A 48,869-nucleotide genomic window follows, 5' to 3' on the forward strand; every position below is an offset into this window, starting at 1 on the left:
TACCATTGGTCTTGTAGGCACTGCCCACATCGCGGGTGATGCGGCGTACGATTTCCAGTTGATCGCTGTCGTTGAACCCCGACGGTGCCAGCCTTTCCGAGTTGTCCAAGGTCAGAACGACTTCGGCAAAGTTGCGCGCCGGGCGTGTCGCCGCACCGGCAAAGATCACGTCTTCCATCGCGCCGCCGCGCATGGATTTGGGGCGGTTTTCCCCCATCACCCAGCGCAACGCTTCCAGAAGGTTGGATTTGCCGCAGCCATTCGGACCCACCACACCGGTCAACCCGTCCGCGATGATCAGATCGGTCGGATCAACAAAGCTTTTGAAGCCGGTCAGTTTGAGCTTGCTGAAACGCAATGGCTGCGTGTCCCATGATTCCTGTGCATTGGAAGTCTGCGCAAGGGATGGGGTCTGAGTCAACGGAGTTGCGCAGGATATGGGATATCACCCCGAGTTATCCACAACATCTTGCCGAAATACGCAAGAATGCGCGTGTTTTAATAAGGGGTGCATTCAAAGACCTGGTAACCGTAGTCGTCACCGACATTTTCATAGGTACCATAGTCGATGCACTCGTAGTTCGGGGTCGAGACGGCCGTCAGCAACAGCCGTTCACCCGCTTCCCGGTCACACCCCAGAACACCAACCGTGACCGCCGCATCACCCAGAACATCCAGGATCGGACAGCCTGAAACCTGCGCCATCGCCAACCCGGCCCGATCCCGGACCGGTCCCAGCCGAGGGGCGTATTGTGCATTGATCCGCACAGCCTCGACCAGATCGCCGCGCACGCGCACGTCGAACACACTGCCGTTTACGGCCACGCGTGTGGCAGGAACATCGCGAAAATGCGGAGTGCCGGCGGCACAGGCGGCCAGAAAGAGAGGTGCGAGAAACCGGATCATGCCGCAGAATTGCAGCATTTTGGTTAACAGAACCTTTCCGGACGTCAGGCCCGCAGCACCTCTCCCAGTCGGCGAATGCCTTCGCGGATCGTCGCCTCGTCGGAATTTGAAAAACTGAGACGGATCGTGTTTGCACCGCTGCCATCCGGGAAAAACGCCTGGCCCGGAACAAATGCCACTTTGACGGTGTCCAGCGCTCGCGCCAGCAGGTCAGAGCCAATCATCCCCTCGGGCAACGTGACCCAGATGAACATTCCACCCTCGGGACGTGTCCAATCCACCCCCTCCGGCATATGCTGTTCCAACGCGTTCAGCATCACATCACGACGGGCGCGATAGACGTTTCGTACTTTCGGAATATGGGTGTCAAAACAGGCCTGCGCCACCTGATGCACGGCCATCTGGTTGATGGTCGCGGAATGAAGGTCGGCTGCCTGTTTCAGCAGTACCATCTGAGAAATGACTGGCTTGGATGCAACGACCCATCCCATGCGCAAACCCGGCGACAGCGTTTTCGAGAAACTGCCGCAATAGATCGTCCGGCAGTCCTCGATTGACCCTTTGCGGGCCTGCTCCAATGACAGTATTGGGGGGATCGGGTCCCCGTCGTAGCGCAGCGCCTGATAGGCTCCGTCCTCGATCAACGCGCAATCCAGTTCCTCGGCCAGATCCAGCAGAGCCTCCCTGCCCTGCAAATCCACGGTTTCTCCTGTCGGGTTTGCAAAATCCGCCGACAGATAGGCAAATTTAACTGCGCCTTCGCCTGCTGCGGCCTTGTATTCCTTGGCCCCCTGATTGCCATTGAGCCGGTCAAAGCGCGGCTCATAAGCGTTGAATGCCGCCAGCGCACCCAGGTAAGTGGGCCACCCAACCAGGGCCGTATCGCCGGGGGACAGGAACAGCTTTCCCAGATAGTCCAGCGCCTGCTGCGAGCCCGAGGTGATCAGGATGTTGTCGATGTCACACTCCACCCCGATTTCGTGCATGTGCTGCACCAGCCATTGCCGCAAGGGGACATAGCCTTCGCTGACCGAATATTGCAGCGCCTGCGCTTGCATATCCGGCCCCAGGGCCTGCTGAAACGCCTGTGCAAATGCATCGGCGGGAAACAGGGCGGGATCAGGAATCCCACCGGCAAAGGAAATGATGCCGGGTTGGTCGAGCAGCTTCAGCAATTCGCGAATCTCTGACGCTTTCATCCGCGAAGTCCGGGTGGCAAACAAAGGGTGTTGGGACATGAGGCTCCTCCGATCTCAATTCGACGCAGCTTATGCCCTCTTGTATTAAAGTCAACATTACTGACCTTATTTTTCAGCGGATATGAACGGGGTTTCTTGAACAGCACCGGCGTCCATGGTCAAATGAATTGACCAATTTCGGAAGATGAGATGCCCTTTCACAAAGTTCAGACGGAAAAGCTGTCGCTTGCGGTCGTTCGCCAGATCGAGCTTCTGATCCTGCGTGGCATCCTGCGCCCCGGCGAGCGCCTGCCGTCAGAGAGGGAGTTGGCAGAGCGCATGGGCGTTTCGCGCCCGTCCTTGCGTGATGCAATTTCCGAACTTCAGGAACAGGGGCTTTTGACTGCAAAAGCCGGATCCGGGATCTATGTGGCCGAGGTTCTGGGCTCTGCCTTTTCCCCGGCGCTGATCCGTTTGTTCGGCAGCCACGAGGAAGCCGTATTCGATTACCTGTCCTTTCGCCGTGACATGGAAGGGCTGGCGGCAGAACGGGCCGCGCGGTTGGGATCAGACAGCGACCTGAAAGTCGTTCAGGCGATCTTTGACAAGATGCAGGCGGCCCACAACCGAAACGCCGCGAATGACGAGGCGCAGCTGGACGCCGAGTTCCACATGGCCATCATCGAGGCCAGCCACAATGTGGTGATGCTGCACATGATGCGGTCGATGTATGACCTGCTGGTGCAGGGGGTGTTCTACAATCGTCAGACCATGTTCCGTCAGCGCGCCACCCGCGAGGCCATCCTGGATCAGCACCGCGCCATCAATGTGGCGCTGCAAGAGCGTGATCCTTTGGCTGCACGAAATGCAATTGAACGCCATTTGGACTTTGTGGAACGCTGTATGGCGGACCAGCAAAAGGCCGATCGAAACGAAGCTATTGCGCAACAAAGGCTGCAACACGAAACCGGGCGGACCTAAGGGCCATCCCGATTTTTCAGACAGTGCAGCGCAAGGCCGGGACTAGGCAGCCCCTGACGCGGCTGGCAGCAGATGTCGGGGGAACGGAGCGCCGCTGCCTTCTCCCAGACGGTCCTCGGTGGCCAGAGTTGTCAGCGACGGGTCGATGAACAGCCTTGCGCCGCGATCCCTCAGACGTTTGTGCAGCATAACATGTTCGCACACCTGTTGGCCTTTTTCGTCCCGGCAAGAATAGCGCAACCCCCGCAGCGCGCGGGATTTATACAACCCGGCGCCGCCGAATGCGCTGTCGACCGGGATCAGGGGCGTGTCGGCAGGAATGTGAAACTGGCGGTCGAAAACTGCGGACTTCATGACAGACCGGCGCCACTTGCGACGCCCGAACAGCGGCCTGCGTGTGCTTTGAATGCGTTGCCACACGTCTTCATCACACCAACCCGAACACCGCAGAGCGTAGATATCGTCATACGCTGGTTTGGGGTTGGCGAAAACGCCCTCCCACAAAGGGGCGACCCGCTGCGCTGCTGTCAGAACCGCCTGAGCATCCAGGCAGGTATTCGGGCCATCCAGATCCAACACCAGCGTCAACTCCAGGTCCCTGTCCTGATCCTCGAGTTTTTTGAGAACCGCGTTTCTGGCCGCCGTGATACGCTCGACCCGGTTTGGCAATTCTGACGCCAGACCATCCAGTCGCATGATATCGACATGCCGGCTTTGGCCCGCATAGTCGGACAACACTTGATCCGTGCCATCCGTGTTGTCGTTCGTGGCAATGGTGACGGTGAACCGATGCAACTGCGCAGACAGGTTTTCGATCCTGTTGATCGTGTCGATCAGCGCCGACCCGCCATTTCGGACGACACCGACAATATTCATCGAAACTGCGTTGCCTGACACCGCCTGTCTTTCCCTGTAAATGTCACGCCCCCATCAGGGCGCTCCTATCAACCTGATCCCCGGCAGGTCGTAGGATTCGGAGTGTTTGAAACAACAGAAACAGAAGCACGACAAAAACAAAAGACCCGACAGCCAAAAGCTCTCGGGTCGTCTGTATCACTTGTCTGTCGGGGTCACCCGTCAGTGCAGCTTGGCATCCACGTCTGCAATCGATGCATCGATCAGCTTGTTGGCCTGCGCTGCGGTCATTTGCTTTGCCAGAACCGAGCTGGCCGCCGAAACCGCAACCGAAACGGCCTGATCGCGCACTTCCTTCAGTGCAGACGCTTCGGCCGAAGCGATCTGGTCCTGAGCTGCGGCAAGACGACGCTCGATCGACTTTTCCAAGTCAGCTTTCGCCTGTTCTGCCGCCAGGGCTGCGTCTTCCTTCGCTGCCGCGACAATCGCATCGGCCTGCCCCTGAACTTCACGCTGCTTGCGCTCGTACGAGGCCAGCAAACTGCGTGCTTCTTCATGCAGAGCACGGGCTTCGTCCAGTTCGGATTTGATGCCTTCGGCACGGTTGTCCAGCGCACCGCCGATCATACCGGGGACCTTGAAGTAGAACAGGACCGCGATGAAGACGATAAAGCCCAGCAGGACGACAAAGTCGGTATTGCCAAGCGAAAAGAACGGGCCGCTTGCCGCCAGCGCGGGGCTGGCTGCACCAACGGTCAGGATAAGGGCAAGAGTGTTCCGCATGTCACTTATCCTTTCGTCTGTGCGTCTACTGCACTGTTGATGGCTTTGGCATCTGCCTCGCCGCCCAGTGCGGTGACCAGTTCAGCCGCCGTATCCTTGGCAACCACTTGAATGCTTTCCAGTGCACCGGCACGGATTTCGGCGATTGCCTTTTCCGATTCAGCCGCCTTGGCAGCGATTTCCGCATCCGCCTTGGCAATCGCGTCATCCAGTCCAGCCTGAATTTCAGCGCGTGCTTCGGCAGCGATCCGCTGCGCTTCGGCACGGGCATCGGCCAGCGCCTTGTTATAGGCCTCTTCGGCCTCGACCGCCTTGGCCTTCAGATCTTCGGCCGCAGCCAGGTCATTTGTAATGGTCCCCTGACGTTCAGCCAGGATTGCCGCGATGCGCGGCAGGGCCACGCGGGACAGGACCAGAAAGATGACGACCAGCGTAATGACCAGCCAGAAAATCTGGTTGGGGAACCAATCGAAGCAGAGCTGCGGCATCCCGATGGCAGAGCCATGCGAGTCGACGCACGAGCCAACCACTTCTTCGCTAATGGGTTCAGTCGCCATGATGTCCTCCGTCGGAACGTTGTCTTTACAACAGGTGGGCCGCTATGGCTTGGGCCCACCTGCGCGTAAGGATCAGGTTCCGCAGATCAGACGGCGAACATCAGCAGCAGCGAGACCAGGAATGCGAAGATGCCCAGCGCTTCTGCGAATGCGATACCGATGAACAGGGTCGCGGTCTGCGAAGCAGCCGCCGAAGGGTTGCGCAGGGCGCCGGCCAGGAAGTTGCCTGCTACGTTGCCCACCCCGATTGCGGCTGCGCCGGAACCGATTGCTGCCAGGCCTGCGCCGATGTGTGCGAGATCGCCTTCCATGATGTATCTCCTTACGAATTGGAAGTTTCGATGTTGGGGTATCGGACCTTAGTGCGAAGGATGCAGCGCATCTTTCAGATAAACACAGGTCAGAATGGTGAATACGTAGGCCTGAATGAAGGCCACCAGGACCTCAAGGCCGTACATTGCGGTGATCGCCAGAACCGACACGGGCGAGATCACGGCAATCGCGGCGAAGCCTGCGAAAACCTTGATAACCGCGTGGCCTGCCATGACGTTGCCGGCAAGACGAATGGAGTGGCTGACCGGCCGCACGAAGTACGAGATCAGCTCGATGATCGCCAGAATCGGACGCAGCGCCAGCGGCGCGCTGGACACCCAGAACAGACCCAGGAAAGCGGCGCCGTTCTTGACGAAACCCAGAATGGTCACAGTCAGGAACACGGCCAGTGCCAGCGGGATGGTCACGGCGAAATGCGACGTGGTGGTGAACGAGGTCGGGATCAGACCCAGGAAGTTCGCCACGACAATGAACATGAACAGGGTCATGACATAAGGGAAGTACTTGACGCCTTCCTTGCCGCAGATGTCTTCCAGCATCTTGTAGATGAAGCCATAGGCCAGCTCGGCCACCGACTGCATACGCGTCGGCACAATGGCACGTTTGGATGTGGGCAGAACCAGCAGAGCTGTTACGGCCAGCACCGCAAAGAACAACCACAGAGTCACGTTGGTGACCGTGAACATGCCTACCGCACCGTCGCCGAACAGCGGCTTGACGATGAACTGATCCATCGGGTGGAATACCAGGCTGCTGCCTTCTGCTGCGGTGGTCTCAGTTGCCACGTTCAGTCCCTCTCGTCCTTCTCGGCAGCCGATGCCGCCGTTTGTTTATCTTGAGCCTCTTTCGCGCTGCGGAGCATAACCTTCACGCCCGCGACAAGGCCCAGCAGTGTGAACAGCACCAGAAAGATCGGGATCGTCCCGAGCAGGCTGTCCAGCCCGTATCCGATGCCAAATCCGATCCCAAGACCGGAAACCATTTCGATGACCATCCGCCAGGCAAGCTCGCCCCCGGACACGTCAGCGTCCGCACGAGGTTTTGGCGCCTTGGCCTTTTTCGCCGCCTCGATCTTGGCCTCCAGCTGCGCCATACGCTGCTTTTGGTCATCATCGGTCACGGGCGTTTCCCTCGTACAGTCTTGGGCATGGTGCTAAGGCGCGGCGCGCGCAGAGTCAACGACCTTGAATGCCCTCGTTGACGCAGTCTAAAATATTGAATTTGTTATGATTTTCACAAGACCCAAGACGCGCCATTCGTTTCGATGACCGCCGTTGCACCGCCAAAGCCCTGAATCCGCATATTCAACCAAATGGTTGACCAATCCCGACGGCTATGGTTGAGCGGTCACATGTCCAACGATCTCGACACAGTCTTTGCGGCCCTCGCCGACCCCACCCGCCGCGCCATTCTGGCGATGCTGCTGGAGGATGACATGGCGGTGACGGATGTGGCCGAACCGTTCGAAATGTCGCTGGCCGCGATCTCCAAACACCTGGTCATCCTGACCAAGGCCGGTCTGATCAGTCAGGAAAAACGCGGGCGGGTAAAATGGTGCAAGCTGGAACCTGACGCCTTGCGCGCCGCCTCGGTCTGGATGCAGGGGTTTGGACAATTCGAGCCCGTCAATCTGGACGCGTTCGAGCGGTTTCTGGAAGCTGAACTGCCAAAGTCGGGCGAGGCCTAGCGCACCACAAAAACCGACATGCTGGCGTGTTTCGCCAGATACCCGGCGTGGCTGGAAAAAATATAGTCGGTGATCCGGGGCGCGTGGGTGCCGACAATGACCAGATCTGCGCCGATCTCCTCGGCCGCGCGGGTCAGATCACTGTCCACTTCTGCGGCAACGTCGACCGAGTGGATTTTGCGCATGGAAACGTCTGATCCACTTTCTGCGGCCAACTGTTCGGTGAACTCTGCCAGTTCCTTGTCAATCTCGGCTTCGGTTTCCGAGGATTCGCCCATATGGGCCCCGGTGACGCTGACCAGAGTGATTTTGGCCCCCTGCCATTTCGCAACTTGTGCAGCGACATCGGCCGCTTTGCGAACCTCGGGCGGTAGATGCCGGTCAACCGGCAACATGATGTGTTTGAACATGATCTCCTCCTTTAGCCTGCTGACGAAGCTAATGGAGGTGCCGCAGGGGCGCCTTGATCTGGCTCAACAAATTCCACCTCTGGAATACATCTTGGACCTGCCGTGTATTTCCAGCGCAGATGTGGCTTATTCCCTGGCGCGACGAACTGGAACCGAGGGCGGGACTTCCTCTTTCAACAACATCAGCAGGGCGATGATTGTCAGCGCCACACCACCCAGGATCAAACCGGTTGGCACGCCTTTGCCCAGCGCAATCTCCCACAGAATGACCCAGCTGGGTACCAGATAGGTATAGGCCATGACCTTGGCCGACGGCAGCCGGAGTGAGGAAAACTGCACCAGCACGAAACTGGCTGCCGTGGCAAAGAACGAAATATAGAACAGGCCGATCCAGACAATAGCCGGAAGCGCAACCCAATCGGTGGCCATCAGGTCGGACCAGCCGAACACGACCAACAACAGGCACCCGGCGACCAGCGTTCCGAAGGTGAACACCACGGCGGGCTCTCCTCGGTTCAGTTTGCGGATCATGGGCGTGTAGATCGCATGGGCGACGCAGCCCCAGAAATAGATGATTTCTCCGCCACCGATTTCAAAGGCACGGAACATCTGCCAGTCGGCCCGAAAGATCACCCATAGCGCGCCCACAGCGCCAATGCTCAGGGCCAGCGCCATGCGCGGCGTGGTGATCTGACGCAACAAGACCCACCCCGCCATGGCAGAGACAACTGGTGTCAGGGTGAACACCGCCGCCGCACTGACAGGCGGGGCGGTTTGCAACCCATAAAACATCAGGACGAAATAGGTGGCGAACAAAGCCCCGAGCACCAGATAGCGCCAAGGGGCCTGCGCGGCACTGCGCGGCAGGCCGGTTGTCGCCAGTGCGGCCAAACCAATCACGGCAGCGGCAATGGCAAAGCGCACCGCGTTCAGAGCAGCCGGGGCGATTTCGTTGGCGATCATGGACCCCAGCGAAAAGCTGCCTGCCACAAGGGCTGAAAAAGCGAGCATGGCCAGGTGGCCACGCATCTGCGTGCTCATGGCTGCCAGCCTTTGGCTTCTTCCTTCAGAAAGCTCAGGAACGCCTGTACCTTTGTGGTGCGGTGCAAATCCACGTGGGTCACCAGCCACAGATTGCCGAACCATTCCGGCAGCGGATCAATCACCTCGACCAGATTGTCGTGGCGGGCGGCCTCCCAACGGGCCATGAAGCCGATGCCGGCACCAGCCAGAACGGCCTCGCGCATGCAGAAGTTGTTGGTGCAGCGGAAAGTGATGCGTTCGGCGGGTACCGTCGCGCGCAGCCAGCGTGTGAACGGCGCGCGGCTGGTCTCATCATCGGAACTGACGAAGTGATGGCGTGTGAAATCCTCGATTCCGGATGGTTTGCCAAACCGTTCGATGTACGAGGTGCTGGCATAAAGACCAACCTCCTGCTGCCGGAAAGGCTGGACAACGTTGTCAGGTTGGTCGGGGGCCGATCCGGCGCGGATCGCCACATGCGCCTCGCCATACTCCAGCCGGAACAGCCGGTCGCCCGTCAGGTATCGCACGATCAGGTCCGGATGCATCTTTTGAAACGTGGTGAGCGTCGGCACGACCAACGGCGCAAGAGACCCCAGAGAAGTCACGACCAATTCACCCGAGACGTCGTCTCCGCGACCCTTCATCCGGCCGACAAGCTGATTGAACTGATCTTCGGTCGCCTGCGCCACACGCAGCAGATCGTCGCCTGCTTCGGTCGGCGTATACCCACGCGCGTGGCGCTGGAATAACTTGACACCCAACCGCGACTCGATCGCATCGATGTGACGGATCACGGTGGCGTGGTGAACACCCAGAACCTCTGCCGCGCCGCTGACCGTCCCCATGCGCGCCACCTGATAGGCGGTTCTCACTTCATCCCAATTGTCCATGGCAATGTCGTCACTGTGCAATTTCCAACAATAACTGTTGATATATCCGAGTTTTGTTCACCAGCGCAATAATCATATTGGGCGCAGGACAAGATTCCCGTGACCCAAAGGACCAGAACAATGGCTAAAACTATCCTTCATATCGACTCTTCCGCCCGCCGCGTGAACTCGACCACGCGCGATCTGTCTGACCGTGTGGTCAAGCAACTGGGCGCAGATCGCATCATCCGTCGTGATCTGGCCACCCCCCTGCCCCTGCTGACGGAAGACTGGATCGCCGCCAATTTCACCCCCGCCGACCAGCGCGACGATCTTCAACGCGACCGGCTGGCCCTGTCGGACGAACTGGTTTCCGAACTGCAAGAGGCCGACACCATCGTCATCGGCCTGCCGATCTACAACTTCTCGGTCCCTGCGGCGTTCAAGGCGCGGGTCGACCTGGTGGCCCGCGCGGGTCTGACCTTTTCCTACACGGAAAACGGCCCCAAAGGCCTGTTGGAAGGAAAACGTGCCATTCTGGCCATCGCATCGGGCGGTGTTCCCGTCGGATCCGAAGCAGATTTCGCCACCAATTACGTACGCCATGTTCTGGGTTTCATCGGCATTCATGACGTCGACGTCATCGCCGCGGATCAGATGGCCGTGAACCCGGATGCGGCGCTGGAACATGCCCACAAGGCCGTAGCCGAGCTTGCTGCCTGATCGCCTCTGGCCAACAGGCGCTGAAACGTCCAGTCTGCCAGCGAGCAAACAGGCAGACTGGATGGGCCGCATGAAGAAAATCGGCATTCTGGGCGGTGTGGGCTGGGCCTCGACCGTCGATTACTACCGGGCGATTGCCGAAGGGGCCGGGCGTTATTTCGCTGAACGTGGTCACGGCTCGCCTTTGCCAATCCCACCGATGACCATCGAATCCGTTACGCAGGCCAGAACGCGCGCCCTGCGCGGTGTCGCCGGGGATGAGGCAAGCTGGGCGGATTTTGACGCGGTGTTCCGCGACGCCCTGCTGACTCTCGAACGCGCCGGGTGCGATTTCGGCGTCATCGCGTCCAACACCCCCCATGCGCGGCTTCACGCGATACGGCAGGGTGTCTCGATGCCAATCCTCAGCATCTTTGACGCGACCGCCGAAGCCACTGCAAGAACTGGCGCGTCCAAGGCTCTGGTCTTGGGAACAGCCGTGACGATGCAGGCCAACAACTATGCGGATCGTCTGGCCGCCGAAGGCATTGCCGCAAATGAACGGCTGCCCGAACCCGAAATTTCCCAGATGCAGGCCATGATCGACAGTGATTTCTATGGTGGTGCGTCTGACATTGCCCGCGCCCGACTTCTGGCGTTTTGCGACAAGCACGCCAGCCCCGGAACTGCGATCCTGCTGGCCTGTACCGAGCTTCCACTGGCTTTTCCGAACCACCTGGACGATCCGGTGTTCGAGGCTGACGGACACCTGTTCGTCAACCCGTCAGCCGCGCATGTCGCCGCCGCATTGAAAGAGGCACTGACGTAATCAGGGCAACCAGGTGATCTCGCACCCGATGCGATCGAAGAAGGCCATCATATCGGCCCGCGTCAGGGCCACGGTGCGGTCGTTGACAAGGGGGTGCATGTAAATCACCTCGGCCTGCTGCGCCGCCGCATCCATGAAGAACCGTACATCATTCTGAACACCGTTGATCATCGCCAGCGGACTGACCGCGCCGGGGCGTATGCCGAGGTTCTGCAACAGCCGGTCCGCCGAGCCGAAGGACAGGTTGCCTAGGCCCAACTCGGCCCCCAAAGCTTTGAGATCAATCTCGCGGCTTTGTTCCAAGGTCACCAGATAGTTGCGCTTTTTCTTGTCGCGCAGATACAGATTCTTGACCCGCAGCGCGTTCTCTCCCGGCACCTTGAACTGGTCTTCGACGGCCTTGGCATCCTCAACCGTACGCAAAGGCACATGGGTATGCAGGCGATAGGCCAGCCCCCAATCTTCCATCTGCGTCAACAATGCGTCGGAGCTCAGCGGTAGTGTGTCCTGATAGGCGGATGAAGCGTCCATGAAACCCTCCTGTTTGGACTGCTCATCGCGCACCAAGGCTTGGAATTCAAGCGCGGGACATACAATCGCCCGGGTGATATCCTGCACGAATGAAAGTCGCGCGCAACACACCCCAACAGCTGATCCTCAGCGATACCCCTTGGTTCTTCGGAATTCTGTTTGCTTTGAACACCCTGATTTTCGCAGCGCTTGGCCTGTTGCTGACATGGGCTGGCGGGTCGGCTTTCTGGTACGGGTTGAGCATGATCATATTTGGTGGCGCTATGGGTTTATGGAGCTTTCACCTGCTGGTGAGACGCGTTCAGGTAATATTTGACCGGACCAAGGGCACGTTGGTGATCCGTCAGAAATCCATTTTCGGATATGAAGCCATAGAGCACGCTCTGTCCGACCTGTCCCATGCAGAAGTAGAAACCATACTGAACAAGCCCGCATGGTTGTTCGCAAGCCGTCATCGTCCGGTTCTGTTGCTGGACAAGGGTATGAGTGCGGGTCGTCATCCGATCATCCAAGCTTTTTCGACCGGAACCTGTGCCGAACGTATTACCGGCACGGTCAATGACTGGCTTGCTGCGCGTGGAAGTGACCCCGGCAACCGCTCTGCCTGAAATCAACGAGATGCGGTCTTTTTGCCTGCCTGTTTTTGCCTGCCTGTTTGCAATTCCATTCCCGCAAGGCGCGGGCAAATCAAACTGGAACAGGGTGTTGGAACGGTGCTAGCGTACCGCCATGAAAGTGACCCGAGACACCCCGAACCAACTGATCATCGCCAATACGCCCTGGTTCATCGGTATCATGCTGGTCATTTTCATTCTGGCCTTTGTCGGCCCCGGTGTTTTCCTGATGAGCACGGGCGGCGAAGGCATCTGGTTCGGCCTGATCTTCGCCCTTGGCGGAGGTGGTCTTGGCTTTGGTGCGTTTTGCGTTTTCGTAAGGCGGGTTCAGATCATCCTGGATCGGCACAAGGACAGTATCCTGATCCGCCGCCAATCCGTTTTCGGGTATGAAGCGGTTGAACACAAACTGTCCAACCTGTCCCACGCTGAAGTCGAAAGTACGACATCCCGCGGCAAAAACGGCACCTCGACGCTGTATCGCCCGGTCCTTGTTCTTGAGAAAGGCATGAGTGCGGGTCGCCATCCCATTGTCGAAGCGTTTTCTAGCGGCTCCGGCTCTCACCGGTTGGCCGAGGCGGTGAATGACCGGCTTCCATCGAAGCCTGCCCAAGACCATCGCGAAGCCGGGACGGATTAAGCGGCCAGGCCGCGTTCCAGCCACAAGCGTTCTTCGGCTGAGACCAGCCGGGACATGCAGGCGTCATATCGTGCCATGTCCTGCTCGGTCAGCTTGCCCTCCCACTTGTTGCTTGTGCCCGAAGAGAAGAACTGCGCAAAGTCGTGAAAACCACTGGTGAATCCGGGGGTTTGCTTTAGACGTATGGCATTGTTTTTCATCGATCCGAAACTGCCGGCTTCGGCGATATCCTTGACCAGGTCCGGGTCAATTTCGATGTCCATGATCCGTGCAAGCCGCGTGACCTGTCCCGGAAGATCCCGGCTGAGCTCGGCATAGTGCAGAAAATGTATGTTGGGCAGGTCGCGATACACCCAAAAGGAATGGAAGTGATGAATGATCGATCTGAGGGTCAGGTCATCTGTGCCCTTGGACGACGCGGGCCGGGTCAAAAACATGTCGAAAGCTTCCGACAGATCTTCGGGGAAGAGGTAATCAAGCCAGTCATGCTTCATATTCTCGACATGGCGGCGCAGGGAAAAATGAATGTCAACCGGATGACGGTGAACAACCAGATATTGCGCATTTGGCGAGAACACGATGCCATCAAGCGGGGTATGTGTCTTGATACAGCGCCGATGGCTTTGCGCACTCAGGTCATCCGCCTGCGCGACCCGATCGCGAAAACTGCAATCAAGCCACGGTGAGACCTTGTTGTCGTACACGCCGGGGTCGGCCGTTTCGGTGATGAGCATGCGCACCAGTGTTTGCGTCCAAGTGGTGCCGCATTTGGGCGGTGTGCACACAAAGACGTCGCTGGGCCGTATCTCGAATCCGGACCAGATATCGGTGTTGGTGACTTCGCCGACATAGTCGGTCGTCTTTCGCGGCGGACCGTTCTTCATTGCCCCCTCCCTCTGCTGCATTCACGCAGAATAACCCGCAATGTGACACCCATACAGCTTATCTTGACTCACGCGGCCCAGAGGCGTAGATGACGCCCCAACATCCGGAAGCGTTTGATCTTCCGGTCCCTCGAGTCGTTCAGGGATCGCCCCCCACCAGCGAGTTTCGCCCGTGGGGGCGTTTGTGCATTGACCCGTCTGCCCTTATCTATGGGGCGCCAAATCAGAACCGGCTAAGGAGGCCGCAGGCATGTTTGAAAATCTATCCGAACGCCTCTCTGGCGTCTTCGACCGGTTGACCAAACAGGGCGCCCTGTCTGAAGAAGACGTCAAAACCGCCCTGCGCGAGGTCCGCGTTGCCCTGCTTGAGGCCGACGTCTCGCTGCCGGTTGCTCGGGAATTCGTCAAGAAGGTGCAGGAACAGGCGACCGGTCAGGCGGTCACCAAGTCGATCACACCCGGCCAGCAGGTCGTCAAGATCGTGCATGACGCTTTGGTTGACACCCTGCATGGCGAGGAAGACCCCGGTGCGTTGAAGATCGACAACCCGCCTGCCCCGATCCTGATGGTCGGCTTGCAGGGCTCGGGCAAGACGACGACCACCGGCAAGCTTGCCAAGCGACTGAAAGAGAAAGAGGGCAAGAAGGTCCTGATGGCCTCGCTGGACGTCTACCGTCCGGCGGCGATGGATCAGCTGGCGGTTCTGGGCACGCAGGTTGGTGTGGACACTCTGCCGATCGTGCCGGGCCAGAAGCCTGTCGACATTGCCAAACGCGCCAAGCAACAGGCGACGCTGGGCGGCTATGACGTCTATATGCTGGACACCGCGGGTCGTCTGCATATCGACGAGGTTCTGATGGACGAGGTCGAGCAGGTCCGCAACGCCGTTGACCCGCGCGAGACGCTGCTGGTGGTTGACGGCCTGACCGGTCAGGTCGCCGTCGAGGTGGCCGAGGAGTTCGACGCCAAGGTCGGCATCTCGGGCGTGGTCCTGACCCGGATGGACGGTGACGGGCGCGGCGGTGCGGCCCTGTCGATGCGCGCCGTGACCGGCAAGCCGATCCGCTTTGTCGGTCTGGGTGAAAAGATGGACGCGCTCGAAACTTTCGAGCCGGACCGGATCGCCGGTCGTATTCTGGGCATGGGCGACATCGTTGCCCTGGTCGAAAAGGCCCAGGAAACGATGGAGATGGAACAGACCGAGCGCATGATGAAGCGCATGGTCAAGGGTCAGTTCAACATGAACGACCTGAAGATGCAGCTGGAACAGATGATCCAGATGGGCGGCATGCAGGGCATGATGGGCATGATGCCGGGCATGGGCAAGATGGCTAAGCAGATGGATCAGGCCGGTCTGGACGACAGGATTCTGCGCCAGCAGATCGCCATGATCCAGTCGATGACCAAGCGCGAACGCGCGAACCCGCAGATCCTTCAGGCCAGCCGCAAAAAGCGTATCGCGGCGGGTTCCGGGATGGAGGTCAGCGACCTCAACAAGCTGCTCAAGATGCACCGGCAGATGTCGGACATGATGAAGAAGATGGGCAAGATGGGCAAAGGCAAGATGCTGAAACAGGCCATGAAAGGCATGTTCGGCAAAGGCGGCCCCAGCCCCGAGGACATGGCCGCAGGCATGGATCCCAAGGCGCTGGAACAGGCGGCCAAGGCCATGGGCGGCAAGATGCCCGGTCTGGGTGGCGGCATGGGTCTGCCACCGGGCCTGAGCGGGTTCGGAAAGAAAAAGTGACGCCAGCACGCTGCACCCAGCCCCCGTCCGGAAAGGCGGCGATGGCAGCAGCGCAATACCGCGCAGCTCTGCCGGTCATTCAGACCCGGCGGCTGGTACTGCGTGTGCCCACTCTGGACGACCTGCCGGTGTGGACGTCGATCTGCAAAGACAGCTTTGGCGATACCGACCGAGAAGCCTGGACCGAGTTTTCCTATTATACCTCGGGCTGGCTTCTGCATGGTCACGGGCTGTTCTCGGTCACACTCAGGGGTGATGATCGGGCAATTGGCTTCGTCGTTCTGGGCCTGGAATGGGACGATCACGAACCGGAACTTGGCTATATGTTCAGCGCTGAACACCGCATGCAGGGCTATGCCACCGAAGCTTGCGCCGCCGTGCGTGATTTCGGATTTGACCTGCTCGGATCGGGGCAGTTCGTAAGCTACGTTTCACAATCCAATACCCGTTCGAACGCACTTGCACAACGACTGGGCGCAGTGCGTGATGCCAACGCAGAAAGCGCCTTTGGACCAACCCAGCATGTCTGGCGGTACAGCGAGGTGCAGGAATGACATTCGCGATGCCAATCCCGACGCTGGAAACCGAACGTCTGATCATGCGTGCGCCGTCCGAGGCTGATGTCAGCGCGGACACTGCCTTCTTTGCCAGCGACGCCGCGAAGTTCGTCGGCGGTCCCCTGCGCAAGGATGAGGTATGGCGGGTGGTTGCCTCTCTGCTGGGCCACTGGGCCCTGCGCGGCTATGGGTATTGGAGCGTCGATGAAAAGGACACCGGCACCTATGTCGGGCGGATCGGGCTTTGGTTTCCCGAAGGCTGGCCGGAACCCGAGGTCGGCTGGACCCTGTTGAACCACGCCACAGGCAAGGGCTATGCGACCGAGGCCGCGCTGACTGCACGCGCCTACGCCTATGATGTACTGGGTTGGGAAACCGCGATTTCACTGATCGACCAGGACAATCACGCCAGCAAGGCCGTGGCCAAGCGTCTGGGCGCACAGTTCGAGCATCACTATGACCACCCCAAATTCGGAAAGTCCGAAATCTGGCGGCACCCGGCACCCTCGGATCTGGTGAATGGCGGAGTGGAGGCTTACGCATGACCTCTTTCACCATCCCCACGCTCGAGACCGAACGCCTGATCCTGCGTGCGCCGCATCTGGATGACCTGCCGGCGATGACCGCATTCTTCGCGACCGCGCGCAGCCATATGGTGGGCGGCCCCAGGGATGCGTTCGAATGCTGGAACTCGTTGTCGAACCGGCTGGGTCATTGGGCGCTGCGGGGTTATGGCCTTTGGCACCTGACCGAAAAGGCCGGCGGCACATTCGTCGGCTGGGCCGGAATGATCTACGTGCCGGGCTGGGCCGAACCGGAACTGGGTTGGACCCTGATGGAAGAAGCCGAAGGCAAGGGGCTGGCCTTTGAAGCTGCATCGGCTGCGCGTGACCATGCCGCCCGGCACCAGGGCCTGAACGGTGTGATCTCGTACATCGCCCATGCAAATGATCGTTCGCGCGCTTTGGCTGAACGGCTTGGTGCAACGCTTGAGCTTGAGAATGCCGAACTTCTGGGCAAGCACGCTCAGATCTGGCGCCACCCGCAGATAGACTTGACCACCGAGAGGACCGGCCAATGACCAACCCCGTGACACAGGCTGCCACGCTGTTGAAAGAGCATCGCGAAAGCATCGACCGGCTGGACGCGATCCTCGTCTATACGCTGGGCGAGCGGTTCAAGCACACGCAGGCCGTTGGCAAGCTCAAGGCCGAACACGACCTTCCCCCGTCCGATCCCTCGCGCGAAGCTGCGCAGATCGCACGGTTAGAAGACCTGGCGAATGAAGCCGATCTGGACCCCGATTTCGCCAAGGCTTTCCTGAATTTCATCATTCAGGAAGTCATCCGACACCACCGGAAGCATCAAGAGTGAACCTCCGGTTCAACAAACACCAGAACTAACCGGCACCCACGCCGGATACGCCATTCAAAGGAGATACCACCATGGCAATGAAAATTCGTCTCGCCCGCGGCGGCTCGAAAAAGCGTCCCTTCTACCGCATCGTGGCTGCTGACAGCCGCATGCCGCGCGATGGCCGTTTCATCGAGAAACTGGGCACCTACAACCCGCTGCTACCGAAAGACAGCGAAGAGCGCGTGAAAATGAACATGGAGCGCATCCAGTACTGGCTGGACCAGGGCGCACAGCCCACCGACCGTATCGCGCGTATGCTGGAAGCGGCCGGTGCCCGTGACAAGGCCGAGCGCAACAACCCCAACAAGGGCACCCCGGGCAAGAAAGCCCAGGAGCGCGCCGAAGAGAAAGCCGCCAAGGCCGCTGAAGCAGCCGAAGCCGCTGCTGCTCCGGCAGAAGAAGCCGCAGCAGAAGAATAAGCAGGCGCACGCGTGCAGGATCACCCCTTTACAGACGATTTTCGCACGCAGTTCGACCTGTTGTTGCGGCTCCGGCGGGATGTGCGCCGGTTCCGCACCGATGCGATTGACGAGGCAGTGCTGGCGCGCTGCCTCGACGCATTTCGACTGGCCCCTTCGGTGGGGCTCAGCGAACCCTGGCGCGTGATCCGCGTCGAAAGCGAAGCGGCAAGGGCCGCAGCGCTGAAGAATTTTCGCACCGCCAATGACCACGCTTTGGCGGGCTACTCGGGTGACAAGGCGCAGCTGTACAGCAGCCTGAAGCTGTCCGGGATGCAGGAAGCGCCCGTGCAACTGGCCGTCTTCTGCGACGACAGCACCGAAAAAGGGCTGGGACTTGGCGCCGGCACGATGCCCGAGATGCGGCGCTATTCTGTCGTGTCCGCGATCACTTTGTTCTGGCTTGCACTTCGGGTCGAAGGTCTGGGACTGGGCTGGGTTTCCATTCTGGATCCCGACAAGATGAAGCGCGATCTGAATGTTCCTGAAACCTGGCGCTTGATCGGCTATTTCTGTGTCGGCCGGCCGGAACAGATGTCGGATACGCCTGAACTGGAACAGGTCGGCTGGGAAACCCGGGCGCAGGGCCTGGCGATCGAAACACGGTAAGACCTCATGTTCGGATTGATACGACTTCCCATTCTGCTGCTGATCGCCTTTATTGTGGGCGTGTTCTTCGAGCGCAACAACCAGCGCGAAGCCTGCAACGGGCTTGGCGAATGGAGAAACGGGATATGTTTGACGACTGGGGCAGCCAATGAGTGATCTGATCTGCGTCGGCAGCATTGCCGGGGCTTACGGTGTGCGAGGCGAGGTGAGGCTGAAAAGCTTTTGCGCCGTTCCCGAAGATATCGAGACCTATTCGCCGCTGACCGATGAAGCGGGCAAAGAGCGTTATCCGGTGGTATTGACGCGCACCATCAAGAACGGATTCGCGGCCCGCCTTGGTGGCGTTGAAACCAAGGAACAGGCGGATGCCCTGAATGGTTTGCGCCTTTATGCAAGGCGCGATCAGCTGCCTTCGCTGCCCGATGATGAGTTCTATCACAACGATCTGATCGGGCTGGATGTCTATGACACCGGAGGCACCCTGCTGGGCAAGGTCAAATCGGTGCAGAACCACGGGGCCGCGGACTTGTTGGAATTGCACGGGCCGGGCCTGAAGACCACGGTTTTTCTGCCTTTCACGATGCAAGTTGTACCCACGGTGGATCTGGAACAAGGCCGTATCGTGGCCGACCCGCCCGAAGGCCTGATCTGATGCGTCGGGTCCTGCTGCATCTGGGCCTGCACAAGACAGGCATGACCGCAGCACAGTCCTTCCTCCATGAAAACCGGAAACTGATCTGGCCACGCTTCGCATTGGTTCTGCCCTACAAGACGCGCAACAGCGGCTTGAGCGAGGCGGCCACGCGTCACTCGCTTTACCGGCTGGATTCCACATTGGCGGGTTTTGGAAGCCACCTGCACGCGTTTCTGGACGATCTGGATTTCGGCGCACGCCGGGGGTTGATCCTGAGCGAAGAGAATTTCGCAGGCTTGCGCCCCAGCAGAAACAAGCGTGAAGGTTACGGCGCCGCACCGGAACTGGCGGAAACTCTGGTCAGCGTCGTGCGGCGGCGGTTCCTGGGCAATCAGACCGATATCACGATCTACATATCCTTGCGCGCCCGCGATCAATGGCTGCGGAGCCTGTGGGCCCATGACTTGCAGAAATCACGCATGGTGCAGGATTTGGACGCCTTTTCTTCCGACCTTACCCATCTGCCATCCCTTCAGGAAACCGCTGACGCCGTCCGAAACCGGCTGCCATCCGTTACCGTCAGAACGGAATGGATGGAGGCGTTGCAGAATCACCGCCTTGGTGCGGGTGCGCCGTTGGCCGAATTTCTGAACCTGCCGCCCGAGCTTTCGTCACAGCTTGTCGGGCCCGCTCAGGGCACGCCTGCATTTTCAGACGATGTGCTACAGGAAATCCTGGCGCTGAACCGATCCTCGCTGGACGACGCCGCCATGATCGCCCAGAAGAAAGCACTGATTCACTCCGCACAGAACGAACTGGCCCGCCAGACATGACAGAGAAACCCAGCAGATCCCATGGCCGCAAGGCGATCCGTCCTGCCCTGAAACCACGCGAGCTGATGACGCCGAGCCCTGACCTGCACGGGGTCTGGAAAGCCAAGATCATCACTCTGTTCCCGTCCGCCTTTCCCGGTGTTCTTGGCGAAAGCCTGACAGGCAAGGCCTTGCAGGAAGGGCTCTGGCAACTGGAAACAGTGGATTTGCGACAGTTCGGTATAGGCAAACACCGCAACGTTGATGACACCCCGGCCGGGGGTGGCGCCGGCATGGTTCTGCGGGCCGATGTTCTGGGTGACGCGATCGAGCATGCGATGGCAGGCGTTCAAGGGAACTGGCCGCTGATCTACCTCAGCCCGCGCGGGCGCCGCATGGATCAGCGCATGATGCAGAATCTTGCCCGTTGTGACGGCATGACCCTTCTGTGCGGTCGTTTTGAAGGCGTGGACGAGCGCGTTTTGGAACATTATGGCGTGCAAGAGGTGTCGTTGGGTGATTTCGTCATGACCGGCGGCGAAATCGCGGCACAAGCCCTGATCGATGCCACAGTACGGCTAATTCCCGGAGTGCTTGGAAATCAGGCTTCGACCGAAGAGGAAAGCTTTGCCTCGGGTCTGCTGGAGCACCCCCAGTATACCCGCCCCGCAGATTGGAAAGGGCGTCCGATCCCCGAGGTTCTGATGTCGGGCCATCATGGCCGGATCGCGGAATGGCGGCATAAAACGGCACAAGACATCACGCGCGAACGGCGTCCTGATATCTGGGCGGAATATGTCAAAGCCACATCGGAAACCCAGGACTAGACCCACTTGTTGTGGCCGGGATGCCTCAGTTTCGATGTTTGTCAGAATGCCATTTGAAGTTGAACGTACCTGAACTTATTCACCTCCAGGTCCCATAGGTTTTTTGGGCAACAAGAAGTGAAACAGAAGGCATTATGAAAAAGCTAATTTTTGGTATGTTACTGGTTGCATCCGCCTGCACCACCAAACCGCTCGGGATGTCCGTTCCGACGCAAGCCGGTCACAATCTGCACTCTGCGAAGGTTGCCGTTGATTCCTGTTCTCAGGAAGCTGACGAGGGCGGCAACAGCGCCGTTATCGGTGGATATGCAACCAATATCCTGCTTTGGGGCATCGTCATCGGGCCTGCGGTCACCGCACCGTTTCAGGACGAGTTGCGCGCGCAGGGTGAAATCGATCAGGTTGACCGCTGCCTGCGTGCACGCGGTTTCGAACGACGCGAACTGACCGCGGGTGAGTCGTTCTGGGTGCGCAATGCTTTCGGTGACGAACGCGAACGGCGGCTGGACCACCTGGTCGGGGGCGGCACTATTGAAACCTACGGAACACCGAACTCCTAACGCCGTGCTTTCCAACTGGCCCAAGTCTCTGGGGTGCCGTTGAACGTGTTGATGTCCACCCGGCCCTGAACCCCCGGCACCAGCCCGGTGCCGGTGTATTGCCAAAACCGCCAGACCGTGCGGGGATAGACCTGGCGTGGGTGGCCCGCGACGGATCGCAACCAGAACTCGGTTTTGGGCAAACGCCCGATATCCGTATCCGCGAAGAAATCCACTGTCGTATAGACGATGGGACGCCGGCCATAGTGTCGTTCGAGAATGTCCAGAAAGCGCTGCGCTTCGGCGCGGATGGTTCTGCCATCGGGCCGCAACGTGCAGGTCTTGGAATGCGGTGTCCACTCCATGTCAAGCACATGCGGCAAGTCTGCCCCTTTCGGCACGTTCTGAATGAACCAACGCGCCTGTTCCCGGGCCGATCGGCAGAAATAATAGTAGTGATACGCCCCCCAGGGTACGCCCGCCGCCTGCGCACCGCGCCTGTGGTCGTTGAACATCGGATCCGCCACATCGCCGCCTTCGGTCGCTTTCAGAAACGCAAAGCTCACGCCCGAAGCTTTGGCCGTGCGCCAGTCTATCGGTCCCTGCCAGCGCGAGACGTCAAGCCCATGGATCGGATACAATCCGGGATGACGACCGTCCCAGTCATGCGGATCGGCGTCACCAAAATCAGGGTAGATTACGGACGGTGCTGTCCTGTCCACGCCCGGCGTGGGTTCCACGACCTGCGGTTTCGGGCCGCCGCGTCCGCACGACATAAGCAAGGCGGCTGCAATCGTCAGCGTAAGTGCAATTCGCATCATTGGGTCCTGTCTGAAATTTCTGCTCTTTCAATTTTCTTCAGAATGCCTGATCTGACCGCTGTGGCAACGGTGTGATTTTCGAAAGGCGGATTCCCACTGCCTGCCACACGATTTGTCCTTGATCCCGGCACACAATACCCTTAAACGACCGCAATCCGGTGCCGCATTCTGCGACTCCGGTGTTTTGGTTTGATTGGTGGCTTGAAGCCCGGCTTTCTTCGGCGGGGATGTGTCAGATCAGACCAGACCAAAGGAACATTCGATCTGACCTCTGGCGGGCTGCGTGCAGGACCCGGTGAAGACCAAGAGCTCTCAGGCCGTGCCCAAACTTCGTGGACCAACCACGAGCAGATAGGAGAACCTGCGATGGACCTGATCGCACAGCTTGAGGCGGAACAGATTGCCGCCCTGGGGAAAGACATCCCCGACTTCAAAGCCGGTGACACCATCCGTGTCGGCTATAAGGTGACCGAAGGGTCGCGCACCCGTGTGCAGAACTACGAAGGCGTCTGCATCGCGCGCAACAACGGCAATGGCATTGCCGGGTCGTTCACCGTTCGCAAGATTTCGTTTGGCGAAGGCGTGGAGCGTGTGTTCCCGCTGTATTCGACCAACATCGACAGCATCACCGTTGTCCGCCGTGGCCGCGTTCGTCGCGCCAAACTGTACTATCTGCGCACCCGCCGCGGTAAATCCGCGCGTATCGCAGAAGTCACCAACTACAAGCCCAAGGCTGGCGCCGAAGCGTAAGGAACGGAAAGATGAAAAAAGACATCCATCCCGATTATCACGTCATCGACGTCAAAATGACCGATGGCACCGTGGTTCAGATGAAGTCCACCTGGGGCGCCGAAGGCGATCAGCTGGCTCTGGAAATCGACCCCTCCGTGCACCCTGCATGGACTGGTGGTTCGTCGCGCCTGATGGACGCCGGCGGCCGCGTGTCGAAGTTCAAAAAGAAATACGAAGGTCTGGGCTTCTAAGTCTGACTGGTTTCGCATTCGAAAGGCCGTCCCTTGGGGGCGGCCTTTTTCTTGGAAGCTTCCATGTGTCTTATGGACGCGACAGCGGACAAGATGCGTTTTGGCACAGGCCCAGTGATGCTACACTCCGGGTGACCAACGCCCAGCTTCCACGGAGACCCGGACATGCCCCAGTACAACGACATGATCGAGCTATCGGTCGAGGATATGGATCTGATTGAAACGGCATTGCGCGGTTCGATCGCGACGTTGTCACAAGCTGCACTGGACGAACCAGAGAACAGCAGGACCAGCCGGGAAGACACATTGCGGCGCATTCACGAACTTCTGGGCAAGCTGCACGATCAGAAGGTCTTTTTTCGTCCTCAAAAGGGGGTGTACCTCGGCGGTTAGGGACAAGGTTATCGCGGTTTGCGGGTCAAGTCCGCCGCACTGTGTACGGGCGGAACCGGCCCACGCAACAACATCAGTGCCAGAGCCATCCCGGCCAGCGCCGCAATCGCGGCAACCAACATGGCATTGTCAAAGGCGTTGTCCTGCATATCCCGCAGGGCCTTCGCCAGTGCATCTCCCGCAGCCGGATCCATCCCCGAGATCAATTGCTGTATCTGGCTCGGCGTTCCATGTGTCAGCGCATGGGCCAGATCCTCGCGCTGGGTTGACCCGGCGGGCAACGCGTCGATCACCTCGGACAGACCACGGCGTTTCGTGATTGCTTCAGCCAGGCCTCCGACCACGGCGCCAAGTGTTGCTCCGAAATAGAGACAGGCATTTATGACCCCCGAACCCTGCCCGACGTGTTGCTCGGGCAGCAGGCGCAGACCAAGACGAGGCAACAGCGAAAAGCAGATGCCCAGCCCGACCCCGACGATCAGCAGCTTCCACCAGATTTCGGAAAACTGCGTGGTGTTCGTGGTTGCCATCAACAGCAGAAACCCGCAGGCCATTGCCCCCAGGCCAATCGCGATCGGCCACTGAAAGCTGTAGGGGGCAAGAAAGCGGGGCGCGGTGACCGATATAACAAACATGCTGAGGCTGAGCGGCATGATCGCCAGCCCCGCACCGATGGACGAATACCCAAAAGCATCGGGCGATTGGACGAATGTGTTGAAATAGACAAAGAAGCAGAACAGCGTAAAGCCGGTAAAGAACATCCCCGCCGCCGCCATCAGATAACGCGGATGGCGAAAGTACCGAAGCTCGATCAGGGGGTCGTCGCTGTGGCGGGATACGATGACAAGGGCAATTGCCGACACGGCCGCCACGCCCAGAGGCACCAGTGTCGAAGGCGAAGTCCACCCGCCGCTTTCCCCGTTGCTGAGCGCAAAGGACAATGGCCCGAGGAAAAACAATATGGCAACGGCCCCCGCAAAATCGAACTTTGCCCCGGCAAGGCGGGTATCGGGAACATATTTCCGTTTGCTGACATGCAGCCCGATGGCAAAGGCCACAGCCAGCAGAACCAGGTCGGCTGCAAAAACCGCGCGCCAACTGACATAGTGGCCGAATGCGCCGCCGACGACAGGCCCGACACCAATCGCCAGTCCGACAATCGCCCCCCAGATGCCGGTGACGCTGGCGCGCTGCTCCTCGGGCGTGGCTGCCGTCAACAATGACAAAGAGGTGCCAAACAACGCCGCCGCGCCTGCACCTTGCGCGCAGCGCCCGACGAGCAGCATGGCCCCATCCTGCGCCAACAGGGCCGAGGCTGACCCGATTGCAAAGACGATCATGCCAATGAAGAAAACACCCATCTTGCCGGTGATGTCCCCCAACCGGCTAACGATACAGACAAGCGTCGCGCTGGTCACGGAATACGCGGCCATCACCCATTGCACTCCTGAAGGGGTCAAATCGAACTCGGCCTTGAGGTTGGGCAAGATGGTGGTCACAGCAGTGGTGTTGAACCCCACGACCATCATGCAGATGGCCGTCATGGCCAGCACCACGCGGGCGCGGGACTGCGGAGATACATTCACCGAGCTCTCGTCGCCCATAAAACACCCACTGTCCAAGACTGTTGAATACAATCAACATCAGTTTAACGATTTCTGGCCTTGCGCATAGGGGTGCGTCAGATCCAGTAAGACAGCGCAATGGGCAGCACCAGGACAGTGCTGAGCGTCGAGACAAGAATGAACCCGGCCACATCTGGCCCGTATTGCGGAACATGCTGGTCGACGAACAGATAAGTCGCCACGGATGAAGGCATCAGGCAACACAGAATCAGCGCACCCCGCTCGGTTCCCGTGAAACCAAACAACCAGATCAGAACACTGGCAATTGCAACCGCCATCGCCAGATGCAGGGCCGTAAGCAGAACCGCACGACCCAGGCTTTTCACACGCAGCGTCGCGAGCGTATGCCCCAGGGTCAGCAGCATGAGCGGGATCGACAATCCACCCAAGATGTCAAAGGACTTCGCGACCGGTTGCGGCAGGCTCTGCCCCGTTGCCATCAGGATCAGAGCGAGGCCCACGGCGTAGATAATCGGGGACGTCGCCAGTTTCCTGGGCGAGAATTCTCCGGCCGGGATCCACATGCCGACGGTAAAGATGCTGATCAGCACCACCACCACGAACGCCATGGTAAAGGCCATACCTGCATCACCCAGCGCCAGCAAAGTGATTGGCAGGCCGATATTGCCGACATTCCCGTGCATCAACGGCGTCAGAAATGCCCTCACCGGCAAGCGAAGAACCTTGAGCCCGACATATCCCAAAACCCCGAAACCGGCCACCGCAAGGGCAGCGGCGGTCATCATGTCAAGAAACGTGCCCACGGCCAGTTTGGTGTTCGACAGATGAGAAATGATCAATGTCGGATAGCCGACTTTTGAGACGATCCCGCCAATGACCCTGTTGTCGAAAGGCGCCTGAATCACGGCCAGAGCATAGCCAATTCCAGCGCAGATCAGAACTGGCAGAACCACGTTCAGTACGTTCAGGAACAGGTGCTCCAAACAGAATTCTCCTTGCTGAAACCGTTTTTCGACAGTGAATCAGCGCCATTGCAATGGCAAGCACCCTGTGTAACCCGTGCACGGCGTTGGGTTTTCCCGATTAGAGTCTGATAATGCCCGAAAGCGCCGCTTGAGGTTCTTTCCTTCGCCGCCGACACAACATATAGTGGCTGACAACAACGTGTAGTGAAGCACGGCGAGACTTGGGAATACAAGCATGGCACATATCATTGTGGTCGGGAACGAAAAGGGTGGCGCAGGCAAATCGACCGTGTCGATGCATGTGGCGACCGCGCTGGCCCGATTGGGACACAAGGTCAGCACGTTGGATCTGGACCTGCGCCAGCGCAGTCTGGGACGATACTTCGAGAACCGCAACAACTTCCTCAAAAGCTCGGACCTGACTCTGCCCAGCCCGCGCCATCACGACCTGCCCGAGATCGACGCCGCAACGTTGAAACCGGGCGAGAACATCTATGACCATCGCCTGTCTGCTGCCGTATCCCAACTGGAAAGCGACAGCGACTTTATTCTGATCGACTGCCCGGGGTCTCATACCCGTCTGAGTCAGGTGGCGCATTCACTGGCCGACACGCTGATCACCCCGTTGAACGACAGCTTCATTGACTTTGACCTTTTGGCGCGGATCGACTCGAAGGGAGAGAAGATCCTTGGCCCGTCCGTCTATTCCGAAATGGTCTGGAACGCTCGTCAACTGCGGGCACAGGCCGGGCTGAAGCCGATCGACTGGGTCGTCGTTCGCAACCGGGTCGGTACGCAGCGCATGGTCAACAAGGAAAAGATGCAGCGCGCGATCGAGATGCTCTCCCAGCGCATCGGCTTTCGGGTCGCCTCGGGCTTTTCCGAGCGGGTTATCTTCCGCGAACTGTTCCCGCGCGGCCTGACCCTGCTGGACCTGAAGGACATCGGCGTCAAACAGCTGAACATCTCGAACATCGCCGCCCGGCAGGAACTGCGTGACATGATGAAAGAGCTGAACCTGCCGGGTGTGGAGATTGATTTCTGATCTGTTGTTTCGGCGGCCGCTCTGCGGACAAAGCTGCCGTTCCGTTTGGAGGGCCGTATGTCCGTTTAGCTGAGGGTCAGTAAGCTTTGCTTCAAAGCCCCATACTCATCTCATGCCACGCCATTCCTCCGTGGTCGGAAGCAGACCGTCTCAGGTAGCTATAGCCGAACTTCTCGTAGAGCGACACATGATGCTCTTTGCACATCAGATGGATCGTTGCCTTGTTCATCTGCTGCATGCGCCTGACAAACTCATCCATCAGAGACCTTGAATAACCCTTGCCTTGTTCGGTCGGGTCTACGACGACGGACATGATGACCACATTGGGCGCGTCAGGGTCGTGGCCGATAAGTTCCTTGAACTCCTCGTCAGACATTTCAACCACATGAGCGCATCCGCAGTTGATAAAGCCAACGACCGTTCCATCCACTTCAAGGATCAGAAAGCCATCGGGGTAGGTCTCGATCCGTTTACAGATTTTGGCGTGTGTCGCAGCCTCTTCACCTTCGTAGGCCGCGGTCTCGATTTCGAAGCAGCGATCCGCATCGGCGGCTTGGGCATTTCTAAACTCGCGCATACAGTTCTCCTATGTCTTATGGAGAGATATAGCCCAAGAAACCCGAAGCTGTCTCGCGGCCGGCAAAGCGTATCGATAACCAGACAAAGGCGCGAATTGCAGCCTCTGCCGATTTGGCTCGAACTGTTCATCTGACGGTTTCTGTAGGTCATCCGCTCGGTTCAGGCGAAATCAAAATCCGGCTAGCGGGACAAAGATGCCAGTCGGTGCACGCGCATAATCACAAAGAATTTGCAAATGTCAGCAGCGAACGGCCGAAACGATGACGGACGGAGCCGGGACCAGAAAACCGCCATTGTGTTTCATACCTTGAGAGCGAGTACGTGCCGCCAGATCAGAGCGAATTGCGTCTCGCTTTATGACTGGCTACGCTCCCAAAAGCGATGCTGCGCATGTCTGACATCCGCGCTCATGGAACAGAATAGGTTGATTGCGTAGCGGAGGATTTCAGGCTCATCGTAACCATTAGATAGTGGAGATGAGAATGAAATCCGGGAAACACAAAGCACCGGCAGAGAGGGTCGTCAAAGACATCCGCAGGAAGACGCGGTGACAACATTCAGCAGAGGAAAAGAACCGCATTGTTTTGGATGGGCTTCGTGGTGAGGATAGCATAGCGGAGTTGTGTCGCCGCGAAGGAATAGCCACGAGCCTGTATTACAGTTGGTCGAAAGAGTTCCTTGAGGCTGGCAAGAAGCGGTTAGCTGGATTGGCCCGGCCTTCGCGCTCCATCTTCTCAAAATCATTGAGGTCGGTCATGCATCCTCAAAAACAGGCCAGCGTAGCATCAGCAATTTTCTGAAGCCAATGGAAGCGCTTTTTGCGCAGTACGATAGCCTCCCGACAGTCTTGCCACGACCTCCGCTGGAAGCTCAAACCAGCTATTGGATTAAAGTCGCATTTTTCTTGAACATTCGGGCTAACCCGCCGCTCGTGTCCAGCTGAACCGAGACGTGCCATCACGTCTTTCAGCTTCGGTACCGCTGAACGAAATAACCGCAGTTTCACTTGGTTTCTGATGGCCCGCCGGGACTGTATACCGTAAACAGCTCCTTCGGCTCATTCACACCGCGAAGCATGTAGCGGCCGACCGAGACAAGTTCCTGCGCGCAGCGCTGTGCAGCGCGGGCGACGTCGTCCGAGATCAGGATCCTCTGACCCAAAGACCGGTGCATTCCCGCGATGCGGGCGGCCTGGTTGACAGCCGGGCCGATCACGGTGAAGTCCAGCCGCGTTTCGGACCCGATATTGCCATAGAGAATCTCGCCCGAATGCAGGGCCAGCGTGTAGTTGACCACCGGCAGACCTTGCGCGCGGCGTCTTGCGTTCAATTCATCCATGCGGGACTGCAACAAGGGCACGGCATCAAGCGCGGCACGGGCGTCTTCGTCGATCTCTCCGACATCGAACATTGCCATCAGCCCGTCACCCATGAATTTCAGGATGTTACCGCCCTTGTCATGCACCACACCCACGGCAACGGCCAGATAGTCGTTCAGCATGTCGATGATCTCATGGCCCGGCAGGTCTTCGGACAGCGTGGTGAAGCCTTCGAGGTCGAAATTCCAGATCACCGCATCGATTTGCTGCAAGGACCCGCGCCGAATTTCACCCGACAGAACCCGGCGACCGGCATCCCGGCCTAGGTAGACCCGCATCAGGTCCTTGGCCAGATCGTGGTTCTTGGCGGATTTGAGCGCCAGCCCCAGATGCGGCAGTACAGTTTGTATTCGGTTCAGATCACTGTCTTCGAATCCGTTCGGCGCGTCGCTGGTCCAGGACATCAGAACGCCATCGCTGACCTTTTTCGTGCCGTCGGGGCGCAGCTGTTTCGCCCCTTCATAAGACAGGCCCGTGGCATAATAATCGGTTGCTCCGACTTCGCGCAGATCGTTAAGCAGGGGAAAGCGGCTGGGTTCGTTGTGCTCGACCAGTTTGACCCGGATTTCATCCAGATCTTCATTCAGCAGCGCATAGAGAGGGCTTTGCTGCCAAACTTCGCTGGGCGTGTCCGTGTATTCAAACGTCTCGGATTCGCCACCCGCGCCGTTGTACCAGCTGTAACCGGTGCCGCCGTAAACCGGATGCAGGGTCGATTGCGCCGCATGAAAGCGCATCAACGGAACACCCATATCTACCAATCGGGTACAAAACCCTTCCAACAACTCTTCTTGCCCGGCGCCCTCAAGCCCCTTGTTGACCAGCCAATCGATCAGAGAATCTGTGGAAACCGAAGCGGAATCTAGCGAGGTCATTTTAATGTCCGTATCAAGCATGATCCCCATTTGGGGGCTACACGCATCAATTGCCATAGGTCAGTCCAAACCGGACAACCTTTGCAGCATTTGACGCAACAACGCGGCCTCTTCCGGTTTGAACAGGCCTGACAGTTTCGCATCGTACTTGGCAGCAACACCGCGCAGGTCACGATACACAGCCTGTCCTGCCGGTGTCAGTGTCAGCCATTCCGCCCGCCGATCCGCTTCGTCCCGCGTGCGTTTCAGATATCGACGCTCTTCCAGCTTGGCGACCGCACGGCTGATCTTGGTTTTGTGCATTCTGGCACGCGCGCCGATTTCCTTGGCGGTCATCTCGCCAAACAGCCCCAGATGGAACAACACCCGCCATTCGGTTCTGAGCATCCCATAGCGGCCCTTGTAAACGGCCTGAAACTCAAGCGAAGCCCGCTCGGCCGCCTGATTCAGCAGGAAGGGCAGAAAATTCTGCAAATCAAAGTCATCATTTTTTTCGGATTCATCGTGTGTCATGCTTGTTAGTTACAAAATCAACTATTAACCGACAAGCAGCAAACGGAGGAAAACGCAATGAATCGTCCGACTGATCCGCATACGCTGACACAGGCTGCGACGCCTGTCGGAACTCATGCAGGTTATATGCCAGGCTTTGGGAACGACTTTGAAACCGAGGCCTTGCCCGAGGCCCTGCCGCAAGGGATGAACAGCCCGCAACGGTGCAACTATGGTCTTTACGGAGAGCAGCTGAGCGGCACGGCCTTTACCGCCAACCCGCCTGAGCGTACGTGGTGCTATCGCATTCGCCCGTCCGTAAAGCACTCGCATCGTTATGAAAAAATCGATCTTCCCTACTGGAAATCGGCCCCCTGCATTGATCCGGATGTGATCAGCCTTGGCCAGTACCGCTGGGATCCCATCCCGCATTCCGATGAAGGTCTGAACTGGATGACCGGTATGCGGACCATGACAACCGCAGGTGATGTGAACACGCAGGTCGGCATGGCAAGCCACATCTATCTGGTCACGGAATCCATGGTCGATGACTATTTCTTCTCGGCTGATTCCGAATTGCTGGTTGTGCCACAGGAAGGGCGCCTGCGATTTGCGACGGAACTGGGGGTCATCGACCTGGAGCCCAAGGAAATCGCGATCATTCCGCGTGGTTTGCTATACCGGGTTGAGGTTCTGGAAGGCCCCGCACGCGGCTTTGTCTGCGAGAATTACGGTCAGAAGTTTGAACTGCCGGGTCGCGGACCGATCGGGGCCAATTGCATGGCGAACCCACGCGATTTCAAGGCACCTGTGGCGGCTTACGAGGATCGTGAAACCCCATCTACCGTGACAATCAAATGGTGCGGGCAATTCCACACCACCAGGATCGGCCACAGCCCGCTGGATGTCGTTGCATGGCACGGCAACTATGCGCCCTATAAATACGACCTGCGCAACTATTGCCCCGTCGGCGCGATCCTGTTTGACCATCCCGACCCGTCGATCTTTACCGTTCTGACGGCCCCGTCCGGCCAGCCCGGCACGGCCAATATCGACTTTGTCCTGTTCCGCGAACGCTGGATGGTGATGGAAGACACGTTCCGCCCGCCGTGGTACCACAAGAACATCATGTCCGAGCTGATGGGCAACATCTACGGCCAGTACGACGCGAAACCGCAGGGCTTTGTTCCCGGCGGCACAAGCCTGCACAACATGATGATCCCACACGGCCCCGACAGGGAGGCTTTTGACAAGGCGTCATATTCCAACCTGGGGCCGGACAAGCTGGATCAGACGATGTCGTTCATGTTCGAAACCCGTTTCCCGCAGCACCTGACCCCGTTTGCCGCCACCGAGGCGCCGTTGCAGGATGATTACATCGACTGCTGGACATCGCTTGAGAAGAAGTTCGACGGAACGCCGGGCAAGAAATGAACCGCCATTGGTTCAGTTTCATTGCCGTCGTCCTGCCCGCGCTGAACATGCCGGAGTTGAACCGGTTGCCGACCCGACACGCCTCGGCAACCGGTGTGCAGCGATGCCTCGTGCATATGACATGCCACAACCGCGGCGGCTTCGTGCTATTGCTATCTCCGTTCCAAAGCCAAAATCCTTCCGAACCTCTTAGAACATAACAAAATAGGGGCAAGACATGCCTTTGATGACTTCCTGGGTTGCGTCGGCCAATGACGCGACACATCCGTTCCCACTGAACAACCTGCCTTATGGTGTCTTCTCGACCGAAGGTGATGATCCCCGCTGTGGAGTGGCCATCGGTGACATGATCCTCGACGTCACCGCCGCCGAAGCCGAGGGGTTGATCACCCTAAGCGATGAGCCGCTTTTCGACATGCCATTCTGGAACCCCCTCATGGAAGAAGGTCCAGCCGTCTGGACCGCGCTGCGCGAGCGGCTGATCAGCCTGCTGGCCGAAGGTTCAGATGAACAAGCCAAGGTCGAGCCGCTGCTTGTCAAACAAGAAGATGCGGAAATGCATCTGCCCTTTGCGGTCAGCGAATACACCGACTTTTATGCGGGTCGAAACCATGCCTTCAACGTGGGCACCATGTTCCGGGGGCCGGAAAACGCCCTGCCGCCGAACTGGCTGCACATTCCCATTGGTTACAACGGACGTGCATCTTCGGTCGTGGTATCGGGCACGGATATTCGCCGCCCCTGGGGTCAGCTGAAAGCCCCCGATCAGGACTTGCCCGCCTTCCTGCCCAGCCGTCGCTTTGACATCGAGCTTGAGATGGGCGCGATTGTCGGAACACCCTCGGATGGTCCGATCACCGTGCAGGAAGCGGATGACAATATTTTCGGCTACGTGCTTCTGAATGACTGGTCCGCACGGGACATCCAGGCATGGGAATATCAGCCGCTGGGCCCGTTTCAGGCAAAGGCCACGGCAACCTCGATCAGCCCATGGATCGTGACCAAGGCGGCCCTCGAGCCGTTCCGCTGTGACACGCCGCCCCGCGAATTCGAACTGCTGGATCACCTCAAGGATTGCGGCCCGATGCTCTATGACATCGATCTGGCGATCACCATGGCACCTGCCGGGCAACCCGCCACGACGATTGCCCGGACCAACTACAACCAGATGTACTATTCCGCTGCGCAGCAATTGGCGCATCACACCACATCAGGATGCCCGATGAACACGGGCGACCTGCTGGGGTCGGGCACGATCTCGGGGCCGACGAAGGACAGCCGCGGTTCGCTTCTGGAACTCAGCTGGGGCGGCAAGGAACCGATCACACTGGATACCGGCGAATCCCGCAGCTTCATCGAGGACGGCGATACCCTGACCCTTAAAGGGGCTGCCAAGGGCGATGGCTACACGATCGGCTTCGGCGACTGTGTGGGCAAGCTGCTGCCCGCGCTCGAGAACCCTTACGAAAGATGACGCACTGATCTTCATCTTTTCCCAAATACTCCCGCCGGAGGCATCCAACCTCTGCCTTCCGCGCAACCGCAAAAGGACAAAACCAAGATGGCCAAAGCATTCGCGTCCCAGGGGGACATGTCGGAAAAAAAGATCAGCTTCACTGAAGTCGGAGAAGGGCTCTATGCCTTTACCGCCGAAGGCGACCCGAACTCGGGTGTGATCATCGGTGACGACAGCGTGATGATCGTCGAGGCGCAGGCGACTCCGCGTCTGGCAAACAAGGTGATCGAATGCGTGCGTTCCGTCACCGACAAACCGATCACGCATGTGGCCCTGACCCACTACCACGCAGTACGTGTTCTGGGCGCAAGCGCGTTCGGCGCGCAGCAGATCCTGATGTCGGACATGGCCCGCGCCATGGTCGTCGAGCGGGGTCAGGAAGACTGGGACAGCGAATTCCAGCGCTTCCCGCGCCTGTTCGAAGGGCATGAAAGCATCCCCGGCCTGACCTGGCCCACCACCACCTTCAGCGATACGATGACGGTGTATCTGGGCAACCGCCGGATCGACCTGATGCATCTGGGTCGCGCGCATACGGCAGGCGACATCGTCATCCATGTGCCGGATCAGAACGTGATGTTCACCGGCGATATCGTCGAATATCACTCGGCCTGCTATTGCGGCGATGGTCATTTCAGCGACTGGGGTGACACGCTGGACGAGATCAAGTGGTTCGATGTCGACGCCATTGCACCGGGGCGCGGCGATGCGCTGGTCGGCAAGGATATGGTGAATGCGGCCATCGAGAACACCCGCGATTTTGTCGAAAGCACATACCGGCCGGCGGCGAAGGTCGCGGCGCGCGGCGGCTCCCTGAAAGAGGCCTGGGACGCAGTCCGCGCTGAATGTGACCCCAAATTTGCCGATTACGCGATCTACGAGCACTGCCTGCCGTTCAACGTGGCCCGCGCCTATGACGAGGCGCGCGGCATTGACACGCCCCGCATCTGGACCGCCCAGCGCGACCTCGAGATGTGGGAAGCTCTGCAAGGCTGACGAAAAACGGTCGAGTTTGATCCAGATCGTTTTGTGCGGCGGGATTCGATGAAACCATAATCCAAGACCTCCGGCGCCCGTCGCCGGGGGACAGGACATGCAGCACATCGGTGCATCTGTTTTGGGGGGGAGCCCATGAACAAGATCTTTGAAACGCCGCTTTACGGATATGAACGCAGCCCGGATCAGGACAGCCCGACGCCCGTCAGGCACAAGGTCATCGTGATCGGTGCAGGGCCGGTTGGTCTGGCCGCCGCCATCGATCTGGCCCAGCAAGGGGTCGAAGTTGTGGTTCTGGACGAAAATGACAAGGTCAGCTTTGGCAGCCGCGCCATCTGTTTTTCCCAACGCACGCTCGAAATTGCAGACCGGCTGGGCTGCGGCCAGCGATTGGTCGACAAAGGCGTTCTATGGGACCGCGGCAAGGTCTTTTTCGATGATCGTCAGGTCTATGAATTCAACCTGCAACCGGACGAAGGTTACGCCAACCCGGCCTTCATCAACTTGCAGCAATACCATTTTGAAAACTTCTTTGTGGAACGCGTGCGCGAGTTGCAGGCAGACGGCGCACCGATCGAGATTCGCGGGCGCAACAAGGTTGATGCAATCGGTACGCACGAAGATCACGTTCGGCTGGAGGTCGAAACCCCCGAAGGCCCTTATACACTCGAGGCCGAGTGGCTGATCGCCTGCGATGGTGCCGCGTCGCCCACCCGGCGGATGCTGGGCATCGATTTCGAAGGGCGTGTTTTCGAAGACAATTTCCTGATCGCGGACGTGATCATGGATGCCGATTTCCCCTCGGAACGCTGGTTCTGGTTTGACCCTCCGTTCAATCGCGGGCAATCCGCGCTTTTGCACAAACAGCCCGACAATGTCTGGCGTATCGACCTGCAACTGGGTTGGGACATCGACAAGGAACGCGAAAAGCGCCCCGAGAATGTGATCCCGCGCCTCAAGGCGATGCTGGGCGACGACGTCGAGTTTCAGCTGGAGTGGGTCTCGATTTATACCTTCCAGTGCCGCCGCATGGAAAGCTTCCGCAAAGGACGGGTCCTTTTCGCAGGCGACAGCGCGCATCAGGTCAGCCCCTTTGGCGCGCGCGGCGCCAATTCCGGCCTGCAAGACACTGACAACCTGTGCTGGAAACTGAAACTGGTGCTGGATGGGAAAGCCCCCGAAAGCCTGCTGGACAGCTACGACGCGGAACGCGTGCACGGGGCTGATGAGAACATCCAGAAATCCAGCCGGTCCACCGATTTCATTACTCCGAAATCCGAAATGTCGCGAGTTCTGCGGGATGCGGTTCTGGACCTGAGCGAGCAGTACGAGTTTGCCCGTCCGTTGGTGAATTCAGGACGCCTGAGTCAACCTTGCACCTATGACGGCTCTACCCTGAATTCTGCCGACGCGCTGGATGGCCCAGCCGAGACGCGCCCCGGCTCGGCCTGCCCGGACGCGCCGCTGGGTGATGCGTTCCTGTTGCCCAAACTGGCAGGCAAATTCACCCTTCTGACGATTGACGCGGATGCCCCGGAGGTGCTGGAAGAAGACGGGGTCGAGGTCACGCGGTTGGCGCTGTCGGTCAAGGATGATCTGACCCTGGCGCTAAAACGTCGCTATCTGGGCGACGCAACCAGCGCCGTTTATCTGATCCGCCCCGATCAGCACGTGGCGGCGCGGCGGGACAGCTATGAAGAAAACAGTTTCCGCCATGCGATCCGCAGAGCCTGCGGCAAGGAGTAAGCGCGATGTCTGACCTGATCCTATCCCCGAATATCGACGATGCCGACGACTTCTATGCCGAGCTGCTGGCCGCGCATGAAGGGCTTGATAAAGCCGACAGTGACGCGCTGAACGCCCGGCTGGTTCTGGTGCTGGCCAATCACATCGGCGACAAGGCGGTGTTGTCTGACGCCATTCGCGCCGCCACCCTGGCCGACAAGTGACGGATTCGAATGTGAGCAAAACCGTCCTTTATGACTATTGGCGCTCCTCGGCCAGCTATCGGGTGCGGATCGCCCTGAATCTGGCCGGAATCGACTATCGCGCGGTTGTCGTCGACCTGGTGGATGGCGAACACAAGGGCGATGCACATATTGCCCGAAACCCACAAGGGTTCGTTCCGGTTCTGGATATTGACGGGCTGCGGCTGACGCAATCTCTGGCCATTCTCGACTATCTGGACAAGACACGTGAATTGAACCTTCTGCCCGACGATGCAGCAGGGCGCGCGCGCGTGCAGGCGCTGGCCTATGCGATTGCGGTGGACATTCACCCTGTTTGCAACCTTTCAGTTGCACGTCATGCGACCGCCCTCAGCAAAGACCCATCCGACATGCCCGGAGAGTGGATGCGGCACTTCATCCGGCCGGGGTTGCAGGCCTTCGAGACCATGTTGGGTGAGTTTGAACAAACCCCCTATTGCGTCGGTTCACAGCCCGGCCTCGCCGACATCTGCCTGATCCCGCAGATCTACAATGCGCGCCGGTGGAAGGTCGACTTGTCGGACATGCCGCGTCTGCTGGGTGTCGAAAAGGCCTGCGCCGGTCACTCGGCATTTGTCGCGGCGCATCCTGACAGGCACGCACCCCAATAAGCTTGCACAGGCCCTGTGTGCCTGTGTGCCTAGGCGTCTGGCCCGATCGGACTTAGCTTTGTTTCATCAAAGCAAAAGAGGTTCTGATGCCCCAGATCACCGGATACCACGCCCATGTCTATTTTGACGCCGACACGCAGAACACGGCACAACAGGTCTGCGAAGAGGCCGCCCGTCTGTTCCCCGTGCGGATGGGACGCATGCATAGCCGCAATGTCGGCCCCCACCCGCGCTGGAGCTGCCAGTTGAGCTTTGCGGCTGATGCCTTCGACCAGGTCACACCGTGGTTGATGCTGAACCGGCGGGGCCTTACCGTTTTCACCCACCCGGAAACCGGCGACCATCTGGCCGATCACCGCGATCGCGCGATTTGGATGGGTGAAATGTTGGATCTGGACCTGTCGATCTTTGGCACGCGTCAGCCCAGCGCCCGCGCCTGATCCCGCAGAACGAATTTCTGCACCTTTCCGGTTGACGTTTTCGGCAGGGTGCCAAACACCACGGTCTTGGGCGCTTTGAAATGGGCCATGTTGTTTCGGCAAAAAGCAATCAGCTCTGCCTCGGTCGCGGTTGCGTCAGGCTTCAGCTCGACAAAGGCGCAGGGGGTTTCGCCCCATTTCTCGTCTGGCCGGGCCACAACCGCCGCTTCCATGACTGCCGGGTGTTTGTAGAGGATACCCTCGACCTCGACGGACGAGATATTCTCGCCGCCTGAAATGATGATGTCCTTGGACCGGTCTTTGAGCGCGATATAGCCATCCGGATGCATGACGCCCAAATCGCCGGATGCAAACCAGCCGCCCTTGAAGGCCCCATCGGTGGCATCAGGGTTCTTGAGATACCCTTTCATCACCACGTTGCCCTGCATAAAGATCTCGCCCATGGTTTCGCCATCTGCGGGCACGGGTTCCATCGTTTCGGGATCGGCCACCATCAGACCAGACAGCGCCGTATACCGCACGCCCTGCCGTACTTTCAGGGCAGCACGGTCTTCGGGTCCCTTGTCGTTCCATTCATCCTTCCAGGCACAAACGACCGAAGGCCCATAGGTCTCGGTCAGGCCATAAACGTGCGTGACTTCGACCCCCATCGCCTCCATCGCTTCGATCACGGCGGCCGGCGGCGGAGCGCCCGCGGTCATCACCTTGATCTGATGGTCAAAGTCCTTCAGTTCATCCGGCGCGTGGGCCAACATGTTCAAAACGATGGGAGCGCCACAGAAATGGGTGACTTTCTCATCCCGGAATGCCGCATAGATCGGCTCGGCGCGCACGGCGCGCAGACAGACGGACACGCCCGCATTGGCGGCCATGGCCCAGGGGAAGCACCAGCCATTGCAGTGAAACATCGGCAAGGTCCACAGATAGATCGAATGCTTGGGCATATCCCAGTCCAGCAAATCCGATTGTGCATTCAGGGTGGCGCCGCGGTGGTGATAGACCACGCCCTTGGGATTGCCCGTTGTGCCGGACGTATAGTTCAGCGTGATCGCGTCCCATTCATCCTCGGGCAGTGACCAGTCAAATTCCGGGTCTCCCTCTGAAATCAGGGCGTCATAGGTCAGGCTGCCCAGCCTTTCACCGCCTTCAAAGCTGGGATCCTCGATGTCGATTACCAGAATGTCATGATCAACCTGCTCCAGCGCCTCTTTCACGACACCGGAAAACTCGGGGTCAACCAACAACGCCTTGGCTTCGGCGTGGTTCAGGATGAAAGCGACTATCGGCGCATCCAGGCGCGTGTTGATGGCGTTCAATACGGCGCCCGCCATGGGCACACCAAAATGCGCTTCGTACAGTTCGGGGATGTTTGCAGCGATAACTGATACGGTATCACCCTTTCCGATACCCCGCGCATTCAGGGCACCTGCCAGCCGGCGGCACCGGGCATAGGTTTCAGCCCAGGTATACCGCCGCTCGCCATAAACGACCGACGGGTAATCGGGATAAACCTGCGCCGTGCGCTCGATGAACGAGAGGGGCGACAAGGGTGTGTAATTCGCCCGGCATTTGTCCAAATGACGCTCATAGATATTGGTCGCTGCCAACTGCTGATCCTCCCTGCACTCGATTTGCGCGACTTGAGCACAAACTTGGTGCTCTGACAAATCCGTAGTATTACGATGCCCTAATTGACTGGCAATACGGGATGGTGCGATCTGGCCCTACTTAGATCCGGCCATTCGCGGTGATCTGAAGCATCTTAAACATATGCTGGGGCACACCATTTCCGCACCCCGTGCACCGCACCTCACTGAAAGGACTTGTCATGGACGGCACGTTCAACGAAAACGATCTTTCCCGCGTGGTCGAGGCCGACCGCGCCCATATCTGGCATCATCTGATCCAGCACAAACCCTTTGAAACCAATGACCCCCGCATCATTGTCGAAGGCAAGGGCATGCGCGTCTGGGACCAGAAAGGCAAAGAGCATCTGGATGCGGTTTCCGGCGGTGTCTGGACCGTCAACGTCGGCTATGGCCGCGAATCGATCTGCAAGGCCGTTTACGACCAGCTGATGAAGCTGTGCTATTTCGCCAATTCGGCCGGCTCGATCCCCGGCGCGATCTTTGCCGAGCAACTGATCGACAAGATGCCCGGCATGAGCCGCGTGTATTACACCAACTCAGGGAGCGAGGCGAACGAGAAAGCCTTCAAGATGGTGCGCCAGATCGCGCACAAGAAGTACGGCGGCAAAAAGACCAAGATCCTGTATCGTGACCGCGATTATCACGGCTCGACGCTGGCAACCATGTCGGCAGGCGGTCAGGACGAGCGCACCGCACAATACGGCCCCTTTGCACCTGATTTCGTGCGCGTGCCCCACTGCATGGAATATCGCAAGCACGAACTGGACGGTGCCCCCGAAGAGAATTTCGGCGAATGGGCGGCAGACCAGATCGAACAGGTCATCCTGCGCGAAGGCCCCGACACCGTTGGCGCGCTGTGCCTTGAGCCGGTGACCGCAGGTGGCGGCGTGATCGAAGCGCCCGAGGGTTACTGGCAGCGCGTGCAGGAGATCTGCAAGAAATACGACGTGCTGCTGCATATCGACGAGGTTGTCTGCGGCGTGGGCCGCACCGGCACATGGTTCGGTTATCAGCAATACGGCATCAAGCCGGATTTCGTGACCATGGCCAAGGGCGTGGCCTCGGGCTATGCCGCGATTGCCTGCATGGTCACCACCGAGGAGGTCTTTGACATGTTCAAGGATGATGCTTCGGACCCGATGAGCTATTTCCGCGACATCTCGACCTTTGGTGGCTGCACTGCCGGTCCGGCTGCTGCGATCGAAAACATGCGCATCATCGAGGATGAAAACCTGCTGGGCAATTGCGCGGCCATGGGTGACCGCATGATGGGCAACCTTCAGGCACTGATGGAAAAGCACAAGGTCATCGGCGACGTGCGCGGCAAGGGCCTGTTCCTGGGTGCCGAGCTGGTTGCAGACCGTGCCAGCAAAGAGCCTGTGGACGAGAAACTGGCACAGGCGGTAGTGGCCGACTGTATGAACCAGGGCGTGATCATCGGTGTCACAAACCGCTCGATCCCAAGCCGCAACAACACGCTTTGCTTCTCGCCCGCCCTGATCGCGACGGCGGAAGACATCGACCAGATCACCGACGCTGTGGATGGCGCGCTGGGGCGTGTGTTCGGGTAAGTTCGCCGAACTTGGCAAGTAAAACTGAAACCGGCGCATTTCGCGCCGGTTTTTTTTGTCGGGTGTCCGGTCTTGAATCTGTACGGCCCCGTCGCGGTTATTCGGCCGCAACGCCAACTTTTTCGTCCGTTCCGATCAAGCTGTCCGGCAGAATGAATGCAACCAGAACGAAAACTGCCCCCAGAGCGATACCGAGAATGTCGCCAGATACTGACAAGACGCCCTCGTAAGCTGACCCCGGAACTGTACCGAGGGTAACTTTGCCACCCGCAATTCCATCGAGAAGGCCCGTGGCCTTCCAGGCCGGATATGTCGCCATATAGGCCGCGGCCCCGAGCAGACCTCCGAAGATGAAGAACAAGGCGTCACGGCGACCCGAGGCCGCTGCGCAAACCCCTGTTCCTGGGCAGTACCCCGATGCAGCCCAGCCCGCACCCAGCAACAACCCGCCGATGAAGACGCCGACATATGCCGACTTCACCGACATGTGGCCGACATCCACAAAACCAAGCATCTGCCCGCCAAACATCAGGATCGAACCGGTTCCGATTGCAAGGAGGATCGTTTTCATCAAGTGGAGCCGCCGCAGCGTCAACATGCCGACAATCCAATTTGGGTTTGCCGCGCCGACCCGGTCGAGAACGGCTCCGAAAGCGGCACCAATGATGATCGCAAGAATGATTTCCATCGCCTTATCCTTTCCGATAGACCAGCATTGCCGCGGGAATTGCCGCCGCAAATGCCCCAGCTGCAAAGATATATCCGGACAGTGCCGTCTGCATCATGCCGGACATCATGTGACCGGATGTGCACCCTCCGGCCAACCTGGCCCCATACAGAACGACGAAGCCGCCCAGAAGCGCGACCGCGTATCGGGCCCAAGGGGTATTGCCGTAGTTTTCGCGCCAGACCTTTGGCAGCTTGCTTTCTTCGGGTTCCAGACCGCCACGGGCCCTGACCGACAAGAATGCCCCCACAGCCATCGCCAGAACGAAGACAAAGCTGTAGTTCAACGGATTGGATACGTGTTTGGCGTATTTTCCATTGGATTTCGCCAAGTAGGCATTGGTTGAACTGTAGCCGTCAACCGTCTGAGTTACGAATTCCGGATTGACGGCATCCGCGATGATCCCGTCGAGAATGACGAATTGGGTCGAAACACCGATTGGCTTGACCAGAAGAACGGCTCCGAAGAACACGAGCCCCAGCAGCACACCTCCAATTTTCCAGTTTAGTGTCATGATTTCACCTTTCCCCTAAACATTCAAAAAATCATATACATCATCTTGGAGTAATAACTGCATGATCTAGATCAAACCGCGCATGCATGAAGAATGTTGGGCAAACGTCGATGCGACAAGGCGGGATCATTCTGGTCCAACAAGCGCACGGATTACGCCGCTGGCCACAAGAAAAAGGCCGCCCCAAAATGGGACGGCCGTTCTTTCACTGTCTCTCGAAAGAGGATCAGGCTGTCAGAGCAGCCTGAGCTTTGGCGACGATCGCGCCGAACGCTTCCGGTTCGTGCACGGCCAGGTCGGCCAGAACTTTGCGGTCCACTTCGATACCGGCCAGGTTCAGGCCGTTGATGAAGCGGGAATATGTCAGTGCTTCGTCATGCGAACGCACAGCAGCGTTGATCCGCTGGATCCACAGTGCGCGGAAGTTGCGCTTGCGGTTCTTACGGTCGCGGGTTGCATACTGGTTGGCCTTGTCAACGGCCTGACGGGCAACCTTGAAGGTGTTCTTGCGGCGGCCATAGTAACCTTTGGCGGCCTTGATGACCTTCTTGTGACGGGCGTGAGTTACGGTTCCACCTTTAACGCGGGACATGTCTTAATCTCCTCTTAGCGGTCGTAGGGCATGTAGCCCTTGACGATCTTGGCGTCGGGGGCGGACAGGGTGGTGTTGCCACGGGCGTCGCGGATGAATTTCTTGGTCCGCTTGATCATGCCGTGACGTTTGCCGGCCTGGCCAGCAAGGACCTTACCGGTCGCAGTCACCTTGAAGCGCTTCTTGGCGCTCGACTTTGTCTTCATCTTAGGCATTTCCGTCTCCTTTTTCGGGTTCGGTTCCAGACGCGACTCGGCATGCCATCTCGGCCGGTCACGCGATCAGAAGCGCCGTTTACGCAAGTTCGGTCATACTGGCAAGGGGGTTTGGATCAGATTCTGCGCTTTTTGCAGGCTGATCGGGCACTGGGGCGACAGAAGCCGCCCCAGTGATTGGATTTAGTGTTCGAATTTGCGGATTTCACCGGTTTTCAAACGCTCGGAGTACGAGGCCAGCTCCTGACGCACCACTTTCATCAGGAAGTAGAGCGCAAAGACGTTGACCACCGCCATCGCAAAGATCGCCGCATCCGAGAAGTCGATGACCGGGCCAAGGTTGGCTGCGGCGCCGATGACGACGAAGATGCAGAAGATGATCTTGAAGATCAGCTCTTTGGTGTGGCCCTCACCGAACAGGTAGGTCCAGGCCTTGAGGCCATAGTAGGACCAGCTGATCATGGTCGAGAAGGCAAACAGAATCACCGCAACCGCCAGGATATACGGGAAGAAACCGAATGCGCTGCCGAAGGCGGCAGAGGTCAGGCTGACACCCGAGTTGCCGTCCACAGTGGCAATCGCCGTACCGGCCTCATTCAGCATGTAGTTGCCGGTTTCCGGATCGATGATCAATTGCTGGGTGATGATGATGACCAGAGCGGTCATTGTGCAGATCACCACGGTGTCGATGAACGGTTCCAGCAAGGAAACGAAGCCTTCGGTGATCGGCTCCTTGGTCCGAACAGCCGAGTGTGCAATCGCTGCCGAGCCAACACCCGCTTCGTTCGAAAACGCCGCACGTTTGAAGCCCTGGATCAGTGCGCCGACCATGCCGCCTGCAACACCCAGACCGGTGAAGGCGCCGGCGAAGATCTGGCCAAAGGCCCAGCCGATCATATCCGCATTCATCAGGATGATGACCAGAGCAGTCAGAACATAGAGAACGCCCATGAACGGTACGACCTTTTCAGTCACCCGTGCGATGGACTTCAGGCCGCCGACGATGACCATGAAAACAACCGCTGCAAAGACCAGCCCGGTAATCCAGCCCGGATAATCGCCCACGATGCCTGCGATCTGCTGATGCGCCTGATTGGCCTGGAACATGTTGCCCCCACCCAGCGCGCCAAGGATACAGAAGATCGAGAACAAAACCGCAAGGATCTTGCCACCCGGCAAGCCCAATTCGTTGAACCCTTTGGACATATAGTACATCGGGCCACCCGAAACGGTGCCATCTTCGTACTCGTTGCGGTATTTCACACCCAGCGTACATTCGGTGAATTTCGACGCCATACCCAGAAGACCCGCCAGGATCATCCAGAAGGTTGCACCCGGTCCGCCGATGCCGACGGCAACAGCGACACCCGCGATATTCCCCAGGCCGACTGTGCCGGAAAGCGCCGTGGCCAGAGCCTGAAAGTGGCTGACCTCGCCTGCATCGTTGGGGTCGGAATAGTCACCTTTGACAAGACTGATTGCGTGACTGAAGAACCGCATCTGCACAAAAGCAAAGTACAGAGTGAAGACCGTCGCAGCGATGACCAGCCACATCACGATCCACGGGAAGCTGGTCCCGGGGAATGGTGCGAAGATGAAGCTGACGAATGGGCCGGTCAGGTCAGCGAAAGCCTGGTTGATTTTTTCATCAAGCCCCGGGGCTTCTTGCGCAAAGGCAGGGCTGGCGACAATAGCGGCGGCCGTTGAGGCGCCGAGTTGTTTAAGCATTCTCATTTTGTCCCTCCCTTCAGTTCACAACCGTGACCGGAACATCGGCATGCATCACAAGGTTCTGGGTCGAACTGCCGAAGATACGTTTCTTGATCCCGTCTGCCGAAGATCGGCCGACAACGATCTGCGAGCCGCCCATTTCCATTGTAATGGCGTTCAAGGTCTCCGCCACGTCGCCATGACGAACAACACCCTGCGCTTCGAAACCAGCCTCTCTGAGGGCCTCAACGGCAGGCGTCACGATACGCGACGTTGCCAGATCAACCTCTTCTTCCCTTCGCTTGTGACGCTGTGCGTTTTCTTCCGGTGTCTGAAAGGTGTAAGGGGACCATTCGATCACATAAGCGACCACCAGTTCACACGAGCCGATCAACCTTGCCAAATCCTTGGCAAAGGCAATCACGCGCTCACCGGTCTCTGTCCCGTCGAGTCCTATGACAATCTTTGTTGTCATGTCGTTCCTCCATTTTTTTCATTTGGCCGGGGCCCGTGCCCCCGGCAGGGCAGCCGGAACTTGGAACTTTCAATAAGACCGCCCTTTGGTAAGTATCAGGAATTTTCACTAGGAATTGGTGATTTTTTTGGCCTATACTCAGTGTAAATTATCGTTCTGCACTAAAAAAACAGGAAGATTTACTGATTAGTAGAGAATTGGACAATATCGATCAGCGCATCCTGCACGAGCTTGAGGCCAATGGCCGGCTCTCAATAGTTGAGCTTGCGGCGCGCGTAAACCTTACAAACACGCCCTGTTCGGAACGCGTGAAACGGCTGGAAAAGAACGGCTATATCAAGGGCTACAGCGCCATCGTCGACAAAGAGAGAATGGGGCTGGCCCTTCTGACCGTCGTACAGGTGTCGCTGACCGCAACGGCCGAGCAATCCCTGGATAAATTCAACGAGGCCGTACGCGATGTGCCGGAAATCGAAAGCTGCCTGATGGTGGCAGGGTCGTTCGATTACCTGCTGACTGTCCGCACCCGCGATATCGCGCATTTCCGGATGATACTGGGTGAGAAAATCAACAAGCTGCCCGGGATTCACCAAACCAGCTCTTTCACGGTCATGGAAGCCGTGAAAGAGCCTGTTGGCCAACGGGTGTCCGGGCTTTGATACCCGTTCTGATTATTCGGGATCCGTGCTGTAGATCAGTCGCTCGTCACACGGGGCCACGCGCAGAATGTTGGTCGTGCCCGGCACGTTGAACGGCACGCCGGCAGTGACAACAATCTGATCGGTCTCGGTTGCAAATCCCCCTGCCCTTGCGGCGCGCGCTGCGTTTACAACCGCGCTTTTGAACCGTTCAAGCTCGGGCGTCATGACGCAGTTGCAACCCCAGGTCAGGCAAAGTCTGCGCGCCGTTCCCATCAGCGACGTCATTGCGATAATCGGAACACCGGGACGTTCGCGCGCGGTCAATGCGGCTGTCGTGCCACTTTGCGTAAAACAGCAGATCGCCTTGATTTCGGTTTTCTCGGCTATTTCGCGCGCCGCGGCAACGATCCCGTCCGCAACGGTGGTTCCCTTGGCGGTACGCGAGGCGGCGATGATCTGCGTATATGTCGGGTCGGCTTCGACTTCGATGGCAACCTTGTTCATCGTCTGCACCGCTTCGATCGGATAGGCACCGGCTGCCGATTCCGCGCTGAGCATGATGGCATCCGTTCCCTCGTAGATCGCCGTCGCAACGTCCGACACTTCGGCACGGGTCGGCATCGGGCTTTCGATCATGCTTTCCAGCATCTGGGTGGCGACGATGACGGGTTTGGCTGCCCCACGGCATTTTCGAACCAGGCGTTTCTGGATCGGAGGCACGGCAGATACAGGCAGTTCCACACCCAGGTCGCCGCGGGCCACCATGATCCCGTCCGACGCATCAAGGATGTCGTCAAACGCCTCTACTGCCGCAGGTTTTTCAATCTTGGACAGAATCGCCGCGCGGCCATCGGCCAGCGCGCGCGCCTCGAAAACGTCCTTGGCGCGCTGCACGAAGCTCAGCGCCAACCAGTCCACACCCAGTTGGCAGACAAACTCCAGATCATCTCGGTCCTTGGCCGACAAAGCCGCCAGCGGCAGCACCACGTCAGGAACGTTGACGCCCTTGCGGTTCGAGATCGTGCCACCCACCTCAACCACGCAATTTGCATAATCCTGTCCGCAGTCCTGAACGATCAGACGGATCTTGCCGTCATTCACCAGCAGGCGCGCGCCCGGTTCCAGCGCCGCAAAGATCTCGGGATGCGGCAGGCAGACCCGGTTGACGTCGCCAGCATCAGTGTTGAGGTCGAGCCGGAAAGCTGCACCTTCTTCCAGTTCCTCGGCCTCGTTGGCAAAGACACCAACGCGCAGCTTGGGCCCCTGAAGGTCGGCCAGAATGGCAATCGGGCTGTCCAGGTCCTTTTCCACCTGCCGAATGATTTTGTGCCGTTCGCGGATCTCATCATGGCTGCCATGGCTCATGTTCAGACGAAAGACATCCGCACCAGCCTCGTGCAGGGCACGAATCGTGTCATAGTCATTTGACGCTGGCCCCAGCGTCGCCACGATTTTCACATTTCTCAGGCGTCGCATTAGCAAAGACCTCCTTACGTCATCTCAGGTTTGCAGATCAGCTTCCGCAAAATGTTACCGCAAACATCGTTTCGGTGCTTATTGCGCAATTCCCTTTTCAAAGCAACTGCCCTACACCTGCGGCAAACTAGATGACAGGCTCATGACATACACTCCGTTTTTCGTCCACGGTGCGGATCGCCCGTCGCGCTGGCTAATCACATGCGACCACGCAACCAATACTGTTCCCCCAGACGTAAATGGCGGCGACCTCGGTCTGCCGCGCGAGGATATGGAACGCCACATCGCCTATGATGTCGGCGCGTATGAGGTGTCGAAACACTTGGGTGAGATCCTGAACGCGCCGGTGATTGCCGCCAACTTCTCGCGGTTGGTCATCGACCCGAACCGGGGTGAAGACGATCCGACGCTGTTGATGAAGCTCTATGACGGGTCAATCATCCCGGGAAATCGCCATGCAGATGATGACGAACGCGAACGTCGCCTGAATATGTGTTACCGCCCCTACCACGAGGCACTGGCGCAAATGGCGGCCCTGCCCCATGCGGTGATCGTTTCGATGCATTCCTTCACCCGCCAACTGCGCGGTCGTGAACCGCGCCCATGGCATATTGGCGTGCTGCACACCTTGGACCAGCGGTTCTCGCGCCCACTGATCGAAAGGCTTCAGGCCGAGGATGATCTGTGCGTTGGCGTCAACGAGCCGTATACCGGAATATTGCCGGGGGATGCGATCGACAAACACTGTACCGCGTTCGGACGCCCAAACGCACTGATCGAGCTGCGCAACAACTTGATCGCAGACCATGCAGGGCAAAGGGAATGGGCCGAGCGATTGGCTCCGATCCTGGAAGATGCATTGGAAGCCAGCGACCTTTGACCGCAAGTCTTTCGCGTGCTTTACCGCGCATCACGCTGTTGTGAGCACGGCCTTCATTCCCCATATAAACTGGGAAAGGGGGTCATCATGACACAAGAGTTTTTGACGACGTTTTTTGGTTGGATGGCCGTGCTCAATATAGCGGTGCTTCTGTTTACCACCCTGATGGTTCTGCTATTGCAGGATTGGATTGCCGACATTCACGGCAGGATGTTTCGGATGGAACGCCCCGACGTGAAACGCGCCTATTTCAGGTATCTTGCGAACTACAAAATCCTGACGCTGGTTTTCTGCATCGTGCCGTGGCTGGCATTGAAACTGATGTGAAAAGGCGCTTCGGCACGTCTGATTCTTGTAACGGGTCCACTGGATTGTTAGGTCAGAAGCAACTCAATCGCCATCCGGAGCCACTTCATGGACAAGCAAACCGAAATTGAACTTCAGGCTGCCGCATTTCGCCGGTTGCAAAAGCACCTGATGGAAGACCGCACGGACGTTCAGAACATCGACATGATGAACCTCGCCGGGTTTTGCCGCAACTGTCTGTCGCGCTGGTATCAGGAAGCGGCAAACGAAAAGGGAATCGAACTGGGCAAGGATGAAGCCCGCGAGATTTTCTACGGCATGACGATGGACGAATGGAAATCCAAGTATCAAACCGAGGCTGGCCCCGAGAAACAGGCGGCCTTCAAGGTTGCGTTCGAAGAAAACGTCGGCAGGAAAGACTGACTGGGGTGCCCCTGTTGCGCGTTAACCACAGGCCCAGTTCGCTCCATTTGCTTCCACAGTGCTTCCATCGCCATCGCGACAACGCAAAACACCGCCGTGAGGCGGTGCGTAACATACTGTTTTATGTAGGTATTTTTGGTTGCGGGAGTAGGATTTGAACCTACGACCTTCAGGTTATGAGCCTGACGAGCTACCGGGCTGCTC

62 protein-coding genes and 1 pseudogene (1 of these 63 only partly in view) are annotated in these 48,869 nt (G+C 58.5%); 35 read left to right on the forward strand and 28 right to left on the reverse strand.

The window, feature by feature from the left end; genetic code table 11:
• The 3 genes from AC2FF8_RS17790 to AC2FF8_RS17800 all read right to left on the reverse strand — a co-directional run.
• On the reverse strand, nucleotides 1-358 hold the beginning of the coding sequence (locus AC2FF8_RS17790) for a chromosome segregation SMC family protein (protein ID WP_496880360.1). 3,098 nt of this gene lie to the left of the window's left edge; the window shows 358 of its 3,456 coding nt (coding positions 1-358); it begins with the start codon at nucleotides 356-358; its stop codon lies off the left edge, out of view.
• A gap of 140 nt (nucleotides 359-498) precedes the next feature.
• The gene (locus AC2FF8_RS17795) at nucleotides 499-906 is read right to left on the reverse strand and encodes a hypothetical protein (RefSeq protein ID WP_496880361.1); all 408 of its coding nucleotides are present in this window, start codon (nucleotides 904-906) and stop codon (nucleotides 499-501) included.
• A 44-nt stretch (nucleotides 907-950) separates the two neighbouring features.
• Nucleotides 951-2,144, reverse strand: a complete 1,194-nt coding sequence (locus AC2FF8_RS17800) for an aminotransferase-like domain-containing protein (protein ID WP_425080180.1) — start codon at nucleotides 2,142-2,144, stop codon at nucleotides 951-953.
• A gap of 150 nt (nucleotides 2,145-2,294) precedes the next feature.
• On the opposite strand from AC2FF8_RS17800, the gene AC2FF8_RS17805 reads away from it, so the two are divergent.
• On the forward strand, nucleotides 2,295-3,065 hold the full coding sequence (locus AC2FF8_RS17805; RefSeq protein WP_257600105.1) for a FadR/GntR family transcriptional regulator: 771 nt from the start codon (nucleotides 2,295-2,297) through the stop codon (nucleotides 3,063-3,065).
• A gap of 42 nt (nucleotides 3,066-3,107) precedes the next feature.
• Here the strand turns inward: AC2FF8_RS17805 and AC2FF8_RS17810 are convergent, their stop codons facing one another.
• The 6 genes from AC2FF8_RS17810 to AC2FF8_RS17835 all read right to left on the reverse strand — a co-directional run bounded on the left by AC2FF8_RS17810 (nucleotide 3,108) and on the right by AC2FF8_RS17835 (nucleotide 6,713).
• Nucleotides 3,108-3,941 (reverse strand): hypothetical protein, encoded by an 834-nt coding sequence (locus tag AC2FF8_RS17810; protein WP_496880362.1) that lies wholly within the window; start codon nucleotides 3,939-3,941, stop codon nucleotides 3,108-3,110.
• A 201-nt stretch (nucleotides 3,942-4,142) separates the two neighbouring features.
• The gene (locus AC2FF8_RS17815) at nucleotides 4,143-4,703 is read right to left on the reverse strand and encodes a F0F1 ATP synthase subunit B (protein ID WP_170344804.1); all 561 of its coding nucleotides are present in this window, start codon (nucleotides 4,701-4,703) and stop codon (nucleotides 4,143-4,145) included.
• Between the two features lie 5 nt (nucleotides 4,704-4,708).
• Nucleotides 4,709-5,260 (reverse strand): F0F1 ATP synthase subunit B', encoded by a 552-nt coding sequence (locus tag AC2FF8_RS17820; RefSeq protein ID WP_171205726.1) that lies wholly within the window; start codon nucleotides 5,258-5,260, stop codon nucleotides 4,709-4,711.
• Nucleotides 5,261-5,346: 86 nt separating this feature from the next.
• Nucleotides 5,347-5,571, reverse strand: a complete 225-nt coding sequence (locus tag AC2FF8_RS17825) for a F0F1 ATP synthase subunit C (protein WP_005981269.1) — start codon at nucleotides 5,569-5,571, stop codon at nucleotides 5,347-5,349.
• A 48-nt stretch (nucleotides 5,572-5,619) separates the two neighbouring features.
• Nucleotides 5,620-6,378 carry a F0F1 ATP synthase subunit A gene (locus AC2FF8_RS17830; RefSeq protein WP_171205725.1) on the reverse strand — a complete coding sequence of 253 codons (759 nt, stop codon included), beginning with the start codon at nucleotides 6,376-6,378 and terminating at the stop codon, nucleotides 5,620-5,622.
• A gap of 2 nt (nucleotides 6,379-6,380) precedes the next feature.
• Nucleotides 6,381-6,713, reverse strand: a complete 333-nt coding sequence (locus tag AC2FF8_RS17835) for an AtpZ/AtpI family protein (RefSeq protein WP_170344799.1) — start codon at nucleotides 6,711-6,713, stop codon at nucleotides 6,381-6,383.
• 231 nt (nucleotides 6,714-6,944) lie between these two features.
• Between AC2FF8_RS17835 and AC2FF8_RS17840 the strand changes: the two genes are divergently transcribed.
• Nucleotides 6,945-7,280 carry an ArsR/SmtB family transcription factor gene (locus tag AC2FF8_RS17840; protein WP_170344797.1) on the forward strand — a complete coding sequence of 112 codons (336 nt, stop codon included), beginning with the start codon at nucleotides 6,945-6,947 and terminating at the stop codon, nucleotides 7,278-7,280.
• Here AC2FF8_RS17840 and AC2FF8_RS17845 read toward each other — a convergent pair.
• The 3 genes from AC2FF8_RS17845 to AC2FF8_RS17855 all read right to left on the reverse strand — a co-directional run bounded on the left by AC2FF8_RS17845 (nucleotide 7,277) and on the right by AC2FF8_RS17855 (nucleotide 9,606).
• Nucleotides 7,277-7,690, reverse strand: coding sequence for a universal stress protein (locus AC2FF8_RS17845; protein ID WP_170344796.1), 414 nt, complete (start codon nucleotides 7,688-7,690; stop codon nucleotides 7,277-7,279). The genes AC2FF8_RS17840 and AC2FF8_RS17845 overlap by 4 nt on opposite strands.
• A 126-nt stretch (nucleotides 7,691-7,816) precedes the next feature.
• Nucleotides 7,817-8,731 carry a DMT family transporter gene (locus AC2FF8_RS17850; protein ID WP_496880363.1) on the reverse strand — a complete coding sequence of 305 codons (915 nt, stop codon included), beginning with the start codon at nucleotides 8,729-8,731 and terminating at the stop codon, nucleotides 7,817-7,819.
• Entirely contained in the window at nucleotides 8,728-9,606 is an 879-nt protein-coding gene (locus AC2FF8_RS17855) for a LysR family transcriptional regulator (protein ID WP_425080183.1), read from the reverse strand. The genes AC2FF8_RS17850 and AC2FF8_RS17855 overlap by 4 nt, the downstream gene beginning before the upstream one ends.
• 120 nt (nucleotides 9,607-9,726) lie before the next feature.
• Here AC2FF8_RS17855 and AC2FF8_RS17860 point away from each other — a divergent pair, with 120 nt between their 5' ends.
• Together AC2FF8_RS17860 and AC2FF8_RS17865 are read left to right on the forward strand one after the other, a co-directional pair.
• Complete coding sequence (locus tag AC2FF8_RS17860) at nucleotides 9,727-10,308, forward strand: FMN-dependent NADH-azoreductase (RefSeq protein WP_496880364.1); 582 nt, start codon at nucleotides 9,727-9,729, stop codon at nucleotides 10,306-10,308.
• A 70-nt stretch (nucleotides 10,309-10,378) separates the two neighbouring features.
• Nucleotides 10,379-11,116: an aspartate/glutamate racemase family protein gene (locus AC2FF8_RS17865; protein WP_496880365.1), complete on the forward strand. Its 738-nt coding sequence runs from the start codon at nucleotides 10,379-10,381 to the stop codon at nucleotides 11,114-11,116.
• Here the strand turns inward: AC2FF8_RS17865 and AC2FF8_RS17870 are convergent, their stop codons facing one another.
• Complete coding sequence (locus AC2FF8_RS17870) at nucleotides 11,117-11,647, reverse strand: prolyl-tRNA synthetase associated domain-containing protein (protein WP_425080185.1); 531 nt, start codon at nucleotides 11,645-11,647, stop codon at nucleotides 11,117-11,119.
• 89 nt (nucleotides 11,648-11,736) lie between these two features.
• Between AC2FF8_RS17870 and AC2FF8_RS17875 the strand changes: the two genes are divergently transcribed.
• Nucleotides 11,737-12,255 (forward strand): hypothetical protein, encoded by a 519-nt coding sequence (locus tag AC2FF8_RS17875; protein WP_257600098.1) that lies wholly within the window; start codon nucleotides 11,737-11,739, stop codon nucleotides 12,253-12,255.
• 121 nt (nucleotides 12,256-12,376) lie between these two features.
• Nucleotides 12,377-12,901 carry a hypothetical protein gene (locus AC2FF8_RS17880; protein ID WP_496880366.1) on the forward strand — a complete coding sequence of 175 codons (525 nt, stop codon included), beginning with the start codon at nucleotides 12,377-12,379 and terminating at the stop codon, nucleotides 12,899-12,901.
• On the opposite strand, the gene AC2FF8_RS17885 is transcribed toward AC2FF8_RS17880, so the two are convergent.
• A complete protein-coding gene (locus tag AC2FF8_RS17885) occupies nucleotides 12,898-13,785 on the reverse strand; it encodes a sulfotransferase domain-containing protein (protein ID WP_496880367.1) in 888 nt (295 codons plus the stop codon). The two genes, AC2FF8_RS17880 and AC2FF8_RS17885, sit on opposite strands and share 4 nt — an antisense overlap.
• Nucleotides 13,786-14,035: 250 nt before the next feature.
• Here AC2FF8_RS17885 and ffh point away from each other — a divergent pair, with 250 nt between their 5' ends.
• The 12 genes from ffh to AC2FF8_RS17945 all read left to right on the forward strand — a co-directional run bounded on the left by ffh (nucleotide 14,036) and on the right by AC2FF8_RS17945 (nucleotide 21,405).
• The gene (gene ffh / locus AC2FF8_RS17890) at nucleotides 14,036-15,532 is read left to right on the forward strand and encodes a signal recognition particle protein (RefSeq protein ID WP_496880368.1); all 1,497 of its coding nucleotides are present in this window, start codon (nucleotides 14,036-14,038) and stop codon (nucleotides 15,530-15,532) included.
• A 41-nt stretch (nucleotides 15,533-15,573) separates the two neighbouring features.
• Nucleotides 15,574-16,086 carry a GNAT family N-acetyltransferase gene (locus AC2FF8_RS17895; RefSeq protein WP_496880369.1) on the forward strand — a complete coding sequence of 171 codons (513 nt, stop codon included), beginning with the start codon at nucleotides 15,574-15,576 and terminating at the stop codon, nucleotides 16,084-16,086.
• On the forward strand, nucleotides 16,083-16,634 hold the full coding sequence (locus AC2FF8_RS17900) for a GNAT family N-acetyltransferase (RefSeq protein ID WP_170344785.1): 552 nt from the start codon (nucleotides 16,083-16,085) through the stop codon (nucleotides 16,632-16,634). The genes AC2FF8_RS17895 and AC2FF8_RS17900 overlap by 4 nt, the downstream gene beginning before the upstream one ends.
• A complete protein-coding gene (locus AC2FF8_RS17905; protein ID WP_425080191.1) occupies nucleotides 16,631-17,170 on the forward strand; it encodes a GNAT family N-acetyltransferase in 540 nt (179 codons plus the stop codon). The genes AC2FF8_RS17900 and AC2FF8_RS17905 overlap by 4 nt, the downstream gene beginning before the upstream one ends.
• On the forward strand, nucleotides 17,167-17,463 hold the full coding sequence (locus AC2FF8_RS17910; protein ID WP_170344783.1) for a chorismate mutase: 297 nt from the start codon (nucleotides 17,167-17,169) through the stop codon (nucleotides 17,461-17,463). The genes AC2FF8_RS17905 and AC2FF8_RS17910 overlap by 4 nt, the downstream gene beginning before the upstream one ends.
• A 71-nt stretch (nucleotides 17,464-17,534) precedes the next feature.
• Nucleotides 17,535-17,924, forward strand: a complete 390-nt coding sequence (gene rpsP, locus AC2FF8_RS17915) for a 30S ribosomal protein S16 (RefSeq protein ID WP_010437590.1) — start codon at nucleotides 17,535-17,537, stop codon at nucleotides 17,922-17,924.
• A 12-nt stretch (nucleotides 17,925-17,936) separates the two neighbouring features.
• Nucleotides 17,937-18,572, forward strand: coding sequence for a 5,6-dimethylbenzimidazole synthase (gene bluB, locus AC2FF8_RS17920; RefSeq protein WP_496880370.1), 636 nt, complete (start codon nucleotides 17,937-17,939; stop codon nucleotides 18,570-18,572).
• A gap of 6 nt (nucleotides 18,573-18,578) precedes the next feature.
• The gene (locus AC2FF8_RS17925) at nucleotides 18,579-18,728 is read left to right on the forward strand and encodes a hypothetical protein (protein ID WP_162896811.1); all 150 of its coding nucleotides are present in this window, start codon (nucleotides 18,579-18,581) and stop codon (nucleotides 18,726-18,728) included.
• A complete protein-coding gene (rimM, locus tag AC2FF8_RS17930; protein ID WP_171205715.1) occupies nucleotides 18,721-19,224 on the forward strand; it encodes a ribosome maturation factor RimM in 504 nt (167 codons plus the stop codon). The genes AC2FF8_RS17925 and rimM overlap by 8 nt, the downstream gene beginning before the upstream one ends.
• A complete protein-coding gene (locus tag AC2FF8_RS17935; protein WP_496880371.1) occupies nucleotides 19,224-20,039 on the forward strand; it encodes a hypothetical protein in 816 nt (271 codons plus the stop codon). Before rimM ends, AC2FF8_RS17935 begins: the two co-directional genes overlap by 1 nt.
• Nucleotides 20,036-20,845 (forward strand): tRNA (guanosine(37)-N1)-methyltransferase TrmD, encoded by an 810-nt coding sequence (gene trmD, locus AC2FF8_RS17940; protein ID WP_171205713.1) that lies wholly within the window; start codon nucleotides 20,036-20,038, stop codon nucleotides 20,843-20,845. Before AC2FF8_RS17935 ends, trmD begins: the two co-directional genes overlap by 4 nt.
• Nucleotides 20,846-20,979: 134 nt before the next feature.
• The gene (locus AC2FF8_RS17945) at nucleotides 20,980-21,405 is read left to right on the forward strand and encodes a hypothetical protein (protein ID WP_496880372.1); all 426 of its coding nucleotides are present in this window, start codon (nucleotides 20,980-20,982) and stop codon (nucleotides 21,403-21,405) included.
• On the opposite strand, the gene AC2FF8_RS17950 is transcribed toward AC2FF8_RS17945, so the two are convergent.
• Complete coding sequence (locus AC2FF8_RS17950) at nucleotides 21,402-22,202, reverse strand: glycoside hydrolase family 25 protein (RefSeq protein ID WP_496880373.1); 801 nt, start codon at nucleotides 22,200-22,202, stop codon at nucleotides 21,402-21,404. The two genes, AC2FF8_RS17945 and AC2FF8_RS17950, sit on opposite strands and share 4 nt — an antisense overlap.
• A 369-nt stretch (nucleotides 22,203-22,571) precedes the next feature.
• Here AC2FF8_RS17950 and rplS point away from each other — a divergent pair, with 369 nt between their 5' ends.
• The 3 genes from rplS (at nucleotide 22,572) to AC2FF8_RS17965 (ending at nucleotide 23,581) form a co-directional block, all read left to right on the forward strand.
• Nucleotides 22,572-22,955: a 50S ribosomal protein L19 gene (gene rplS / locus AC2FF8_RS17955; protein WP_152457026.1), complete on the forward strand. Its 384-nt coding sequence runs from the start codon at nucleotides 22,572-22,574 to the stop codon at nucleotides 22,953-22,955.
• A gap of 11 nt (nucleotides 22,956-22,966) precedes the next feature.
• The gene (rpmE, locus tag AC2FF8_RS17960) at nucleotides 22,967-23,188 is read left to right on the forward strand and encodes a 50S ribosomal protein L31 (RefSeq protein WP_050605278.1); all 222 of its coding nucleotides are present in this window, start codon (nucleotides 22,967-22,969) and stop codon (nucleotides 23,186-23,188) included.
• A gap of 165 nt (nucleotides 23,189-23,353) precedes the next feature.
• Complete coding sequence (locus AC2FF8_RS17965) at nucleotides 23,354-23,581, forward strand: hypothetical protein (protein ID WP_257600086.1); 228 nt, start codon at nucleotides 23,354-23,356, stop codon at nucleotides 23,579-23,581.
• Between the two features lie 8 nt (nucleotides 23,582-23,589).
• Here AC2FF8_RS17965 and AC2FF8_RS17970 read toward each other — a convergent pair whose 3' ends face one another.
• Together AC2FF8_RS17970 and AC2FF8_RS17975 are read right to left on the reverse strand one after the other, a co-directional pair.
• Nucleotides 23,590-25,185, reverse strand: coding sequence for an MFS transporter (locus AC2FF8_RS17970; protein WP_496880374.1), 1,596 nt, complete (start codon nucleotides 25,183-25,185; stop codon nucleotides 23,590-23,592).
• Nucleotides 25,186-25,262: 77 nt separating this feature from the next.
• The gene (locus tag AC2FF8_RS17975; RefSeq protein ID WP_496880375.1) at nucleotides 25,263-26,150 is read right to left on the reverse strand and encodes an AEC family transporter; all 888 of its coding nucleotides are present in this window, start codon (nucleotides 26,148-26,150) and stop codon (nucleotides 25,263-25,265) included.
• Between the two features lie 217 nt (nucleotides 26,151-26,367).
• Between AC2FF8_RS17975 and AC2FF8_RS17980 the strand changes: the two genes are divergently transcribed.
• The gene (locus AC2FF8_RS17980) at nucleotides 26,368-27,177 is read left to right on the forward strand and encodes a division plane positioning ATPase MipZ (protein ID WP_152457022.1); all 810 of its coding nucleotides are present in this window, start codon (nucleotides 26,368-26,370) and stop codon (nucleotides 27,175-27,177) included.
• 91 nt (nucleotides 27,178-27,268) lie between these two features.
• On the opposite strand, the gene AC2FF8_RS17985 is transcribed toward AC2FF8_RS17980, so the two are convergent.
• Entirely contained in the window at nucleotides 27,269-27,754 is a 486-nt protein-coding gene (locus AC2FF8_RS17985; protein WP_496880376.1) for a GNAT family N-acetyltransferase, read from the reverse strand.
• 478 nt (nucleotides 27,755-28,232) lie between these two features.
• Between AC2FF8_RS17985 and AC2FF8_RS17990 the strand changes: the two are divergent.
• Nucleotides 28,233-28,473 (forward strand): annotated as a pseudogene (locus tag AC2FF8_RS17990) (transposase); the annotation flags it as partial.
• Between the two features lie 285 nt (nucleotides 28,474-28,758).
• Here AC2FF8_RS17990 and AC2FF8_RS17995 read toward each other — a convergent pair.
• Both AC2FF8_RS17995 and AC2FF8_RS18000 read right to left on the reverse strand, forming a co-directional pair.
• Complete coding sequence (locus tag AC2FF8_RS17995; protein WP_496880377.1) at nucleotides 28,759-30,009, reverse strand: adenylate/guanylate cyclase domain-containing protein; 1,251 nt, start codon at nucleotides 30,007-30,009, stop codon at nucleotides 28,759-28,761.
• A 60-nt stretch (nucleotides 30,010-30,069) separates the two neighbouring features.
• The gene (locus AC2FF8_RS18000) at nucleotides 30,070-30,522 is read right to left on the reverse strand and encodes a MarR family winged helix-turn-helix transcriptional regulator (RefSeq protein ID WP_170344770.1); all 453 of its coding nucleotides are present in this window, start codon (nucleotides 30,520-30,522) and stop codon (nucleotides 30,070-30,072) included.
• 57 nt (nucleotides 30,523-30,579) lie between these two features.
• Here AC2FF8_RS18000 and hmgA point away from each other — a divergent pair, with 57 nt between their 5' ends.
• The 7 genes from hmgA to AC2FF8_RS18035 all read left to right on the forward strand — a co-directional run bounded on the left by hmgA (nucleotide 30,580) and on the right by AC2FF8_RS18035 (nucleotide 37,486).
• Entirely contained in the window at nucleotides 30,580-31,935 is a 1,356-nt protein-coding gene (gene hmgA, locus AC2FF8_RS18005; RefSeq protein WP_496880378.1) for a homogentisate 1,2-dioxygenase, read from the forward strand.
• A 217-nt stretch (nucleotides 31,936-32,152) separates the two neighbouring features.
• On the forward strand, nucleotides 32,153-33,409 hold the full coding sequence (fahA, locus tag AC2FF8_RS18010; protein ID WP_496880379.1) for a fumarylacetoacetase: 1,257 nt from the start codon (nucleotides 32,153-32,155) through the stop codon (nucleotides 33,407-33,409).
• A gap of 87 nt (nucleotides 33,410-33,496) precedes the next feature.
• Complete coding sequence (locus AC2FF8_RS18015) at nucleotides 33,497-34,447, forward strand: MBL fold metallo-hydrolase (protein ID WP_039541551.1); 951 nt, start codon at nucleotides 33,497-33,499, stop codon at nucleotides 34,445-34,447.
• Between the two features lie 135 nt (nucleotides 34,448-34,582).
• Nucleotides 34,583-36,193: an FAD-dependent oxidoreductase gene (locus tag AC2FF8_RS18020; protein ID WP_257600081.1), complete on the forward strand. Its 1,611-nt coding sequence runs from the start codon at nucleotides 34,583-34,585 to the stop codon at nucleotides 36,191-36,193.
• A gap of 5 nt (nucleotides 36,194-36,198) precedes the next feature.
• Nucleotides 36,199-36,396: a DUF2783 domain-containing protein gene (locus AC2FF8_RS18025; RefSeq protein ID WP_170344766.1), complete on the forward strand. Its 198-nt coding sequence runs from the start codon at nucleotides 36,199-36,201 to the stop codon at nucleotides 36,394-36,396.
• Nucleotides 36,397-36,407: 11 nt separating this feature from the next.
• Nucleotides 36,408-37,046 carry a maleylacetoacetate isomerase gene (gene maiA, locus AC2FF8_RS18030; RefSeq protein WP_170344765.1) on the forward strand — a complete coding sequence of 213 codons (639 nt, stop codon included), beginning with the start codon at nucleotides 36,408-36,410 and terminating at the stop codon, nucleotides 37,044-37,046.
• A gap of 86 nt (nucleotides 37,047-37,132) precedes the next feature.
• A complete protein-coding gene (locus AC2FF8_RS18035; RefSeq protein WP_496880380.1) occupies nucleotides 37,133-37,486 on the forward strand; it encodes a DOPA 4,5-dioxygenase family protein in 354 nt (117 codons plus the stop codon).
• Here AC2FF8_RS18035 and AC2FF8_RS18040 read toward each other — a convergent pair.
• Nucleotides 37,465-39,093, reverse strand: a complete 1,629-nt coding sequence (locus tag AC2FF8_RS18040) for an acyl-CoA synthetase (RefSeq protein ID WP_170344763.1) — start codon at nucleotides 39,091-39,093, stop codon at nucleotides 37,465-37,467. The two genes, AC2FF8_RS18035 and AC2FF8_RS18040, sit on opposite strands and share 22 nt — an antisense overlap.
• Nucleotides 39,094-39,314: 221 nt before the next feature.
• Here AC2FF8_RS18040 and AC2FF8_RS18045 point away from each other — a divergent pair, with 221 nt between their 5' ends.
• Nucleotides 39,315-40,706, forward strand: coding sequence for an aminotransferase family protein (locus AC2FF8_RS18045; protein ID WP_496880381.1), 1,392 nt, complete (start codon nucleotides 39,315-39,317; stop codon nucleotides 40,704-40,706).
• A gap of 97 nt (nucleotides 40,707-40,803) precedes the next feature.
• Here AC2FF8_RS18045 and AC2FF8_RS18050 read toward each other — a convergent pair whose 3' ends face one another.
• From AC2FF8_RS18050 to AC2FF8_RS18075, 6 genes are all read right to left on the reverse strand, one after another.
• A complete protein-coding gene (locus AC2FF8_RS18050) occupies nucleotides 40,804-41,394 on the reverse strand; it encodes a YeeE/YedE thiosulfate transporter family protein (RefSeq protein ID WP_170344762.1) in 591 nt (196 codons plus the stop codon).
• Nucleotides 41,395-41,398: 4 nt separating this feature from the next.
• Nucleotides 41,399-41,947, reverse strand: a complete 549-nt coding sequence (locus AC2FF8_RS18055; RefSeq protein ID WP_496880382.1) for a YeeE/YedE thiosulfate transporter family protein — start codon at nucleotides 41,945-41,947, stop codon at nucleotides 41,399-41,401.
• A 226-nt stretch (nucleotides 41,948-42,173) separates the two neighbouring features.
• A complete protein-coding gene (gene rplT / locus AC2FF8_RS18060) occupies nucleotides 42,174-42,539 on the reverse strand; it encodes a 50S ribosomal protein L20 (protein ID WP_170344760.1) in 366 nt (121 codons plus the stop codon).
• A 14-nt stretch (nucleotides 42,540-42,553) separates the two neighbouring features.
• Nucleotides 42,554-42,754, reverse strand: a complete 201-nt coding sequence (rpmI, locus tag AC2FF8_RS18065; protein WP_010443552.1) for a 50S ribosomal protein L35 — start codon at nucleotides 42,752-42,754, stop codon at nucleotides 42,554-42,556.
• Between the two features lie 183 nt (nucleotides 42,755-42,937).
• Nucleotides 42,938-44,488: an alanine/glycine:cation symporter family protein gene (locus AC2FF8_RS18070; RefSeq protein ID WP_496880383.1), complete on the reverse strand. Its 1,551-nt coding sequence runs from the start codon at nucleotides 44,486-44,488 to the stop codon at nucleotides 42,938-42,940.
• Between the two features lie 13 nt (nucleotides 44,489-44,501).
• The gene (locus AC2FF8_RS18075) at nucleotides 44,502-44,939 is read right to left on the reverse strand and encodes a universal stress protein (protein WP_170344758.1); all 438 of its coding nucleotides are present in this window, start codon (nucleotides 44,937-44,939) and stop codon (nucleotides 44,502-44,504) included.
• 197 nt (nucleotides 44,940-45,136) lie between these two features.
• On the opposite strand from AC2FF8_RS18075, the gene AC2FF8_RS18080 reads away from it, so the two are divergent.
• Nucleotides 45,137-45,598 (forward strand): Lrp/AsnC family transcriptional regulator, encoded by a 462-nt coding sequence (locus AC2FF8_RS18080; protein WP_174818381.1) that lies wholly within the window; start codon nucleotides 45,137-45,139, stop codon nucleotides 45,596-45,598.
• Nucleotides 45,599-45,610: 12 nt separating this feature from the next.
• Here the strand turns inward: AC2FF8_RS18080 and pyk are convergent, their stop codons facing one another.
• Entirely contained in the window at nucleotides 45,611-47,056 is a 1,446-nt protein-coding gene (gene pyk / locus AC2FF8_RS18085; protein WP_170344757.1) for a pyruvate kinase, read from the reverse strand.
• Between the two features lie 142 nt (nucleotides 47,057-47,198).
• Between pyk and AC2FF8_RS18090 the strand changes: the two genes are divergently transcribed.
• From AC2FF8_RS18090 to AC2FF8_RS18100, 3 genes are all read left to right on the forward strand, one after another.
• A complete protein-coding gene (locus tag AC2FF8_RS18090) occupies nucleotides 47,199-47,936 on the forward strand; it encodes an N-formylglutamate amidohydrolase (protein WP_496880384.1) in 738 nt (245 codons plus the stop codon).
• A gap of 87 nt (nucleotides 47,937-48,023) precedes the next feature.
• Entirely contained in the window at nucleotides 48,024-48,263 is a 240-nt protein-coding gene (locus AC2FF8_RS18095; protein ID WP_152456995.1) for a DUF6868 family protein, read from the forward strand.
• An 87-nt stretch (nucleotides 48,264-48,350) separates the two neighbouring features.
• Nucleotides 48,351-48,665: a DUF1244 domain-containing protein gene (locus AC2FF8_RS18100; RefSeq protein WP_257600073.1), complete on the forward strand. Its 315-nt coding sequence runs from the start codon at nucleotides 48,351-48,353 to the stop codon at nucleotides 48,663-48,665.
• Nucleotides 48,666-48,869: the final 204 nt, after the last annotated feature.

The organism is Ruegeria sp. YTSA144 (assembly GCF_059610125.1).

Excerpts from the sequence above, each read along its gene's own strand:
- AC2FF8_RS17795 (WP_496880361.1), bottom strand. The coding sequence starts at position 906 with ATGATCCGGTTTCTCGCACCTCTCTTTCTGGCCGCCTGTGCCGCCGGC.
- AC2FF8_RS17800 (WP_425080180.1), bottom strand. The coding sequence starts at position 2,144 with ATGTCCCAACACCCTTTGTTTGCCACCCGGACTTCGCGGATGAAAGCG.
- AC2FF8_RS17805 (WP_257600105.1), top strand. The coding sequence starts at position 2,295 with ATGCCCTTTCACAAAGTTCAGACGGAAAAGCTGTCGCTTGCGGTCGTT.
- AC2FF8_RS17810 (WP_496880362.1), bottom strand. The coding sequence starts at position 3,941 with ATGAATATTGTCGGTGTCGTCCGAAATGGCGGGTCGGCGCTGATCGAC.
- AC2FF8_RS17815 (WP_170344804.1), bottom strand. The coding sequence starts at position 4,703 with ATGCGGAACACTCTTGCCCTTATCCTGACCGTTGGTGCAGCCAGCCCC.
- AC2FF8_RS17820 (WP_171205726.1), bottom strand. The coding sequence starts at position 5,260 with ATGGCGACTGAACCCATTAGCGAAGAAGTGGTTGGCTCGTGCGTCGAC.
- AC2FF8_RS17825 (WP_005981269.1), bottom strand. The coding sequence starts at position 5,571 with ATGGAAGGCGATCTCGCACACATCGGCGCAGGCCTGGCAGCAATCGGT.
- AC2FF8_RS17840 (WP_170344797.1), top strand. The coding sequence starts at position 6,945 with ATGTCCAACGATCTCGACACAGTCTTTGCGGCCCTCGCCGACCCCACC.
- AC2FF8_RS17845 (WP_170344796.1), bottom strand. The coding sequence starts at position 7,690 with ATGTTCAAACACATCATGTTGCCGGTTGACCGGCATCTACCGCCCGAG.
- AC2FF8_RS17850 (WP_496880363.1), bottom strand. The coding sequence starts at position 8,731 with ATGAGCACGCAGATGCGTGGCCACCTGGCCATGCTCGCTTTTTCAGCC.
- AC2FF8_RS17855 (WP_425080183.1), bottom strand. The coding sequence starts at position 9,606 with ATGGACAATTGGGATGAAGTGAGAACCGCCTATCAGGTGGCGCGCATG.
- AC2FF8_RS17860 (WP_496880364.1), top strand. The coding sequence starts at position 9,727 with ATGGCTAAAACTATCCTTCATATCGACTCTTCCGCCCGCCGCGTGAAC.
- AC2FF8_RS17865 (WP_496880365.1), top strand. The coding sequence starts at position 10,379 with ATGAAGAAAATCGGCATTCTGGGCGGTGTGGGCTGGGCCTCGACCGTC.
- AC2FF8_RS17870 (WP_425080185.1), bottom strand. The coding sequence starts at position 11,647 with ATGGACGCTTCATCCGCCTATCAGGACACACTACCGCTGAGCTCCGAC.
- AC2FF8_RS17875 (WP_257600098.1), top strand. The coding sequence starts at position 11,737 with ATGAAAGTCGCGCGCAACACACCCCAACAGCTGATCCTCAGCGATACC.
- AC2FF8_RS17880 (WP_496880366.1), top strand. The coding sequence starts at position 12,377 with ATGAAAGTGACCCGAGACACCCCGAACCAACTGATCATCGCCAATACG.
- AC2FF8_RS17885 (WP_496880367.1), bottom strand. The coding sequence starts at position 13,785 with ATGAAGAACGGTCCGCCGCGAAAGACGACCGACTATGTCGGCGAAGTC.
- ffh (WP_496880368.1), top strand. The coding sequence starts at position 14,036 with ATGTTTGAAAATCTATCCGAACGCCTCTCTGGCGTCTTCGACCGGTTG.
- AC2FF8_RS17895 (WP_496880369.1), top strand. The coding sequence starts at position 15,574 with ATGGCAGCAGCGCAATACCGCGCAGCTCTGCCGGTCATTCAGACCCGG.
- AC2FF8_RS17900 (WP_170344785.1), top strand. The coding sequence starts at position 16,083 with ATGACATTCGCGATGCCAATCCCGACGCTGGAAACCGAACGTCTGATC.
- AC2FF8_RS17905 (WP_425080191.1), top strand. The coding sequence starts at position 16,631 with ATGACCTCTTTCACCATCCCCACGCTCGAGACCGAACGCCTGATCCTG.
- AC2FF8_RS17910 (WP_170344783.1), top strand. The coding sequence starts at position 17,167 with ATGACCAACCCCGTGACACAGGCTGCCACGCTGTTGAAAGAGCATCGC.
- rpsP (WP_010437590.1), top strand. The coding sequence starts at position 17,535 with ATGGCAATGAAAATTCGTCTCGCCCGCGGCGGCTCGAAAAAGCGTCCC.
- AC2FF8_RS17925 (WP_162896811.1), top strand. The coding sequence starts at position 18,579 with ATGTTCGGATTGATACGACTTCCCATTCTGCTGCTGATCGCCTTTATT.
- rimM (WP_171205715.1), top strand. The coding sequence starts at position 18,721 with ATGAGTGATCTGATCTGCGTCGGCAGCATTGCCGGGGCTTACGGTGTG.
- AC2FF8_RS17935 (WP_496880371.1), top strand. The coding sequence starts at position 19,224 with ATGCGTCGGGTCCTGCTGCATCTGGGCCTGCACAAGACAGGCATGACC.
- trmD (WP_171205713.1), top strand. The coding sequence starts at position 20,036 with ATGACAGAGAAACCCAGCAGATCCCATGGCCGCAAGGCGATCCGTCCT.
- AC2FF8_RS17945 (WP_496880372.1), top strand. The coding sequence starts at position 20,980 with ATGAAAAAGCTAATTTTTGGTATGTTACTGGTTGCATCCGCCTGCACC.
- AC2FF8_RS17950 (WP_496880373.1), bottom strand. The coding sequence starts at position 22,202 with ATGCGAATTGCACTTACGCTGACGATTGCAGCCGCCTTGCTTATGTCG.
- rplS (WP_152457026.1), top strand. The coding sequence starts at position 22,572 with ATGGACCTGATCGCACAGCTTGAGGCGGAACAGATTGCCGCCCTGGGG.
- rpmE (WP_050605278.1), top strand. The coding sequence starts at position 22,967 with ATGAAAAAAGACATCCATCCCGATTATCACGTCATCGACGTCAAAATG.
- AC2FF8_RS17965 (WP_257600086.1), top strand. The coding sequence starts at position 23,354 with ATGCCCCAGTACAACGACATGATCGAGCTATCGGTCGAGGATATGGAT.
- AC2FF8_RS17970 (WP_496880374.1), bottom strand. The coding sequence starts at position 25,185 with ATGGGCGACGAGAGCTCGGTGAATGTATCTCCGCAGTCCCGCGCCCGC.
- AC2FF8_RS17980 (WP_152457022.1), top strand. The coding sequence starts at position 26,368 with ATGGCACATATCATTGTGGTCGGGAACGAAAAGGGTGGCGCAGGCAAA.
- AC2FF8_RS17985 (WP_496880376.1), bottom strand. The coding sequence starts at position 27,754 with ATGCGCGAGTTTAGAAATGCCCAAGCCGCCGATGCGGATCGCTGCTTC.
- AC2FF8_RS17995 (WP_496880377.1), bottom strand. The coding sequence starts at position 30,009 with ATGACCTCGCTAGATTCCGCTTCGGTTTCCACAGATTCTCTGATCGAT.
- AC2FF8_RS18000 (WP_170344770.1), bottom strand. The coding sequence starts at position 30,522 with ATGACACACGATGAATCCGAAAAAAATGATGACTTTGATTTGCAGAAT.
- hmgA (WP_496880378.1), top strand. The coding sequence starts at position 30,580 with ATGAATCGTCCGACTGATCCGCATACGCTGACACAGGCTGCGACGCCT.
- fahA (WP_496880379.1), top strand. The coding sequence starts at position 32,153 with ATGCCTTTGATGACTTCCTGGGTTGCGTCGGCCAATGACGCGACACAT.
- AC2FF8_RS18015 (WP_039541551.1), top strand. The coding sequence starts at position 33,497 with ATGGCCAAAGCATTCGCGTCCCAGGGGGACATGTCGGAAAAAAAGATC.
- AC2FF8_RS18020 (WP_257600081.1), top strand. The coding sequence starts at position 34,583 with ATGAACAAGATCTTTGAAACGCCGCTTTACGGATATGAACGCAGCCCG.
- AC2FF8_RS18025 (WP_170344766.1), top strand. The coding sequence starts at position 36,199 with ATGTCTGACCTGATCCTATCCCCGAATATCGACGATGCCGACGACTTC.
- AC2FF8_RS18035 (WP_496880380.1), top strand. The coding sequence starts at position 37,133 with ATGCCCCAGATCACCGGATACCACGCCCATGTCTATTTTGACGCCGAC.
- AC2FF8_RS18045 (WP_496880381.1), top strand. The coding sequence starts at position 39,315 with ATGGACGGCACGTTCAACGAAAACGATCTTTCCCGCGTGGTCGAGGCC.
- AC2FF8_RS18050 (WP_170344762.1), bottom strand. The coding sequence starts at position 41,394 with ATGGAAATCATTCTTGCGATCATCATTGGTGCCGCTTTCGGAGCCGTT.
- AC2FF8_RS18055 (WP_496880382.1), bottom strand. The coding sequence starts at position 41,947 with ATGACACTAAACTGGAAAATTGGAGGTGTGCTGCTGGGGCTCGTGTTC.
- rplT (WP_170344760.1), bottom strand. The coding sequence starts at position 42,539 with ATGTCCCGCGTTAAAGGTGGAACCGTAACTCACGCCCGTCACAAGAAG.
- rpmI (WP_010443552.1), bottom strand. The coding sequence starts at position 42,754 with ATGCCTAAGATGAAGACAAAGTCGAGCGCCAAGAAGCGCTTCAAGGTG.
- AC2FF8_RS18070 (WP_496880383.1), bottom strand. The coding sequence starts at position 44,488 with ATGAGAATGCTTAAACAACTCGGCGCCTCAACGGCCGCCGCTATTGTC.
- AC2FF8_RS18075 (WP_170344758.1), bottom strand. The coding sequence starts at position 44,939 with ATGACAACAAAGATTGTCATAGGACTCGACGGGACAGAGACCGGTGAG.
- pyk (WP_170344757.1), bottom strand. The coding sequence starts at position 47,056 with ATGCGACGCCTGAGAAATGTGAAAATCGTGGCGACGCTGGGGCCAGCG.
- AC2FF8_RS18090 (WP_496880384.1), top strand. The coding sequence starts at position 47,199 with ATGACATACACTCCGTTTTTCGTCCACGGTGCGGATCGCCCGTCGCGC.
- AC2FF8_RS18095 (WP_152456995.1), top strand. The coding sequence starts at position 48,024 with ATGACACAAGAGTTTTTGACGACGTTTTTTGGTTGGATGGCCGTGCTC.
- AC2FF8_RS18100 (WP_257600073.1), top strand. The coding sequence starts at position 48,351 with ATGGACAAGCAAACCGAAATTGAACTTCAGGCTGCCGCATTTCGCCGG.